The sequence below is a fragment of the Maribacter aurantiacus genome (assembly GCF_005780245.1).
Taxonomy (GTDB): domain Bacteria; phylum Bacteroidota; class Bacteroidia; order Flavobacteriales; family Flavobacteriaceae; genus Maribacter; species Maribacter flavus.
This window is the reverse complement of sequence record NZ_VBUK01000008.1, coordinates 114488-172158: the sequence shown is the minus strand read 5'-3', so window position 1 is coordinate 172158 and position 57671 is coordinate 114488. Positions and strand designations below refer to the sequence as shown.

Annotated in this window: 51 protein-coding genes and 1 riboswitch (2 of these 52 running past the window's edge); of the genes, 19 read left to right on the top strand and 32 right to left on the bottom strand. The window is 42.4% G+C overall.

The annotated features are described in order from the left end of the window. The 9 genes from FEK29_RS13610 to FEK29_RS13570 form a co-directional block, all read right to left on the bottom strand. Positions 1–718 carry the beginning of a pyridoxal phosphate-dependent decarboxylase family protein gene (locus FEK29_RS13610; RefSeq protein ID WP_138258989.1) on the bottom strand. 734 nt of this gene lie to the left of the window's left edge, so the window shows 718 of its 1452 coding nt (coding positions 1–718); it begins with the start codon at positions 716–718; its stop codon lies beyond the left edge, outside the window. A gap of 102 nt (positions 719–820) precedes the next feature. After that, positions 821–2629 carry an acyl-CoA dehydrogenase family protein gene (locus FEK29_RS13605; protein ID WP_138258988.1) on the bottom strand — a complete coding sequence of 603 codons (1809 nt, stop codon included), beginning with the start codon at positions 2627–2629 and terminating at the stop codon, positions 821–823. 49 nt (positions 2630–2678) lie between these two features. Then, the gene (locus tag FEK29_RS13600) at positions 2679–3035 is read right to left on the bottom strand and encodes a four helix bundle protein (protein ID WP_138258987.1); all 357 of its coding nucleotides are present in this window, start codon (positions 3033–3035) and stop codon (positions 2679–2681) included. Between the two features lie 36 nt (positions 3036–3071). Continuing rightward, on the bottom strand, positions 3072–4262 hold the full coding sequence (locus FEK29_RS13595) for an acetyl-CoA C-acyltransferase (RefSeq protein WP_138259010.1): 1191 nt from the start codon (positions 4260–4262) through the stop codon (positions 3072–3074). Between the two features lie 122 nt (positions 4263–4384). Further along, on the bottom strand, positions 4385–6790 hold the full coding sequence (locus tag FEK29_RS13590; protein WP_138258986.1) for a 3-hydroxyacyl-CoA dehydrogenase/enoyl-CoA hydratase family protein: 2406 nt from the start codon (positions 6788–6790) through the stop codon (positions 4385–4387). 15 nt (positions 6791–6805) lie between these two features. Continuing rightward, the gene (locus FEK29_RS13585; protein ID WP_138258985.1) at positions 6806–7258 is read right to left on the bottom strand and encodes a MarR family winged helix-turn-helix transcriptional regulator; all 453 of its coding nucleotides are present in this window, start codon (positions 7256–7258) and stop codon (positions 6806–6808) included. 144 nt (positions 7259–7402) lie between these two features. Further along, a complete protein-coding gene (locus FEK29_RS13580; protein ID WP_138258984.1) occupies positions 7403–9175 on the bottom strand; it encodes an AMP-dependent synthetase/ligase in 1773 nt (590 codons plus the stop codon). Positions 9176–9437: 262 nt separating this feature from the next. Beyond that, entirely contained in the window at positions 9438–13130 is a 3693-nt protein-coding gene (gene purL / locus FEK29_RS13575; RefSeq protein WP_138258983.1) for a phosphoribosylformylglycinamidine synthase, read from the bottom strand. Positions 13131–13243: 113 nt separating this feature from the next. Further along, complete coding sequence (locus FEK29_RS13570; RefSeq protein ID WP_138258982.1) at positions 13244–13612, bottom strand: hypothetical protein; 369 nt, start codon at positions 13610–13612, stop codon at positions 13244–13246. A 164-nt stretch (positions 13613–13776) separates the two neighbouring features. Between FEK29_RS13570 and FEK29_RS13565 the strand changes: the two genes are divergently transcribed. Both FEK29_RS13565 and FEK29_RS13560 read left to right on the top strand, forming a co-directional pair. Beyond that, positions 13777–15363 carry an amidohydrolase gene (locus tag FEK29_RS13565; RefSeq protein ID WP_138258981.1) on the top strand — a complete coding sequence of 529 codons (1587 nt, stop codon included), beginning with the start codon at positions 13777–13779 and terminating at the stop codon, positions 15361–15363. Positions 15364–15466: 103 nt separating this feature from the next. Beyond that, positions 15467–15835, top strand: a complete 369-nt coding sequence (locus FEK29_RS13560) for a winged helix-turn-helix transcriptional regulator (RefSeq protein WP_205123421.1) — start codon at positions 15467–15469, stop codon at positions 15833–15835. On the opposite strand, the gene FEK29_RS13555 is transcribed toward FEK29_RS13560, so the two are convergent. Next, on the bottom strand, positions 15832–17052 hold the full coding sequence (locus FEK29_RS13555) for an RsmB/NOP family class I SAM-dependent RNA methyltransferase (protein WP_138258980.1): 1221 nt from the start codon (positions 17050–17052) through the stop codon (positions 15832–15834). The two genes, FEK29_RS13560 and FEK29_RS13555, sit on opposite strands and share 4 nt — an antisense overlap. A gap of 71 nt (positions 17053–17123) precedes the next feature. Here FEK29_RS13555 and FEK29_RS13550 point away from each other — a divergent pair, with 71 nt between their 5' ends. Continuing rightward, the gene (locus tag FEK29_RS13550) at positions 17124–18158 is read left to right on the top strand and encodes a WD40/YVTN/BNR-like repeat-containing protein (protein ID WP_138258979.1); all 1035 of its coding nucleotides are present in this window, start codon (positions 17124–17126) and stop codon (positions 18156–18158) included. Between the two features lie 102 nt (positions 18159–18260). Here the strand turns inward: FEK29_RS13550 and FEK29_RS13545 are convergent, their stop codons facing one another. From FEK29_RS13545 to FEK29_RS13515, 7 genes are all read right to left on the bottom strand, one after another. Further along, a complete protein-coding gene (locus FEK29_RS13545; RefSeq protein ID WP_138258978.1) occupies positions 18261–18695 on the bottom strand; it encodes a hypothetical protein in 435 nt (144 codons plus the stop codon). After that, positions 18688–19209 (bottom strand): hypothetical protein, encoded by a 522-nt coding sequence (locus tag FEK29_RS13540; RefSeq protein WP_138258977.1) that lies wholly within the window; start codon positions 19207–19209, stop codon positions 18688–18690. The genes FEK29_RS13545 and FEK29_RS13540 overlap by 8 nt, the downstream gene beginning before the upstream one ends. Before the next feature lie 33 nt (positions 19210–19242). Next, positions 19243–19785 (bottom strand): RNA polymerase sigma factor, encoded by a 543-nt coding sequence (locus tag FEK29_RS13535; RefSeq protein ID WP_138258976.1) that lies wholly within the window; start codon positions 19783–19785, stop codon positions 19243–19245. 382 nt (positions 19786–20167) lie between these two features. Continuing rightward, on the bottom strand, positions 20168–21991 hold the full coding sequence (locus FEK29_RS13530) for an ABC transporter ATP-binding protein (RefSeq protein WP_138258975.1): 1824 nt from the start codon (positions 21989–21991) through the stop codon (positions 20168–20170). Then, positions 21991–23700, bottom strand: a complete 1710-nt coding sequence (locus FEK29_RS13525) for a phospho-sugar mutase (RefSeq protein ID WP_138258974.1) — start codon at positions 23698–23700, stop codon at positions 21991–21993. The genes FEK29_RS13530 and FEK29_RS13525 overlap by 1 nt, the downstream gene beginning before the upstream one ends. Positions 23701–23730: 30 nt before the next feature. Continuing rightward, positions 23731–24705, bottom strand: coding sequence for a glycosyltransferase family 2 protein (locus FEK29_RS13520; RefSeq protein ID WP_138258973.1), 975 nt, complete (start codon positions 24703–24705; stop codon positions 23731–23733). 40 nt (positions 24706–24745) lie between these two features. Then, on the bottom strand, positions 24746–25264 hold the full coding sequence (locus FEK29_RS13515; RefSeq protein WP_138258972.1) for a DUF4199 domain-containing protein: 519 nt from the start codon (positions 25262–25264) through the stop codon (positions 24746–24748). Positions 25265–25444: 180 nt separating this feature from the next. Between FEK29_RS13515 and FEK29_RS13510 the strand changes: the two genes are divergently transcribed. The 3 genes from FEK29_RS13510 (at position 25445) to mtaB (ending at position 28378) form a co-directional block, all read left to right on the top strand. Further along, the gene (locus FEK29_RS13510) at positions 25445–25717 is read left to right on the top strand and encodes a type B 50S ribosomal protein L31 (protein ID WP_138258971.1); all 273 of its coding nucleotides are present in this window, start codon (positions 25445–25447) and stop codon (positions 25715–25717) included. A 140-nt stretch (positions 25718–25857) separates the two neighbouring features. After that, a complete protein-coding gene (locus FEK29_RS13505) occupies positions 25858–27033 on the top strand; it encodes a GlmU family protein (protein ID WP_138258970.1) in 1176 nt (391 codons plus the stop codon). Positions 27034–27049: 16 nt separating this feature from the next. Continuing rightward, complete coding sequence (gene mtaB, locus FEK29_RS13500) at positions 27050–28378, top strand: tRNA (N(6)-L-threonylcarbamoyladenosine(37)-C(2))-methylthiotransferase MtaB (protein WP_138258969.1); 1329 nt, start codon at positions 27050–27052, stop codon at positions 28376–28378. A gap of 27 nt (positions 28379–28405) precedes the next feature. On the opposite strand, the gene FEK29_RS13495 is transcribed toward mtaB, so the two are convergent. Then, a complete protein-coding gene (locus FEK29_RS13495) occupies positions 28406–28699 on the bottom strand; it encodes a GNAT family N-acetyltransferase (protein ID WP_138258968.1) in 294 nt (97 codons plus the stop codon). A 165-nt stretch (positions 28700–28864) separates the two neighbouring features. Between FEK29_RS13495 and FEK29_RS13490 the strand changes: the two genes are divergently transcribed. Together FEK29_RS13490 and FEK29_RS13485 are read left to right on the top strand one after the other, a co-directional pair. Next, positions 28865–29527: an alpha/beta hydrolase gene (locus tag FEK29_RS13490; protein ID WP_138258967.1), complete on the top strand. Its 663-nt coding sequence runs from the start codon at positions 28865–28867 to the stop codon at positions 29525–29527. A gap of 46 nt (positions 29528–29573) precedes the next feature. Further along, positions 29574–30533 carry a lytic transglycosylase domain-containing protein gene (locus FEK29_RS13485; protein WP_138258966.1) on the top strand — a complete coding sequence of 320 codons (960 nt, stop codon included), beginning with the start codon at positions 29574–29576 and terminating at the stop codon, positions 30531–30533. A 13-nt stretch (positions 30534–30546) separates the two neighbouring features. Here FEK29_RS13485 and FEK29_RS13480 read toward each other — a convergent pair whose 3' ends face one another. Continuing rightward, on the bottom strand, positions 30547–31062 hold the full coding sequence (locus FEK29_RS13480; protein ID WP_138258965.1) for a DUF2892 domain-containing protein: 516 nt from the start codon (positions 31060–31062) through the stop codon (positions 30547–30549). 245 nt (positions 31063–31307) lie between these two features. On the opposite strand from FEK29_RS13480, the gene rpmH reads away from it, so the two are divergent. Together rpmH and carB are read left to right on the top strand one after the other, a co-directional pair. After that, a complete protein-coding gene (rpmH, locus tag FEK29_RS13475; protein ID WP_084696363.1) occupies positions 31308–31469 on the top strand; it encodes a 50S ribosomal protein L34 in 162 nt (53 codons plus the stop codon). A 103-nt stretch (positions 31470–31572) separates the two neighbouring features. Then, positions 31573–34425, top strand: a complete 2853-nt coding sequence (gene carB / locus FEK29_RS13470) for a carbamoyl-phosphate synthase large subunit (protein WP_138258964.1) — start codon at positions 31573–31575, stop codon at positions 34423–34425. Positions 34426–34494: 69 nt separating this feature from the next. Here the strand turns inward: carB and FEK29_RS13465 are convergent, their stop codons facing one another. From FEK29_RS13465 to gndA, 4 genes are all read right to left on the bottom strand, one after another. Then, a complete protein-coding gene (locus FEK29_RS13465; protein WP_138258963.1) occupies positions 34495–36009 on the bottom strand; it encodes an NADP-dependent isocitrate dehydrogenase in 1515 nt (504 codons plus the stop codon). Positions 36010–36200: 191 nt separating this feature from the next. Beyond that, positions 36201–37730: a M20/M25/M40 family metallo-hydrolase gene (locus FEK29_RS13460; protein WP_138258962.1), complete on the bottom strand. Its 1530-nt coding sequence runs from the start codon at positions 37728–37730 to the stop codon at positions 36201–36203. A 174-nt stretch (positions 37731–37904) separates the two neighbouring features. Then, on the bottom strand, positions 37905–38246 hold the full coding sequence (locus FEK29_RS13455) for a ribose-5-phosphate isomerase (RefSeq protein WP_138258961.1): 342 nt from the start codon (positions 38244–38246) through the stop codon (positions 37905–37907). A 15-nt stretch (positions 38247–38261) separates the two neighbouring features. Then, the gene (gene gndA / locus FEK29_RS13450; protein WP_138258960.1) at positions 38262–39674 is read right to left on the bottom strand and encodes an NADP-dependent phosphogluconate dehydrogenase; all 1413 of its coding nucleotides are present in this window, start codon (positions 39672–39674) and stop codon (positions 38262–38264) included. Positions 39675–39805: 131 nt separating this feature from the next. Here gndA and zwf point away from each other — a divergent pair, with 131 nt between their 5' ends. Together zwf and pgl are read left to right on the top strand one after the other, a co-directional pair. Further along, positions 39806–41341: a glucose-6-phosphate dehydrogenase gene (gene zwf / locus FEK29_RS13445; RefSeq protein ID WP_138258959.1), complete on the top strand. Its 1536-nt coding sequence runs from the start codon at positions 39806–39808 to the stop codon at positions 41339–41341. An 11-nt stretch (positions 41342–41352) separates the two neighbouring features. After that, positions 41353–42066, top strand: coding sequence for a 6-phosphogluconolactonase (gene pgl, locus FEK29_RS13440; protein WP_138258958.1), 714 nt, complete (start codon positions 41353–41355; stop codon positions 42064–42066). Here the strand turns inward: pgl and FEK29_RS13435 are convergent. The 6 genes from FEK29_RS13435 to FEK29_RS13410 form a co-directional block, all read right to left on the bottom strand. Beyond that, a complete protein-coding gene (locus FEK29_RS13435) occupies positions 42063–42611 on the bottom strand; it encodes an acyl-CoA thioesterase (RefSeq protein WP_138258957.1) in 549 nt (182 codons plus the stop codon). The two genes, pgl and FEK29_RS13435, sit on opposite strands and share 4 nt — an antisense overlap. Beyond that, the gene (locus FEK29_RS13430; protein WP_138258956.1) at positions 42611–42976 is read right to left on the bottom strand and encodes a 6-phosphogluconate dehydrogenase; all 366 of its coding nucleotides are present in this window, start codon (positions 42974–42976) and stop codon (positions 42611–42613) included. Before FEK29_RS13430 ends, FEK29_RS13435 begins: the two co-directional genes overlap by 1 nt. Positions 42977–42980: 4 nt before the next feature. Beyond that, entirely contained in the window at positions 42981–44333 is a 1353-nt protein-coding gene (gene rmuC, locus FEK29_RS13425; protein WP_138258955.1) for a DNA recombination protein RmuC, read from the bottom strand. Between the two features lie 30 nt (positions 44334–44363). Then, complete coding sequence (locus FEK29_RS13420; protein ID WP_240042754.1) at positions 44364–45080, bottom strand: ABC transporter ATP-binding protein; 717 nt, start codon at positions 45078–45080, stop codon at positions 44364–44366. Between the two features lie 81 nt (positions 45081–45161). Continuing rightward, positions 45162–46193 carry a FecCD family ABC transporter permease gene (locus tag FEK29_RS13415; protein ID WP_138258953.1) on the bottom strand — a complete coding sequence of 344 codons (1032 nt, stop codon included), beginning with the start codon at positions 46191–46193 and terminating at the stop codon, positions 45162–45164. 1 nt (position 46194) lies between these two features. Continuing rightward, complete coding sequence (locus FEK29_RS13410; RefSeq protein ID WP_138258952.1) at positions 46195–47343, bottom strand: ABC transporter substrate-binding protein; 1149 nt, start codon at positions 47341–47343, stop codon at positions 46195–46197. Positions 47344–47566: 223 nt separating this feature from the next. Continuing rightward, a riboswitch (cobalamin riboswitch) is annotated at positions 47567–47784 on the top strand. Between the two features lie 70 nt (positions 47785–47854). Between FEK29_RS13410 and FEK29_RS13405 the strand changes: the two genes are divergently transcribed. Then, the gene (locus FEK29_RS13405; protein ID WP_138258951.1) at positions 47855–49753 is read left to right on the top strand and encodes a TonB-dependent receptor plug domain-containing protein; all 1899 of its coding nucleotides are present in this window, start codon (positions 47855–47857) and stop codon (positions 49751–49753) included. Between the two features lie 220 nt (positions 49754–49973). On the opposite strand, the gene FEK29_RS13400 is transcribed toward FEK29_RS13405, so the two are convergent. Next, positions 49974–51446, bottom strand: coding sequence for a S41 family peptidase (locus FEK29_RS13400; RefSeq protein ID WP_138258950.1), 1473 nt, complete (start codon positions 51444–51446; stop codon positions 49974–49976). 22 nt (positions 51447–51468) lie between these two features. Next, on the bottom strand, positions 51469–52995 hold the full coding sequence (locus tag FEK29_RS13395; protein WP_138258949.1) for a S41 family peptidase: 1527 nt from the start codon (positions 52993–52995) through the stop codon (positions 51469–51471). A 208-nt stretch (positions 52996–53203) separates the two neighbouring features. Here FEK29_RS13395 and FEK29_RS13390 point away from each other — a divergent pair, with 208 nt between their 5' ends. The 6 genes from FEK29_RS13390 (at position 53204) to FEK29_RS13365 (ending at position 57074) form a co-directional block, all read left to right on the top strand. Then, positions 53204–53716 carry an RNA polymerase sigma factor gene (locus FEK29_RS13390; RefSeq protein WP_138258948.1) on the top strand — a complete coding sequence of 171 codons (513 nt, stop codon included), beginning with the start codon at positions 53204–53206 and terminating at the stop codon, positions 53714–53716. After that, on the top strand, positions 53703–54152 hold the full coding sequence (locus FEK29_RS13385) for a hypothetical protein (protein WP_138258947.1): 450 nt from the start codon (positions 53703–53705) through the stop codon (positions 54150–54152). Before FEK29_RS13390 ends, FEK29_RS13385 begins: the two co-directional genes overlap by 14 nt. Positions 54153–54311: 159 nt before the next feature. Continuing rightward, positions 54312–54866 carry a DUF4252 domain-containing protein gene (locus FEK29_RS13380; protein ID WP_138258946.1) on the top strand — a complete coding sequence of 185 codons (555 nt, stop codon included), beginning with the start codon at positions 54312–54314 and terminating at the stop codon, positions 54864–54866. A 69-nt stretch (positions 54867–54935) separates the two neighbouring features. Then, entirely contained in the window at positions 54936–55481 is a 546-nt protein-coding gene (locus tag FEK29_RS13375; protein ID WP_138258945.1) for a DUF4252 domain-containing protein, read from the top strand. 93 nt (positions 55482–55574) lie between these two features. Beyond that, on the top strand, positions 55575–56114 hold the full coding sequence (locus tag FEK29_RS13370) for a DUF4252 domain-containing protein (protein ID WP_240042753.1): 540 nt from the start codon (positions 55575–55577) through the stop codon (positions 56112–56114). 156 nt (positions 56115–56270) lie between these two features. Then, positions 56271–57074, top strand: a complete 804-nt coding sequence (locus FEK29_RS13365; protein ID WP_138258944.1) for a mechanosensitive ion channel family protein — start codon at positions 56271–56273, stop codon at positions 57072–57074. Positions 57075–57103: 29 nt separating this feature from the next. Here FEK29_RS13365 and purB read toward each other — a convergent pair whose 3' ends face one another. After that, positions 57104–57671, bottom strand: partial view of an adenylosuccinate lyase gene (gene purB, locus FEK29_RS13360; RefSeq protein WP_138258943.1) — the final stretch only. It continues 776 nt past the right edge of the window; 568 of the gene's 1344 nt are visible here — the last part of the coding sequence; its start codon lies beyond the right edge, outside the window; its stop codon occupies positions 57104–57106.

The window sequence follows — 57671 nt, the reverse complement described above, 5'->3', positions numbered from 1 at the left end:
AAGGAGCACTTCCCACAATGGCAAAGATGGTAATTCCCTTTGCTTTCGCTTCTTGATATTTTTCTTCCAAGACAGATGTGTCCATCTGGTAGGATTCCGTACAAGGTATTTTAATGATTCCTTTCTCTCCAAGTCCCATAATTCTGGCTGCCCGGTCTACACAGTAATGGGCTTCCTCGCTCACCATAATACCTAGGGCACTGCTCGTTCCTGCATTCCAAACATCTTCTTTTAATATAGCTTTTCGCGCCGTTAAAAGCGCCGTGAGATTCGCTAAGGTCCCGCCGGAGGTCAGAAATCCCCGGGCATCCGCATTCCATCCAATTTTCTCGCATAGGACATTGGTTACTACGCGCTCAATGGCGCTCGGCGACATACCCATTTCGTAGACCGCCATCCCATTGTTCAATAAGGAACTGATCATGCCGGTAAGTGCCGTTATAGGTGCCGCCGGACTCACCTGATGCCCAATGTAATGGGGATGGTGTACGTAGGTGGTACGTTCCGTAATCGATTTGAACAACTCCTCAGGTTTGCCATGTTCCAAAAAATCCTTCCAAAATTCCAATTCGGTTTCCGGGTCGTTCCAATGGATGGCCTTGCCCGTTTTCTCCTGAAGTTTATCGGCCAAATGTTGTGTCAACATTTCTATGGCCCTATGGCCGTTTTCCTCAAAGAGCTCGGTGGAATAGACCTTGTGTAATAGAGTGTTCTGCATGCATCAAAATTAGATGCTTCGCACAATTTGTACAAATAAAAAAACCGCTCCAAATAGGGGCGGTTTTTGCTTCTGTCTAACAAAACAAAAGGGCAATCTGAATTAGTCAAAGGTGTAACCCTGGTCTGCCGCGACTTTATCCGCAATTTGGGTACGTAATGCCACCACATTTGGGTTATTGGTATATTTTGTAAAGCGTTTGAGTCCCATAAGCATCATGCGTTGCTCATCGCCTTCGGCGAAGGAAACGATGGCTTCCTTCCCTTTCTGAATGATGATTTCAGTCGCTCGATATAAATAGAGCTTGGACATGGCAATTTGTATGGCCTGTGCATCTTCACCAAAACGCTTGGCATTTTTCTCGGTACGTAATAATGCCGATTCCGCAAGATATACCTGAATCAGTATATCCGATGCAGCCATTAACAATTGCTGATGTTCTTCCAATTGAGGTCCAAATTTCTGTACGGCACTACCTGCAACCATCAAGAACACTTTTTTCAACCGTTTCAATAGGTCCTTTTCCTCGGCGAACAATTCCGAGAAATCGGGGGTATCAAAAGATGGTATGCCCATCAGTTCCTCTCCAACAGCGGTTGCAGGTCCTAGTAGATCTACATGGCCTTTCATGGCCTTTTTTATGAGCATGCCTACGGATAGCATCCGGTTGATTTCGTTGGTTCCCTCGTAAATTCGGGCTATCCGTGCGTCCCGCCATGCCGATTCCATCGGGGTATCGGCACTAAAGCCCATACCACCAAAAATCTGTATTCCTTCATCCGTGGTTTGCTGTACATGTTCTGAAACCGCCACTTTCAATATGGAGCACTCAATGGCATACTCTTCCACGCCCTTCAACTCGGCCTCCTGATGGGAGTTACCGTCGGCCTCCCGTATCGCGATTCGGTCCTCGATATTCTTGGCGGCACGGTAGCAGGCCGCTTCATCCACGTATGCGTTGGTGGCCATATCCGCAATTTTCGCCTTGATGGCACCGAAACTCATGATCGGCACTTTGAACTGAATGCGTTCATTGGCGTATTTTGTGGCCTCGTTTATCACCCTTCTTTGCGCTTCCAAACAGGCTGCAGCCAATTTTATTCTACCTACGTTCAGGGCGTTCATGGCAATTTTAAAGCCGTTTCCGCGCTCCGATAGCATGTTTTCAACGGGCACCTTTGTCTCATTGAAAAATACCTGCCGGGTAGAGGAGGAGTGGATGCCCAATTTCTTCTCTTCGTCCCCTAAGGTAATCCCGTTGCTCGGGTCGTTCTCGACTATAAAACCTGTGATGTTTTTATCGTCCTCGATTCTTGCAAAGACAATGAACAGGTTGCAGAAACCGGCATTGGAAATCCACATCTTCTGACCCGTAATGCTGTAATACTTGCCATCTTCTGAAAGTACGGCCTTGGTTTTACCCGAGTTGGCATCCGATCCGGCACCCGGTTCGGTCAAGCAATATGCCCCAAACCACTCACCGGTAGCCAATTTGGGCACATATTTTTGTTTTTGTTCCTCCGTTCCATACAAGGTAATCGGCATGGTACCGATTCCTGTGTGGGCACCAAACGCCGTGCTGAAGGAACCCGTAGCCCCCGAAATATAATCACAGACCAGCATGGTGGATACGAAGCCCATTCCCATCCCATCATATTTTTCTGGAACTGCGATGCTTAAAAGACCCAATTCACCCGCCTCGCGCATACACTCTTCCGTATAGGCGTAATCTTTCTTTTCAAATCGTTCCCAATGGGCCCAAAGTTTTCGGTCCACGAATTCCTTGGTGCTCTCCCGCATCATTTTTTGCTCTTCGTTGAGGTCCTCTAAGGTAAAAATGTCTTCACAATTAGTCTCTTTTACTAAAAATTGACCTCCTCGAAGGATTTCCTGTTTTGTTTCTGTGCTCATGATTTTTAATGTTTAGAATAGAGAGGATAGAATAGAGAAAATGGACTTCTTAATCCAATCCGTTTTGAAAACCCATGGTCATTCGTTGCCACTCCGCTATTTTATCTTCCAATTTTTTCAATGTTCCATTGTCAATATACTTTCTGTGATGTGCTACCAAAAGCTGTGTACCAAGCTCAAATGAAGAGCCTAAAGAATAGTCTATAAAGTTTTTGAAACCTTTATCGGTTTTAGCTGATCCCTCGGCAATATTACTGGGCATTGATACCGAACACCTACTAATTTGAGAACTCAAGCCATACCTTTCGTGTTTGGGGAAATCCACCAAAATGTCCGATATGTCATTAACAATTTCAAGACCTAATTGCCAAATCTTCAAATTTTTATAATTATGTCTAGTTCCCAACTTCGGTCTTTTTTCTTAATTCTTTTATCTCTTTTCTTAAGAAAGAAACTCATAAATGCCTGCGGCACCTTGCCCGGTACCTACGCACATGGTGACCATTCCATATTTCCCTTGCATGTTCCTTTTGCGCATTTCATCAAAAAGCTGAACCGATAGTTTTGCCCCAGTGCATCCCAAGGGATGACCCAAGGCTATTGCACCGCCATTGACGTTAACAATATCCGGGTTCAATTTTAATTCACGGATGACAGCCAACGATTGGGAGGCAAAGGCCTCGTTCAATTCAATTAATTCTACATCCTCCTGTTTTAAACCGGCCTGTTTCAAGGCTTTGGGTACGGCGGCTACAGGTCCAATTCCCATAATCCTGGGAGGTACGCCAGCGGCCGCATAATTGACCAAACGGGCTATCGGTTCAAGGTTGAGCTCCTTGACCATTTCCTCACTCATGACCATTACGAATGCCGCACCGTCACTCATTTGTGAGGAGTTTCCTGCTGTAACACTGCCATCGGCTGCAAACACGGGACGCAATTTTGCCAAGGCCTCCAGGGATGTACCTTTACGGGGACCTTCATCCTTGGTTACCGTATATTTTTTAGTGGCTTTTTTTCCATTTTCATCCACATAGGTTTGCTCGACTTCAATGGGAACGATTTGGTCTTGGAATCGGTCTTCCGCTTGTGCCTTTAATGCCTTCATGTGGGAATTATAGGCAAACTCGTCCTGGTCTTCCCTGGAAACATTGAATTCCTTGGCAACAGCTTCGGCGGTATTTCCCATCCCCCAGTAGTAATCCTCATGTCCGGATTTTACCAAATCGTAGTTGAGTTCGGTTTTATAACCCGTCATGGGAACCGCGCTCATACTTTCGGCTCCCCCGGCAATGATACAATCTGCCATTCCCGATTGGATTTTGGCCGTGGCGATCCCGATGGTTTCAATACCCGAGGAACAAAAACGGTTTACCGTAACCCCTGGTACATCCACAATGTTCAGGCCCATCAAGGAAATCAACCTAGCCATATTAAGACCTTGGGAACCTTCGGGCATTGCATTGCCAACAATGACATCATCGATTCTTTTTTTATCAAGTCCCGGCAATTCCTTCATCATATGTTCGATGGTTTCCGCGGCCAGTTCGTCCGTTCTTTTGAATCGGAATACACCTTTGGGCGCCTTTCCCACGGCAGTTCTATATCCTTTTACTATATATGCTGTTTTCATAAGCCTCTCCCCAGCCCTCTCCAAAGGAGAGGGAGTAAAATGGGGCATTATTTAGTAGTTATTAATTTTCATAGTTAGTCCGCTTTCATAAGTCTCCCCTTTGGGAAGATTTAGAGGGGATTTTAATTTCTTAACGGTTTACCCGTTTTTAACATGTGTTGAATACGTTCCAAGGTTTTTCTTTCTGTACAAAGGGAAAGGAAGGCTTCACGTTCCAAATCCAATAAGTATTGTTCCGATACCATGGTTGGTTCTGATAAATCGCCACCCGCCATAACATAGGCCAGCTTGTTGGCGATTTTCTTATCGTGTTCGCTGATGTAGTGGCTAGCCTCCATAGAATCCGTTCCCACTAGGAACATGCCCAAAGCTTGTTTGCCCAATACTTTTACGTCTTTTCTCTTTGGCGGTTGGGTGTATCCGGATTCTGCCATTAACTTGGCATATTCCTTGGCCGTCGCAATTTGTCGGTCTTTGTTCACCACCACGATATCCTTTCCATGCTGTAGGATGCCCAAATCGTAGGCTTCATAGGCAGAGGTCGATACCTTGGCCATTCCAATGGTCAGGAAATATTCCTGCAGGACGTTCAATTCCACATCTCCCTTTTTAAAGGAATCCGATGCCCTCATGGCAAATTCCTTGGAACCGCCACCGCCTGGAATAACACCGACACCGAACTCCACAAGACCGATATAGGTCTCCGCAGCTGCTACCACCTTATCCGCGTGTAGCGATAATTCACAACCACCGCCTAAGGTCATCCCATGTGGTGCCGAAATGGTGGGTATGGCCGAATAGCGCATACGCATCATCGTGTCCTGGAACATTTTAATGGCCATGTTGAGCTCATCATATTCCTGCTCGACCGCCATCATAAAAATCATTCCTATATTCGCCCCCACGGAGAAGTTCGCGGCTTGGTTTCCTACGACCAATCCTTGGAAATCCTTTTCGGCCAGGTCTATGGCCTTGTTCAATCCTGCCAAAACATCGCCGCCAATCGTGTTCATTTTGGACTGGAACTCGCAATTAAGGATCCCGTCTCCCAAATCCTCAACGACAACCCCGCTATTTTTAAAGACCTCTTTGGTTTTACGAATATTGTCCAAAATGATAAAGGCATCCTGACCCGGAACCTTAACCATTTCCTTTTTAGGGATATCATAAAAATAGGTGTTGCCGTCTTTCACACTGTAAAAGGAAGAAATACCCGCCTCTTTCATGTCGGCAACCCAAGATGCGGCTGTTTGGTCTTCCGCTTTAATAAATTCCAACCCTTTTTCCAAACCTACGGCATCCCAAATCTGGAAAGGTCCGTGTTCCCAACCGAATCCGGCTTTCATGGCATCGTCTATTTTATATAATTCATCCGATATCTCTGGAATCCGATGCGAAACATAGGCGAACAACTGACCGAAACTCTTTCGGTAAAATTCTCCTGCCTTATCTTTTCCATCGACCAAAACGGGGAACCTATCCACCACCTTGTCAATGGTCTTTGTCAATTCTAAAGTTCCGAATTTGGCACTTTTCTTGGACCGATATTCCATCGTGTCCAAATCCAAGGTCAAAATTTCGCTCTTGCCTTTATCGTCCTGTATTTTTTTATAAAAACCTTGGCCCGTTTTGCTTCCCAACCACTTATTTTCCATCATGGTCTTGATGAAATCCGGCAGGGCAAAAAGTTCGTGTCGCTCGTCGTCCTTGCAATTTTCAGAAATTCCGTTTGCAACATGTACCAACGTGTCCAAGCCAACCACATCCACGGTTCTAAAAGTGGCGGATTTTGGTCGGCCAATAACAGGCCCCGTCAATTTATCTACTTCCTCCACGGTCATGTTCAATTCCTTGACCGTATGGAACAAACTTTGAATACTGAAAATGCCGACCCTATTTCCAATAAAAGCAGGTGTGTCCTTTGCAACTACGGATGTTTTACCCAAGAACTTTTCCCCATAACCATTTAGAAATTCCAATACTTCTGGAAGCGTCATTGGGCCCGGGATAATTTCGAATAGTTTTAAATATCGAGCTGGATTGAAAAAGTGGGTACCACAAAAGTGCTTTTGGAAATCCTCACTTCTTCCTTCGCTCATAAATTTTATGGGAATCCCAGAAGTATTGGAGGTAATAAGGGTTCCGGGTGTTCTGTGTTTTTCCAGATTTTCAAAAACCTGTTTTTTGATGTCCAACCGTTCTACGACCACCTCAATGATCCAATCGACTTTACTGACCTTGGAAATATCGTCCTCCAAATTTCCGGTGGTAATTCTATCGGCGAACTTTTGGTGGTAGATAGGAGAAGGTTTCGATTTTAATGCCGATGCCAGGGAATCGTTCACCAAGCGGTTTCTAACCGCTTTGTCCTCCAAGGTAAGACCTCTTGCCTTTTCTGCGTCATTAAGTTCCCTTGGTACGATATCAAGCAGGAGAACTTCTACTCCAATATTCGCAAAATGGCAAGCGATGCCACTACCCATGATACCAGAGCCAATTACTGCTACTTTTTTAATATGCTTGTTCATTTGAATAAAGCTGTATTATTTAGTTGTTGCGTTTTTTGTGTAAATCTTTTTATCAACAATAAGTTTGTTAATGACCTCCGTCACTTCAAAGAAGTTTTTTAATTTTTCTTCGGATACATGGTTTTTTACCACTTCATTAAACTGAAGTACCACATCCTTGGAATCCTTTCGTTTTTCCAGTCCAAAATCTGTAAGATAGATCAAAACTCCACGGCCATCCGCTGGATTCGGTTTTCTTTCGATCAGTCCCTTTTCTTCCATACTTTTTAAGATTCTGGACAAGCTGGTCGCTTCCATTCCCATTTTTGGCCCCAATGAAGTGGAAGGCGTGCCCGTCTTAGGGTCAATGCTCAATAAAGTAAAACCGATAGCCATTGTAGTCTCAAAGTTCTTTGCTTCCTCATTGTACATTCTTGCTACTGCCTGCCATGTAGCACGTAGGGCGTAGTCAATGGTAACTTCCTTCATAAGGTTTTTTAGTTGGTTACCAAATATATAAAAATTTATTATGCATGCATAATAAATTTATGAAATTTTGAAATTCCCTATTTGATTTGCGAAGCAGAATTACTTTCTGGCCACGATTTTAGACGGGGACGATTTCATTTAGATTTATCCATGCCCATAGATATCGTTGTACAGGTCTATGTACTTTTCCTTAACGATTTTCCTCCGTAGTTTCATGGTAGGGGTTAGGTGACCACCTTCAATGCTCCAAACATCTGGCGTGAGCCTAAACTGCTTCACTTTTTCCCATTTCGCGAATTGCTCGTTTGCCAAATCGACCTCGGTCTGGTATTGTTCCAACACCACGGGATTTAGTATAATATCAGAATTCTCTGGGATTGTTAGCCCTTTTTTGGTCGCCCAATCATGCAGGAAAGCGAAATCTGGTTGTATCAAGGCGGCGGGCATTTTCTCACCTTCGCCTACGACCATGATCTGTTCAATGAAGCGGGATTGTTTGAATCGGTTTTCCAATAATTGTGGTGCTACGTACTTGCCCCCAGAGGTTTTGAACATTTCCTTTTTTCGGTCCGTAATCCGTAGAAATCCGTCGGCATCTATTTCACCAATGTCACCAGTATGGAAGTAGCCATCTTTCAATACTTCAGCGGTTTTTTCAGGTTCCTTATAATAGCCCAACATTACATTGGGACCTTTGCAAAGGATTTCGCCGTCGTCCGCGATTTTCACTTCTACCTTATCGATGATTTTACCTACGGAACCAATTTTCCATCCACCTCCTTTTTCCTGGTTGACCGAAATTACCGGCGAGGTTTCCGTAAGTCCGTAGCCTTCCATTACAGGAATTCCTGCCGCTCCAAACACTCGGCTCAACCTTGGTTGAAGGGCGGCACTTCCTGAAACCATCGTTGTTAGGTTGCCCCCAAGACCTTCTTGCCATTTGCTAAAAATTAATTTACGGGCCAGTTTCAATTGCTGCTCGTACCACCATCCATTGGCACCATAAGGTTCAAATTTAAGTCCTACGGATACTGCCCAGAAAAAGAGCTTTTTCTTGATACCCGTCAGAGCACTTCCTTTGGCGATGATGGCGTCATAAACCTTCTCCAAAAGTCGGGGTACGACCGTCATTACATTGGGTTTTACCTCCTTGATGTTATCACTGATTTTGTCCAGGCCTTCCGCAAAGTGGATTTCAATACTGCAGTATTGATACAGATATAAAATCATTCGTTCAAAAATGTGGCACACCGGTAAAAAGCTCAGGGCACTCGCACCGGCGTTAAAAGGTACCCGTTGTTCGCTTGCAATGACATTGGATACAATGTTATTATGGGAAAGCATAACCCCCTTGGGCCTTCCGGTGGTACCAGAGGTATAAATCAACGTGGCCAGATCATTTGCCTTGACCTGTTCTTTTAGTTTATCCACTTCGGCCTGATTGGAATCGTCCTTGCCCAAGTCAAGTACGGCCTGCCAATTATCACAATCGTTCAAGGTTTCAAAACTGTAAACTCCCTTAACATGTTTTAATTGCGATTTGATGGCATTGACTTTCGCAAGCACTTCGGCACAGGAAACAAAGCAATACGTAGCCTCTGAGTGGTTTAAAACGTATTCATAATCCTCTTCCGAAATGGTAGGGTAAATGGGCACCGTTTGTGCACCCAACTGTAAAACCCCAATATCCATAATGTTCCATTCCGTACGGTTGGTCATGGAGATGATGGCGATTTTATCGTTGGGTTTTACGCCAAGTCGTAATAGTCCACGGCTAATCGCATTTGCTTTATCAATATATTCTTGGGTGGATGTGGAAATCCATTTTCCATCGTATTTGGTGACCAGTGCTTTCTGCAATGGGTGGTTTTCCAATTGATAATAAGGAAAATCGAAGAGGCGGGTAACTTTTTGCATAGTCGGTTTGTAAAACTTTTTTGCAAAATAATGAAAGAACTTGGGATTCTAAATAGGTACTATTAAAATTACCTGTTAATAATTATGAATATGGTAAATGAAAATGAAATGCAATTGGTTGTTTTTCTTAACGTATTCCCGTGGCCGTTCCCTTATATGGCAATACCAATGTTTAGTAGCTGTTTTTGGGGACAAGACCTGTCTTGTTTTTAAAACCTGACAGGTCTTAATAGCATCAAATTAACCGTTATAAATAATTCCTTTATTTGTTTGATATAACCCACTCCCTGGCATTCATAAAGGCCTCCAACCATGGAGAAGCTTCATCGTTTCTGTCCGATGGATAATAGGTCCAATTCCAGGGAAATGTGGATCGCTCAATATGCGGCATGGTTACCAAGTGCCTGCCCGATTTATCACAAAGCATGGCTGTATTGAAATCGCTGCCATTTGGGTTTGCTGGATAGCCTTCATACCCATATTTTGCTACAATGCCATACTCGCTTTCGTTTTTGGGTAATTTGAACTTGCCTTCACCATGTGAAATCCAAACGCCCAAAGTACTGCCCGCCAATGTGGAGAGCATGACCGAGTTGTTCTCCAGTATCTTCACCGAAGTGAAGTTGCTTTCATGTTTGTGGGAGTCGTTGTAGGTCATTTTTCCATGTATATCGTGCTCCGGATTTATCAAATCCAATTCCATGAACAATTGGCATCCATTGCAGATTCCAATGGATAAGGTATCGGGCCTGGCAAAAAAGTCCTTGATGACCTTATTGGCCTTTTCATTGTATTTGATCGCTCCCGCCCAGCCTTTGGCACTCCCCAGAACGTCGGAATTTGAAAAGCCTCCTACAGCACCTAAAAATTGGATGTCCTCCAAGGTTTCCCTGCCCAAAATTAAATCGGTCATGTGAACGTCTTTCACATCGAATCCGGCCAGATACATGGCATTGGCCATTTCCCGTTCGGAATTACTTCCTTTTTCACGAAGAATCGCCGCTTTGGGCCTGGTCTGTCCTTCGGCAAGGTTTCGGCTAGGAAGTTTGATGGGTCCTGAATTCGGAAATGTATAGTTTAAGGATTGGTTCTTGTAATTTTCATACCGGTCCTTGGCAAGTCCGTTGGCCGTTTGTTTGTTGTCCAATAAATAGGAAGTCTTGTACCATGTATCCCGCAGGCTAGCAACGTTCAGTCCCATTTCCATACCACCGTTTTTGATGGTAAGTTCGGGCGTATCGGTCACCGTTCCTATTTTCTTTACGTCGATATTGGCATCGACCAGTAATTTTTCGACCAGGTTATCCCGAAGTTGGAAGACGATACCCGCATTCTCGGAAAATAACAATTTAATAGTATCTGATTCTCCCAAATCGGTCAGGTCCAAATCAGCTCCCAAATGGGTATCGGCAAAACACATTTCCAACAAGGTAGTTATAAGTCCTCCAGACGCAACATCATGGCCTGCGAGGATTTGCTCGTTTTGAATCAAGGTTTGTATCAGGTCGAAAACCGATTTAAAATAATCGTCGTTCTGAATGGTAGGAGCTTCAGAACCAATGGAATTGCGTACTTGGGCAAACGAAGAACCACCTAGTTTATAAACGTCCCTGGAAAGGTTGATGTAGTAAATGGAACCTCCATTTTTTTGCAATACAGGCTCCACTACCTTTTTGATATCGTTGCAACTTGCCGCTGCCGATATCACTACGGTGCCCGGTGCGATTACATCCCCATCCGGGTACTTCTGCTTCATGGAAAGGGAATCTTTTCCCGTTGGAACGTTGATGCCAAGGGCGATGGAAAAATCCGAGACCGCTTGGACAGCCTGATACAACCGTGCATCCTCGCCTTCGTTTTTACAGGGCCACATCCAGTTGGCGGATAAAGAAACAGACTTTAATCCGTCTTTCAACGGGGCCCAGATGATGTTGGTCAAAGCTTCGGCAATACTATTTTTACTACCTGCGGCTGGGTCGATCAACCCGGAAATAGGGGAGTGGCCAATACTCGTAGCTATGCCCTCGGTTCCCTTAAAGTCCAAGGCCATGACCGCAACATTGTTCAACGGAAGTTGCAAGGGCCCGGCGCATTGTTGCTTTGCCACACGCCCCCCAACGCAACGGTCCACCTTATTTGTTAACCAATCCTTGCAGGCTACGGCCTCCAATTGCAGGACTTGGTCCAAATATTCGTGAAAGTGTTCCAATCCATATTCAGGTTCCTTGTAGGACCTTTTGACGGAAACATCGCTCATTGTCGTTTTTGGGGAACTTCCAAAAATATCCCCCAATTGCACGTCCATAGGTTTTGCACCCGTCGTTTTGGATTCAAAGGTAAATCGGTCGTCCCCGGTTACATCGCCCACCTCGTACATAGGCGAACGTTCACGATCGGCAATCCTTTTTAAAAGTGCCGCATTTTCTTGTCCGATGACGAGTCCCATGCGTTCCTGGGATTCGTTTCCAATGAGTTCCTTGGCAGAGAGTGTAGGGTCGCCCACGGGCAATTTGTCCAAATCTATCTTGCCCCCGGTTTCTTCAACCAATTCCGATAGGCAATTCAAATGGCCTCCGGCACCGTGATCGTGAATGGAAACAATACTATTGTTTTCACTTTCGACCATGCCTCTGATTGCGTTGGCGGCACGTTTTTGCATTTCTGGATTGGAACGTTGTACGGCGTTCAATTCGATGGCGGAACTAAATTCACCCGTATCCGCGCTGGAAACAGCGGCACCTCCCATGCCTATCCTGTAATTGTCGCCGCCAAGAATGACAATTCTATCCCCTTTTTTCGGAGTGTCCTTTAAGGCTTGTTCCGCTTTTCCATAACCTATTCCGCCCGCTTGCATGATTACCTTGTCGTAGCCCAATCTTCTGGCTTCCGCTCCAAGGACCGAGTCTTTTTCATCGTGCTCGAATGTAAGGACGGAACCTGCAATTAACGGCTGCCCGAACTTGTTCCCAAAGTCCGATGCCCCATTGGAGGCTTTAATCAATATATCCATAGGTGTCTGGTAGAGCCATTTTCGCTCTGGCATGGCCTGTTCCCATTCCCTTTCTTTTTCGAGCCTAGAAAATGCCGTCATGTATACCGCCGTACCTGCCAAGGGCAATGATCCCTTGCCACCTGCCAAGCGGTCCCTAATTTCCCCGCCGGAACCTGTTGCGGCCCCGTTGAAGGGCTCAACCGTGGTAGGGAAATTGTGGGTTTCGGCTTTTAATGACAACACGGAATCAAACTCCTTCTCTTCGTAAAAGTCGGGTTTGTCGGCCGATTTTGGGGCGAATTGTATGGCTTTGGGCCCTTTTAAAAAGGCCACGTTGTCCTTGTAGGCCGATACGATATCGTTGGGGTTTTCCTGACTCGTCTTTTTTATGAGCTTGAAAAGACTCGATGGCATTTCCTTGCCATCGATTATAAATGTGCCATTGAAAATTTTATGCCGACAATGTTCCGAGTTTACCTGACTGAAACCGAATACCTCTGAATCCGTCAATTTCCTTCCCATTTTCTTGGAAAGACCTTCCAAATAGGCGACTTCCTCATCGCTCAAGGCCAAACCTTCCTTTTGGTTATAACCGGCAATATCGGCTATTTCCAAAATGGGTTCCGGAAGTATGTTGATATCATAGATAGCCTGACCGATGCCCTTGTACTTTTGGGAAAGCATGGGGTCAAAATCGGAAAAATCCTCAGATACGGCGTTGAATTCCTCAATCCTTAGAATGCCCGTAATCCCCATATTTTGGGTGATTTCAACGGCATTCGTACTCCATGGGGTTATCATGGCGGCACGTGGCCCAACAAAAAAGGCGTCCAGCGACGCCACATGTATTTTGGGTTGGTTGCCGAACAACCATGTCAATTTCTTTTCATTTTCCAGCGTGATTTCCTGGGTGGTTTGGACGGCAAAAATTTTGGCTGCCGGGTTTCCAAAAAAGTGAATCATATCGGTACGTTTCTTTTGCAAATTGGAAAATGCAAAATTACGATTTTAACCCTTGTTTTTCCTAGTGTGCGGTAGACAGTTTTCAACCAATTTTGTTGATATAAAAATCATCCCTAAGGTTTTTCTGTAAAGTGAATCAAGGCTGTATCCTGTTGTATTTCAATACGCATCAATTCCAAAAAGGAAATTCCGTTACTATAATATCCTCCCACGGTTTCAATTGTTTGTCCACTCGCTTTATTGTATAATACTACATAGCTTCCATCGGTCTTGGCATGCGTCATTTTTAGAAATCCGGATATGGATTCCTTTGGACCCAATCGTTCGATAACCAGACTATTTGTATTCTCCGAAGTTTTTACAACGATATTGGTAATGCTTTGTTCGGTAGTATTGGTGATATTTACATCGATGCCATTCTCACGAAATAAAATACAAGAATATAGAAGAAGGGTTATTAAGGTAAAGGGTACATTTCTCATTTTGCTATTCGGCACCCATAAAATTATCTCATTTTTGAGAATCAAAATTTAAAAAAATTGAAATTTAGTACATCTAAATATTAATCCCTTAAATATTAGCGGCGGCTAAAACCTACAAATTAATAATTCACTACCTTTTACAAACTAATTCAAAATCGACCAAAATGACTAAAAGACTATGCACGTTTGTCATGTGCCTTTCCTGTGCCATGCTGACCTTTGCCCAGAAAAAGTATTCCAAAAAACAAATTGAGAAATTTAAGTCTGAGGCCAATGCCTTGATCGAAACCGATAAAAAGATGGCCCAGGTGATGGTGGACAAGATCTTTAGTTTTGCCGAACTTGGCTTTCAAGAAGAGGAATCTTCCAAATACCTAACGGGGGTATTGCAGGAAAATGGTTTTGAAATTGAACATTCATTGTCCGGCATACCCACCTCATGGTTCGCGAAATGGAGCAATGGGGAAGGTCCTGTTATCGCTTTGGGAAGTGATGTGGATTGTATTCCCAAGGCGTCGCAGTATCCTGGGGTTGCGTATCACAAACCTATTGTGGATGGCGCCCCCGGGCATGGTGAAGGACACAATGCCGGTATTCCCCTGAATATCATGTCGGCCCTCGCCGTAAAGGAAATTATGGAAAAGGAGAACATTGGGGGAACCTTGATACTTTGGCCGGGTATCGCCGAGGAACTGGTAGCCGCCAAAGCTTGGTATGTGCGCGATGGTCTTTTCGATGATATCGATATGTGTATTTTTACCCATGTGGGGAACAATTTAGGAGTCTCCTACGGACCCACCAGGGGTACCGGATTGATATCCGTGGAGTATTCCTTTGAAGGAGAGGCGGCACATTCCGCCGGTTCGCCCTGGCGCGGAAGAAGTGCTTTGGATGCTGCCGAACTGATGAACATAGCCTGGAACTACAAAAGGGAGCATTTACATCCCTTAAAAAGATCACACTCCATTTTTACCGATGCTGGAGATCAGCCCAATGTAGTGCCATCCAAGGCCGCTATCTGGTTTTATTTTAGGGACATAAAGTATGAAGGAATTATGGAAATGTATGCCCTTGCCAATGATATGGCCAAGGGAGCTGCCTTGATGACAGGTACCACCATGAGCTCCAAAGTACTTGGAACTGCGTGGCCAAGACATTATAACAAGGTCATTGCGGAAACCATGTATGACAATATCAAGCAAGTGGGACTCCCGCAATGGTCAGAGGCCGACCAAACCTTGGCCAAGGCCGTACAGACAGAGGTCGGTTCCGAAAAAATTGAAGGTTTGCCAATGGAATTGGATCCCCTTGGACTTCCGGTGGAAGAGCCGGTAAGTGGCGGTTCTGACGATATTGGCGATATTTCATGGAAAGTACCAACCGTGACCATGCGGTTTCCGTCCAATATTCCCGGCTTGCAGGGACACCATTGGAGTAATGCAATCGCCATGGCCACGCCCATTGCCCATAAAGGCGTAGTTGCCGGGGCCAAGGCGGAAGCCATGACCATTGTGGATTTTTTAACGAAGCCGGAACTTCTAGAAGGGGCCTGGGACTATTTTAAAAACGTACAACAAAAGGAAACTACCTATAAACCAATGATCGCCGAAACCGATATGCCACCGATTTATTTGAATACGGATAAGCAGGGCCAGTTTAGGGAGGAGCTTCAAAAATATTACTATGACGAAACCAAATACGACAGTTATTTGGAACAATTAGGCGTGGAATATCCCACTGTCAAAGAATAACTTTTTAAGTAAAAAATAGTAACGAACATCGGTCTATAATTTAGACCGATGTTTTATATTTGGGGTGTATCAAAGTATTACCTACATTTTAAATTCTACAGTTTTGAACAAACCATCCGAATATTGTCCCGTAACCGCCTGTATGGAGGAAATAGGTAGCAAATGGAAGCCGATTATTCTTTATAGGGTTTCCATGGGTATCAACCGGTTCTCAACGCTTCTAAAGAACATAGAAGGTATCAACAAGCAAATGTTGAGCAAGCAATTAAAGGAATTGGAAAAATCACAAATCCTGGAACGCAAGATGTATGCGGAAATTCCACCGCGTGTCGAGTATACCATCACGGCCAAAGGCAAAACCCTCATGCCGTTAGTTCAAGCCATGAAAAAGTGGGGACAAAAACCTGCGGAGAAACCATCCGGCAAAAAAACCGCTACCCAAGGGGACCAACAATTGCCATTGTTCGGTTAATTGGCTGTTTCTTTTTGTAATAAGGCCATGTAAAAGCCGTCAAAGCCGCTTTTGGAGGCGAATATTTTCTTTTCGGTCACCAGTGTAAATTTGCTCCCTTCCTCAGATGTCAAAAAGATCTTCACCTGCTCCGAGTTTTCTTGTGGCAATATGGAACACGTAGCATAGACCATCTTACCACCCGCTTTTACGATCTTGCTGTAACTTCTCAAGATTTCCTGTTGGGTCTTGGTAATCTCTTCCAGAAACTCGGGTTGTAGTTTCCATTTGGTATCGGGGTTTCTACGAAGTACCCCAAGACCAGTACAGGGAGCATCGATCAAGACCCTGTCCGCGCTATCGTACAACTTTTTGAAGACCTTGGTAGACGTAATCTCCCTAGGTTCTATATTATGCGCTCCATTTCTTCTGGCACGTCTTTTAAGTTCCTTGAGCTTGCTGCCGTAAATATCCATGGAAATTAGCTGTCCTTTGTTTTCCATCAGTGCGGCCAAATGCAGGGATTTTCCTCCCGCACCGGCACAGGTATCCACAACGCGTTGCCCTGGTTTTACGTCCAAAAGTTCCGCTACCAATTGACTAGAGGCATCCTGTACCTCAAAAAGTCCATCCTTAAAACTTTGGGTTACGAATACGTTGGCCCGTTCCGGAAGCTTAAGGGCGAGGGGATATCCTTTAATGGGTTCGGTAACGATGCCTTCGTCCAAAAGTTTTTTTCGAAGTTTTTCTTTAGTGGTTTTAAGGGTATTTGTTCTAAGAATGACTTCGGCAGGCTCGTTTAATTTTGCGATTTCGGCCGTCCAAAGTTCCTCCCCCAAGGCTTTGGCACACAATTCATCGATCCAATCAGGGATTGCCTCTCTGTATTTTCGAATTTTGGAAAGTTCGTCAAACCGACCCTTGATCCTTCTTTCTGGAGTGGGTTCAATTTGTTTCCAATCGGGTAATTTAATTCCGCTCAAAACGGCCCATACCGCCCACATTCTAAAAAGGTCGGGCCTGCTGAAAGGTGCTTTCACCTCGGCAATTTCGGCATACAACCTTTTGTATCGAACCATTTCATAGGTGGTTTCCGCAATGAACCCTCGGTCCCGTGCTCCCCAGCGCTTATCGAACTTCAACACTTTTTGGACAACCTTATCCGCATACTCTCCCTCATTAAAAATCAGGTTCAAAGCATCAATTACGGCGAATACCAAGTTTCTATGCAACTTCATGAGAAAAAATTAAGGGTGCAAAGGTATTGTTTTAGAGTGGATTCCATTTATTTTTGAGAAACTTTGTACACATGCGCCCCTTAGCCTTCTTCGGATTTTTCCTTCTTGTTTTTATCTCGTGTTCCAAAAAAGAAAATATCAAGATTTTTACAACCGTGGAAGTGGAGGATGTTTTTTTGGATTCCGTCAGCATACGGGCCATCGAATTTTTAGATCAAAATACCTTGGCCTTTGCAGGTAGTGACGGCGTGTACGGTACTGTAGATGTTGCTTCTGGAAAGATCCGGTCCAATACTATAAAATACGATAGCATTGTACCCTCCTTTAGGGCCGTTGCTCATACGAATTCCGATTTTTTCATGCTTTCCGTTGGGAGTCCGGCATTGCTTTATAAAACAGATGACAACGGGCAAATGGAATTGGTATATACCGAAGTTGGCGAAACCGTTTTTTATGATTCCATGGTGTTTTGGAACGATTTGGAAGGCCTGGCCGTTGGGGATACCGTGGACGGATGTTTGAGTGTTATAATAACCAGGGATGGCGGAGCGACTTGGAGAAAGATCCCTTGTGATGAACTTCCTGAGGGAACGGAAGGCGAAGGAGCCTTTGCAGCGAGCAACACCAATATTGAAGTTATGGGAAATCAGGCTTGGATAGCCACGACCACCGGTAGCATCTATCATACGATGGATACGGGAGCTACTTGGAATAGAATTGGGACCCCTATGGAAAATGAAGTTGCCACACAAGGTATCTATTCCATCGACTTTTACGATCAAAATTTAGGAATTGCCATAGGAGGGGATTACACCCAGCCGGAGGTAACTACCCAAAACAAGATGAAAACGGAAGACGGAGGTAAAACATGGAAGCTTATTGCCGATGGTCAGTATCCCGGTTATAGGAGCTGTATTCAATTTGTGCCGAATCGCGATGGAAAAGCGATCGTGGCAGTCGGTTTTCATGGCATTTCCTATTCCTCGGATGGGGGAGATGCATGGACACAGCTTAGCAAGGAAGGTTTTTATACCATCCGATTTTTATCGGATTCCGTGGCCTATGCCGCTGGAAAGCATCGGATTTCCAAGCTGATTTTTAGATGACCAAAGTTTGCCTTCAGGCAACTTTTCCTTAAAAATGATACTAAAAAAAGACCTGAAAGGTTTTGGAAACCTGTCAGGTCTAAAATCTCTTTTTTGAACATGCTAGCGTCCGCCTTTATTATGGCGGTACTGCTTTATCAACTGCCGTTTAAAATCTTCTTCAGAACGCATTAGGACCAAGGTTTTCTTCGCCGAAATTACCTTACTTACCTTGTTAAGGAAATCTTTTTCCAATTCTTCCTCCTCTTCCTCAATTTTAAGATAAGCGGACAAGAGGGATTGAGCCTCCTCCTCGTTCAAGCTCCCTACGTCTTTAAGTTTGCTTTTTATCTCCACCCATTGCTTGTGTCTCAACTCATGTCTTTTTTCTTCATATTCGTTGTAAACTGGCCAAAATTCCTGTGCCTCTTTGCTAGAAAGTTCCAGATGCTCGGTCAAGTAGGCCACCTTGAGAGCCTTAATCTTTTCCCTGGACTTATCTTGGGCAAAAGACAGGGTCGTAAACAACATCAATATGGCTATAAATAGTCTAATCATTGTTTTCTAAATTTAATTCTTCAAAATACTCCACATTTTCATTGAGATAATCCAACAGATTGTCCTCGTTTAATTGTGGTTGTACGAAATCGTTAATTTCATAGGTATCGACAGGAAGTACCTCCGCGATTTCATCGGAGGAAAGATCCAGCTCATTATCGTCAAAATAGGCTTCGATTTCGGAATTTGCCAAATCGGTAAAACTAAGCTCTTCGATATTACCCCAATTTATTCCAATGGCCAAGAAGGTTACTGCCGCAATGGACGCCGCAATGGTCATAAATTTCCTGAATGGTGTAAACTGTATGACTTTTGGAACGGTCTTCTCCTCTTCTAGTCTGGCGGTAAGCTTGGACTGAAAATCCTCAAAATAAGATGAAGGGACCCTAAAACCCTCTTGCTGGGGAATAGATGAGCTTTCCTTTGCCAACCTATCCCTAAGACTTTCCTCAAAGCTATCGAAATAGCCTTTTGGTGTGCTGAAAGGATTTTTATTTGTGTTCTTCTCGTTCATCTTATTACTATGACTCTCAATTCATTAAAAGGTTTAATCGCCTTTGATGAAACCCTCTATTTTTTTTACGGCTAAATGATAAGAGGCTTTTAGTCCCCCAACGGTGGTATCCAAAATCTCGGAGATCTCTTCATATTTTAAATCCTCATAATACTTCATGTTGAAAATCAATTTCTGTTTTTCAGGCAGGGTAGCGATTGCCTTTTGCAGTTTCAATTGAATCTCATCGCCTTCAAAATAAACATCGGCCTCTAAATTTTTTATCATTTTGTCTTGGTATTCATCATCGGTCACTCCAAGTTTAGTTCGTTGTTGTTTTAAAAAGCTCAACGATTCGTTGGTCGCGATTCTGTACATCCATGAGAACAGTTTACTTTCTCCTTTAAAGCTGTCAATATTCCGATACACCTTAATAAAGGTATTCTGAAGCACATCATCAGCATCATCATGATTCAGTACAATTCTGCGGATATGCCAGTATAAACGTTCCTTATAATTCGCAACCAGTTGCTCAAAGGCCTTGGACTGTGTCTCCTTTGATTTTAATTCCTGGACTAAGGTTTCCTCTGCAATCAACCGAAAGCTTTTTGTACTATGACTACTAAAGTACGAAAAGGTTTAGTTTTTAGTGGTTAAGTGAAATAGTGAGATAGTGATTTAATGAAAAGTGAAAAATGAAAAGTGAAGAATGAAAAGTTAAAAGTTATCTTGCTAACAGCTAACAGCTAACAGCTAACAGCTAACAACTAACAGCTAACAGCCAAACGCCGACAGCGAAAAGTTAAAAGTCATAAGTTAATGGCAGTAGTCCAGTAGTCCTTAGCAGAATTCGGTTTACAGTCAGTATTGAACAATTTCTATTACGAATTAATCAATTAACAATGAACAATAGTATGCAAAGTGCCTAGTGTAATGCGAATAGTGCCATGCATTTTAAACAGCCAACAACCAACGACCATTATCCCAAAGACTGCATTTCCACCAATTTCCTGTAGGTACCGTTTTGGCTTAAAAGCTCGTTATGGCTTCCTTGTTCCACTATTTCGCCTTTGTTCAGAACTACAATGGTATCTGCATTTTGGATGGTTGACAAGCGATGCGCAATGACTATAGAAGTCCTATTTCGCATCATTTTTTCGAGGGCGTCCTGTACCAAGCGTTCACTTTCCGTATCCAAGGCGGAAGTGGCCTCGTCCAAAATCATGATCGGGGGATTTTTCAGAACGGCCCGTGCTATGGAAAGACGCTGTTTTTGTCCGCCGCTCAATTTATTGCCGCCGTCCCCAATATTGGTATCATACCCGTTTGGAAGTTCCATTATAAAATCGTGGGCATTCGCTATTTTGGCCGCTTCTATAATATCCGCGTCGGTGGCATTTTCCTTGCCTAATCGGATGTTGTTTTTCACGGAATCATTGAACAAAATGGAGTCTTGTGTCACCAAGCCGAGCAGACTTCGCAAGGACTTTTTTGAAAAATGCTTAATGTTGGTGCCATCAATGGTAACTTCCCCTTCATTCACATCATAGAATCTGGTCACCAAATTGGCAATGGTACTTTTTCCGCTACCGGATTGACCTACCAAAGCAACTGTGGCCCCTTTTGGAACCGTTAAATTGAAGTTTTTCAGCACGTATTCATCTTCATACTTAAAGGAGATATTTTTAAGCACAATTTGTTGGAGGAAGTGGGATTTAACAACCGGGTTCTCAATTTCAGAGATTGGGTTTTCGGTTTCCAAAATTTCCAGAACACGTTCGGCCGCGGCATTCCCTTTTTTAACGCCATAGGAAGCTTTACTGATGGCTTTGGCAGGGGTTAGGATGTTGTAGGCCAAACCCATATAGGCTATGAAAGAGGATGCATCTAAAGTTTTGTCGATCAATACCATTTTTCCACCGAACCACAGTAATACACCAATGACCAGGATGCCCAAAAACTCACCTGTAGGAGAGGCCAAATTTTGACGATTCAATAGCGTATTGCTAAAATTGAAGAACCGTTCCGTAGAACTTGAAAAAGTTTTGTAAAATTTGGATTCTGAATTGAACGCCTTGATGACTCTCAGTCCACCCAGAGTTTCTTCTATAATCGATAAAAATTCGCCTTGTTCCCGTTGTACGTTATCCGATTGCTTTTTAAGGGATTTTCCAATCTTTGATATAATCATACCTGCAATGGGAATAAAAATGAATACAAAGAGGGTCAGTTTAAAGCTTATCCCGAACATTATCAATATTGTAAACAAAATTGTAAGAGGTTCACGTACAATAAGTTCCAGAATTGAAAGAAAGGAATGTTGAATCTCTAATACATCCGAGGTTATCCTTGCGATTACATCCCCTTTTCTTTTTTCGGAATAATAGGAAATTGGTAGCTCCACCACCTTTTCGTACATCCTATTTCGGATATCCTTTAAGACGCCATTTCGTAAAAAGGTAATAAAGAACATGGCCAAGTAGTTGAACAAGTTCTTAAGAAGGAATAATACTAGAACCAACCCAATTACTAGAATCAAGCCCTTCATCTCATCGTTTCCGGAATACGCAGTGACCCTGTAATTTATGTATTCTTGTAGGTAATCCTTCAAATGTCCCAAATCCTGATATTGGGGTGCCCGATATACCTGTTTTGTTTTATCGAACAGAACATCCAACATGGGTATAAGGGCCGCGAAGGATAACGCGCTGAAAAGCGCATATAAAATGTTGAAAAAGATGTTCAGATATCCATATTTGCGATAGGGTTTCGCAAAAAGCAGAATCTTCTTAAAATAATCCATTAACCTAAATTGAGCTCGCTAACGATGCTTTTGATTTTTGCATCCAACTGTGCGGATACTTTAGTAAAGTCCGCTGCCTTGTCCAATTTTGTGTTGGTGCTGATATAAAATTTCACCTTGGGCTCCGTGCCACTGGGTCTTGCAGCGATTCGTGTGCCATCTTCGGTTTCGTATATCAACACGTTGGATTTTGGGATATCGATTGATTTTTCTTCCCCTGTCAGCACGTTTTTGGCCGTGGACGTATTGTAGTCCTCGATCCATTTTACTTTGGAACCTGCTACGGATTCAACAGGGTTTTCCTTAAAATCTTTTAGCATTTGTTTGATTTCCTCTGCACCGCTCATCCCTTTCTTGGTAAGGGAAATCAAATGTTCCTTATAGAATCCATAATCAACATAACAATCAATAAGATCTTTGTAAAAGGAACTGCCATTCGCCTTTGCCTGGGCGGCGATTTCACAGGCCAATAGGGTAGAAGTGACAGCGTCCTTATCACGCACAAAGTCGCCCACCATATAACCAAAACTTTCCTCACCGCCTCCAATAAAATCCGATTGGGGGAAATCCTTGATCATCTTTCCTATCCACTTAAAGCCGGTCAAGGCCGTTTTGAATTCTACGCCATACGCTTTGGCCATCACCTCCATCATGGGTGTGGAAACGATGGTCGTGGCTATAAATTCATTGCCTTTGAATCCTTTTTCCTTTCTTTTTTCCAATAAAAATTTGGTCATAAGTACCATAGCCTGGTTTCCGTTGACAATCTGCATCTTGCCTTCCAAATTACGGACCGCGATTCCCAGTCTATCACTATCGGGGTCGGTACCCACAACCATATCCGCTCCAATTTCCTCTGCCTTTTTAACGGCCATGGACAAGGCTTCGGATTCCTCTGGGTTAGGAGATTTTACCGTGGGGAATGAACCATCCGGCTTTGCTTGTTCCTCAATTATGGTTACATTTTCATACCCTGCTCTTTTCAATACTTCGGGGATGGCGGTAATCGAAGTTCCGTGCAAGGAAGTGAACACGATCTTAAAATCGTCCTTTCCGGCAGCATTGAAGTTACCGTTCTTGACCGATGCCTCAATAAATGCTTCGTCCACATCGGTATCGATTACTGTAATCAAGCTTTCATCGGCATTAAAATTGATATCCTCAAAACCGAGACTGTTTATTTCGGATATAATTTCACCGTCCTGGGGAGGTACAATTTGTCCTCCATCCGTCCAATAGACCTTGTAACCATTATATTCCGGTGGGTTATGCGATGCCGTAAGCACGATTCCTGCATGGCAGTTCAAGTGTCTTACTGCAAAGGACAATTCTGGCGTAGTGCGTAATTCTGAAAATAAATATACATGGATGCCATTGGCCGAAAATACCTCCGCCACCGTTCTTGCCAAGGTGTCGCTGTTATGGCGGCAGTCAAATGCTATGACCACTTTTATATCTTCGCCGGCATAAACTTTTTTGAGGTAGTTGCTGAGTCCTTGGGTACTTTTACCCAATGTGTATTTGTTGATTCTGTTAGTTCCAACCCCCATAACACCACGCATACCACCTGTACCAAATTCCATATTTTTATAGAAGCGGTCCTTAAGTTCTTCTGTGTCGTTATCAATAAGGTGCTGTATTTCTTCCTTTACTTTTGGGTCAAAAAAATCGGTAAGCCAACTTTTTGCGGTTTCCAGAATGGTATCCATGTAATTTTTGGTTTTAAGTGTTATTTAAATTTACAAAGAATATTGTGTTTGTTCCGAGTTCAAATTTAATTCTTCGGAAATATGATAACGGGGTTCGTTTCGCTTCGATCTGGTTATTATTTCACCGATGAATCCGGCTAGAAATAACTGCGTACCGATTACCATGGAAATCAAGGAGATATAAAATTCAGGTCTATCCGTAATCAAACGACCAAATGGGTTTAAGAAAAGTTTATCTATTCCTAAATATAGTGCGAAACCGAAACCTATAATGAACATCAAAACGCCCAAAGCGCCAAATAAATGCATAGGTCTTTTTCCAAATCTGGAAACGAACCAAATGGTTATCAAATCCAAAAAACCGTTGATAAAGCGTTCCATTCCAAATTTGGTATGCCCATATTTCCTGGCCTGATGTTTTACGACCTTTTCACCTATTTTGTTGAAACCGGCATTCTTCGCTAATACCGGAATGTATCGGTGCATTTCCCCGGATACTTCTATGCTTTTTACGACCGACTTGTTATAGGCCTTTAGACCACAATTGAAATCGTGCAATTTTACACCTGATGTTTTTTTGGCCGCCCAATTAAAAAGTTTGGAGGGTAGGTTTTTGAATATTAGGGAGTCGTATCGCTTCTTTTTCCAACCGGAAATTAAATCATATTCCTTGGATTGGATAAGATTATATAATTCTGGAATTTCTTCGGGATTGTCCTGTAGGTCCGCATCCATCGTGATAATAACGTCGCCTTTGGCCAAATTGAATCCAGCGTGCAATGCCTGGGATTTCCCAAAATTCTTTAGAAACCTAATTCCTTTTACATAGGGATTTAGCTCGGATAATTGAGAAATGATACTCCAGGAACCGTCAGTACTACCATCGTCCACGAACAGTATTTCATAAGAAAAATGATTGGATTGCATCACGGATACAATCCAATCATGAAGTTCTTTGAGCGATTCTTCCTCGTTCAGTAAGGGAATGACTATGGATAACTGCATTGTTTACTTTAGGAATTCCCTTCAAAAATACAAATTAGTTCTATTCTTCCTGTTTTTTTAGAATCAGTCCAGAGATTAGTGAAATAACGAATCCAATGAATAGGCTAAATACAAGTCCAAAAACTACCTGCATCGTTGGAGTGGAGAATTTTTTACCCATTTCCATTTGCGCATCGATTTGTTCTGGAGTCATTGAGGTAGTCTCCATAAGTTGATTTCTCTGCATTTCCATGGCTTTGGCCATCATATCGGGATCAATGACATTGGCCATAATTTGATTAAAAATAATTCCAATGATTCCAGCAATCAAGCTCACCCCAACGCCCACCTTAAGGGCTTGGGAAAATGACATGAAGCCACCGTTGGCCTTTCTAAATTGTATCATCGCCAAAACGATACCCGCTATAGTAAGCGCAAGACTTATCAACATCACCGCGATTCCTCCTTGGTAATGCATATCGGCCGTATACAACATGAACGCGAAAATTATTCCTACGCCTCCCAGTAAAAGGCCATAGTTCAAAGCATACTTACCTGTTTTTGGTTTATTTTCTTCCATTGTTTTTAAGTTTTAAAAGTTGATTATCTAATTTGTATAGGGCTAAGTAAAATAGTTACAAAATAGCATCATTTTATTTTATGTTTTTTCCTTTTAATAAATTGGCAATTCTAATAATTTGACTAAATTTGCAGCCTTAAAATAAGTGCCCGTTGGAATGGGTGCGATAATGATTTTAACATGAAAAAAGGAATACACCCAGAAAATTATAGATTGGTAGCCTTCAAGGACATGTCTAATGAAGACATTTTTATCACCAAATCTACAGCGGATACAAAAGAGACTTTAGAAGTTGACGGTGTTGAATATCCGTTGGTTAAATTAGAAATTTCAAGAACTTCACATCCGTTCTATACTGGTAAGGCCAAGTTTTTGGATACCGCTGGTAGGATTGACAAGTTTAAAAATAAATACAAGAAATTCTCTAAACCCGAAACGAAAGAAGAGGAATAGGACTTATTTTATTCTTAAGATAATCAACGCCTCCACATTTTGGAGGCGTTTTTTATTGGATGGCATCTAATTTTTAGGCATTTAGACTGGAATGGGATAGGTAGTCCTGGTCTAATGATTAATTTTGAAAAAAAATATCCATGAACTATATTCTTTTTGATGGTCCGGTGCGGGAACATCTTTTACCCTTTACTTTTACAAGGCCGGTGGCCGATGTTCGTATTGGAATCATGACCATCAAGGAAAAATGGGAGGCGTATTTAAGTACCTCATGTAGCTACCAAACGGAAGCGTATCTACAGGCTAAATTCCCGATGGTTTTACAATCGGATAATATTTTTCTTAACGGAAGTATACTGCCCAGTGCCGACTTACTTCAGAATGTCAAAGGTTTGAAGGAACGGGAAGTGTTAAAAAAAGACGACATCATAATCGCATATAGGTCTGCTAATGTCCATAGCGAGGGTGATTGGAGCGGGTACAAAGAAATTGTTTATGATTTTGATTTGTTCCAGGTCAAAAATACCTGGGACATTTTTTCGCTCAATGAAAGAGCCCTACAGGAGGATTTTGATTTTTTAACCAAGGGCAGGGAAAGTCGGCCCATATCAAAAACCAATAGTCTCATCTGTCCGGAACGAATTTTTTTGGAAGAAGGGGCTAAGGTAGAATATAGTATTTTGAATGCTACCGATGGACCTATATACGTTGGCAAGAACGCTGAAATTTGGGAGGGAAGCCTTATCCGCGGTGGACTGGCGCTCTGCGACCATGCCATTGTAAAAATGGGAGGGAAATTATATGGCGCTACTACCATTGGGCCGTATTCCAAGGTTTGTGGCGAGGTCAGCAATTCGGTTATTTTTGGATACTCGAGTAAAGGCCATGAAGGTTACTTGGGGAATGCCGTATTGGGCGAATGGTGTAATATTGGGGCGGATTCCAACAACTCCAACCTTAAGAACAACTATGCCAAGGTGCGGTTATGGAATTATGCAACCGAAAAATTCGAACAGACCGGACTACAATTTTGTGGATTGATGATGGGCGACCACAGTAAAACTGCCATCAACACCATGTTCAATACGGGAACGGTAATCGGCGTAAATTCAAATATTTACGTCCCCGGGTTTCCTAGGAATTTTGTGCCGAGTTTTAGCTGGGGCGGGGCTTCTGGGTTTAGTACCTACATGCCCAACAAGGCCTTTGAGGCCGCAAAGGTTATGATGGCCAGAAGAGGTGTGGAATTTACAGATGCCGATGCCGATATTTTGAACCATGTTTTTGAAATCACCAAAAAATGGCGTAATTACTAAATCGAACACGAATGTTATGAACAAAAAAGTCGCATTTTACACCTTAGGCTGCAAGCTAAATTTTTCCGAAACTTCTACCATTGCCCGAAGTTTGGTAAAAGAGGGCTTTGACAGGGTGGGTTTTGACGAAAAGGCGGACATGTATGTCATAAATACCTGTTCCGTGACTGAAAATGCGGACAAAAAGTTCAAGACCATTGTAAAACAGGCCCAAAAATCAAATCCACAGGCCTTTATTGCGGCCATTGGTTGCTATGCCCAGTTAAAGCCTGAGGAACTTATCGCAGTCGACGGTGTGGATTTGGTTCTCGGAGCCACCGAGAAATTCAACATTGCGGATTATGTCAACGATCTGTCCAAAAACGTTATGGGCGAAGTGCATTCCTGCGAAATCCAGGAAGCCGATTTTTATGTGGGAAGCTACGCCATTGGTGATCGAACCCGGGCTTTCTTAAAGGTCCAAGATGGGTGCGACTATAAATGTACGTACTGTACCATTCCGCTGGCGCGGGGAATTTCCAGGAGCGATTCCTTGGAAAATGTACTCAAGAACGCTCAGGAAATTGCCGAACAAGGTATTAAGGAAATTGTGTTGACGGGCGTGAATATCGGGGATTACGGCAAGGGTGAATTCGGAAATAAAAGACACGAACATACTTTTCTGGATTTGGTTAGGGCCTTGGAATATGTAGATGGTATCCATAGGTTACGGATATCGTCCATAGAACCCAACCTTTTAAAAAATGAAACAATCGATTTTGTAGCCCAAAGCGATCGGTTTGTGCCCCATTTCCATATACCCTTACAAAGTGGCAGTGATGCGCTCTTGAAGCTTATGAAGCGTCGGTATTTAACAGATTTATACGTTGATCGTGTGAAGAAAATCAAGGAGGTGATACCAAATTGTTGCATTGGCGTGGATGTTATCGTTGGTTTTCCGGGCGAGACCGATGCACATTTTCTGGAGACCTATAATTTTTTAAAGGATCTGGATATTTCCTATCTGCACGTTTTTACGTATTCGGAAAGGGACAATACGGAGGCAGCGACCATGGAGGGCGTGGTGCCAAAAAAAATCAGGAATAAACGCAGCAAAATGCTGAGGGCCTTATCGGTTAAAAAAAGAAGGGCCTTTTACGAAAGTCAGTTGGGTGCGGAGTTGGAGGTGCTTTTCGAAGGGGAGAACAAGGAAGGCTATATTCATGGATTCACGGAAAACTATGTAAAGGTAAAAACCCCTTGGAATCCTGAACTGGTAAATACTCTCCACAACGTACGATTGAAGGAAATCGCGGAGGACGGAATCGTAACTATTGGTTTTGTAAATGCAGAAGTTATCGCATAAAAAAAGCTCCATTTTGGAGCTTTTAAATTAGATTCTGATGCCCACCGGCAACATCTCCTTATATTGTCTATTCTTTCTAAGGAATCCCGCTATTTGAGGACTCGTGGGAACCACTCTTAAATTTTGTTCTTGGATGTGATTGAGAACGGATTTAATAAAATCTTCTTTGAAGCCTTCTTGATCTACCTCCTCAGGAACTACCAGCTTTGTTAAAAAGACTTTTCTTTCTTGGGAGGAATACTCAATTTTAGCGAGATGGCCGTTAATTGTCGTTTCAAATTGGCGCAAGAAAGCGTTGTCCTTAATAATTACATTATTCATATAGTTGATTTAAGTGTTTGGTTTAGACAAAAAATACGATGTTCCCAAATCGCAATTCAATTCTTTTAAAAGAAACCTGCTGATTTATAAAAGTTATCAACATAATTATGTTCAAAACTAGCAAAAATTTCCCTACATTCCTAGTTTTATATGACATTTGCCTCTATGATGGATAAAAAAGAACATGTCTATTTTATGCCAGGAATGGCAGCAAGCCATACCATTTTCGAATATATAAAGCTTCCTGAAGAAAATTTTCAAATGCATTTTTTGGACTGGTTTGTCCCTGAAAAAGGTCAGTCCCTAGGAGCATACGCCAAAGAGATGACCAAGCGTATTGTACACCCAAACCCTATACTATTAGGCGTTTCTTTGGGGGGTATCTTGGTTCAGGAAATGGCAAAACATATATCGGTTAAAAAAATCATCATCGTTTCAAGTGTAAAGCTGAAAAGCGAATTGCCCAAACGGATGGTATTTGCGCGTTACACACAGGTCCATAAATTACTGCCCACGGGATTGGTGAACAATGTGGAACTTTTGGCAAAATACGCCTTTGGTGAAACCGTGGTAAAGCGATTGGAACTGTATGAAAAATATCTTTCCATACGGGATAAGCGCTATATAGACTGGTGCATTCATCAAACCGTAAACTGGAACCAGATGGAGTACCCAAAGAACCTTGTCCATATACACGGTGATAAGGATGCCGTTTTTCCAATCTCGAACATTGACAATTGTACGGTAGTCAAAAACGCCACCCATACCATGATCATTCACAGAGCAAAATGGTTTAATGAGCACCTGCCCACAATTATTTTGGATTAAGATAGTTCTATTAATACCTTTGAGTATCTCTAAACCCTCTATGACTATGAAAGTTTTAAAAAATATTCTCATGTTTTGCGGTGTGTTTTTTATTGTTGGCACCTTGGTCTTTGCAACGAAATCCACCGAGTTTTCAAATAACGACCCTAAAAAAGTGGTTGCCAATGATTCTATTGAAAAGAACGTTGCGTCTGAGTACCGCATTTCATCTATTGATATCCCCCAAGATTTAAATTTCGCGGGCGAAATTGTTCCCCAGGAAGATCCGGAGATTATGGAGCGTATAGATCGTGAATTTTTGGTGAATACTTATTGGCAATCGAACGCGCTATTATTGATGAAGCGTGCCCATAAATATTTTCCTGTTATCGAACCCATTCTGGCCAAAAATGGCATCCCTGACGATTTTAAGTATTTGGCCGTTGCCGAAAGCGGACTCACCAATGTTGTTTCGCCTGCCGGAGCTACCGGTTTTTGGCAGATCATGCGGGAGACAGGAAGGGAATATGGGCTGGAAATCAATTCCAACGTGGACGAAAGGTACCATTTAGAAAAATCCACCGAAGTAGCCTGCAAATATTTAAACAGATGGAAGGATAAATATGGCAGTTGGTCCTTGACAGCGGCGGCCTACAATGCAGGTCCAGGTTCTATCAATAAGTATATGGGAATCCAGCAAGTTGATAACTACTGGGATTTATTATTGGGCGATGAAACAGGAAGGTACGTATTTAGAATCCTTGCCATTAAGGAAATACTTTCCAATCCCGAAAAATATGGATTTCATTTGGAAAAAGACGACTATTATACCGCAGTACCCACTTTTACCGTGGAAATCGACGAACCCGTTGCCAGCTTTGCCGATTTTGCCCAGCAATATGAAATCAACTACAAAATTTTAAAAAGACATAATCCTTGGCTACGGGAACCGCATCTTAATAATAGTTCACGTAAAAAGTACGCTATTGAAATCCCAAATAAGGGATATTATAAGGAAACAAAGTAATTAAGGAACGCTTTTAGATTTTCTTCATTTGTTGCTGCATCATTCGGATCTGTTCGGTGAGCATATTGTTCTTGTCCAATTTTTTGGCCTCGTTCAACAAGGTGGTAGCCTCCCTTTTTCTGCGTTTTTGCATTGATATTCCGGCAAGGCTCAGTTTTGCCATGGCAACATCATAATCCATTGTGAGGCCTAGTTTCAGAGCTCTTCTAAAATATTTCTCGGCCTGGGTCAGGTTGGTTTGGGAGTGGATAATCCCATGAAGATAGTTATAGTAGCCTTGCTGTTTTGTTATTAAGGCACTTTCTGGATTTTTGATTTTGGAAAGCCATTTTTCGGTGCCGGCAAGATCTTGTTTCCGCATCCTTAAAAAGGCCAATAGGATGATTTCGTTCCTAAAATACAGGAAGATGAAAATGAGCGAGAGAAGAATCAAGAAAATTCCGTTACCTATATTTCCCTCTATAAATTGGTATATGGCATACGCAATGATAAGCCCGGCAATGACAAGTTTTATGTTTTTATTGAACATCTTTAAATATGATTAGAATAAATTGGGTTTGCCTATAATTTAGAATTGATCAAGAACAATAAACCCATGGAATTTGATTCGGGCAAAATTAGGGAAAACCTAGCTTTTTGAAAGAATGGATTTATTAAAATATTTTTTTCGATACCTCTTGCCAAAGACAAAACTCTTTGTATATTTGCACCCGGTTTTACCTATCCATTGGTAGGAATTCAAACGATAACATTCAGCGATTAAAAATATAGGCGATGAGTAAGAGAACATTTCAACCATCTAAGAGAAAGAGAAAAAATAAGCACGGATTCCGTGAGCGTATGGCGTCGGTCAATGGAAGAAAGGTTCTTGCCAGAAGAAGGGCAAAAGGTAGAAAAAAACTAACCGTATCCTCTGAGCCACGACACAAAAAGTAATGATTTGTAGATAACTTTTAAAAAAAGGTGCTGCTTCTTTAAGTTCAGCACCTTTTTTTTGACCTAATTTTGAAAATTTAGATAACGAGAAACTAGTATTGGAATGCCTAAAAGAAAAGATTTAAATTCAATTTTGATTATTGGTTCCGGGCCAATTATTATTGGTCAGGCTTGTGAGTTCGATTATGCGGGAAGTCAGTCCCTTCGTTCCCTAAGGGAGGACGGTATAGAGACAATTTTGATCAATAGTAACCCGGCCACTATTATGACCGACCCTTCCATGGCGGATCATGTCTACTTGAAACCCTTGACCACAAAATCGATTGTTGAAATCTTAAAGGCACATCCACAAATCGATGCCGTACTGCCCACCATGGGAGGTCAGACTGCACTAAACCTTTGTATAGAGGCCGATAAAAAAGGTATCTGGGAAGATTTTGGCGTAGAGCTCATTGGGGTGGATATCGATGCCATTAACATTACGGAGGATCGCGAAAAGTTCCGCGAACTTATGTTGAAAATCGGTGTTGGGATGGCGCCTCAGGCTACCGCCACTTCTTTCTTAAAGGGAAAGGAAATCGCTCAGGAATTCGGTTTTCCCTTGGTTATAAGGGCTTCCTATACCTTGGGCGGGGCTGGAGCTTCCATCGTTTACAGGCCGGAGGATTTTGACGCTTTGTTGAGCCACGGATTGGAAATTTCCCCTATACATGAGGTAATGATAGACAAGGCCCTAATGGGCTGGAAGGAATATGAATTGGAGCTGTTGCGGGACAAGAACGATAATGTGGTCATCATCTGTACCATTGAAAATATGGATCCCATGGGAATCCATACCGGTGATTCCATCACCGTAGCACCCGCTATGACCTTATCCGATAGGACCTTCCAAAGAATGCGGGATATGGCGATTAAAATGATGCGCAGTATCGGCGATTTTGAGGGTGGTTGTAATGTTCAGTTTGCCGTGAGTCCGGATGAAAAGGAGGATATCATTGCCATTGAAATTAACCCTAGGGTTTCGAGATCATCGGCCTTGGCTTCAAAAGCAACCGGGTATCCCATTGCAAAGGTCGCCACAAAACTGGCCATTGGCTATAGCTTGGACGAATTGGAGAATCAGATTACCAAATCCACATCGGCCTTGTTCGAACCTACCTTGGATTATGTGATCGTAAAGATACCCCGTTGGAATTTTGATAAATTCGAGGGGTCTGACCGTACCTTGGGACTTCAAATGAAATCCGTAGGAGAGGTAATGGGAATTGGGCGTTCTTTCCAAGAGGCTTTACATAAAGCCACGCAATCCCTTGAAATTAAGCGAAATGGCCTAGGTGCCGATGGAAAAGGATATAAGGATTATGACCAGATAATTAGCAAGCTCACCATCCCTAGTTGGGACCGGGTATTCGTCATCTATGATGCGATTCAGATGGGGATTCCGCTGAGTAGGATCCATGATATAACCAAAATAGATATGTGGTTCCTGAAGCAGTACGAGGAGTTATATCAACTGGAAAAGGAAATATCAAAATACACCATTGCGACCCTATCCAAAGAACTTTTATTGGAAGCCAAGCAAAAAGGTTTTGCCGACAGGCAGATTGCCCATATGCTGGATTGCTACGAAAGTGAGGTCTACAACAAACGTACCGAACTGAACGTAAAGAGGGTTTACAAATTGGTGGATACCTGTGCGGCCGAGTTCAAGGCGATGACGCCGTATTACTATTCCACCTTTGAGGAGGAGATCGAAAAGCCGGATGGTACACGGTACGTGGAGAACGATAGCGTAGTGACCGATAGAAAGAAAATTGTGGTTCTCGGCTCGGGTCCCAACCGGATAGGGCAGGGGATAGAGTTCGATTATTGCTGTGTGCACGGGGTTTTAGCGGCGGCGGAATGTGGTTACGAGACCATTATGATCAATTGTAATCCGGAAACCGTTTCCACCGATTTCGATACGGCCGATAAACTCTATTTTGAACCTGTTTTCTGGGAACATATCTATGATATCATCCGCCATGAAAATCCGGAAGGGGTAATTGTGCAGTTGGGTGGCCAGACAGCATTGAAACTGGCCGAAAAGCTTTCCAAGTACGGTATAAAAATTATAGGCACGAGTTTTGAATCCCTGGATTTGGCCGAGGACAGGGGAAGCTTTTCAGATCTTTTAAAAAAGAACGATATTCCATATCCTAGGTTTGGGGTAGCGGAAACGGCCGAGGAAGCGTTGACACTTGCAGATGAACTGGATTTTCCCTTGTTGGTACGCCCTTCCTACGTGTTGGGTGGACAAGGCATGAAAATCGTCATTAATAAGGAAGAATTGGAAGCCCATGTGGTGGACCTGCTTCGGAAAATCCCGAACAACAAACTGTTACTGGACCATTATCTGGATGGAGCCATTGAAGCGGAGGCAGATGCCATTTGTGATGGCAAGGATGTTTACATCATCGGTATTATGGAACATATTGAACCTTGTGGGATTCACTCGGGCGATTCCAATGCGACCTTGCCACCGTTTAACCTTGGGGAGTTTGTAATGCAACAGATTAAGGACCATACCAAAAAGATTGCTTTGGCCTTAAATACGGTCGGTCTTATTAATATACAATTTGCGATCAAGGACGATATCGTGTATATCATTGAGGCGAATCCACGGGCTTCCAGAACGGTGCCGTTTATCGCAAAAGCTTACAAGGAACCGTATGTGAACTATGCGACCAAGGTGATGTTGGGCGAAAAGAAAATAAAGGATTTTGATTTTAAACCGCATCTGGAAGGGTATGCCATCAAGCAACCTGTGTTCTCATTCAACAAGTTCCCGAATGTGAATAAAAACTTAGGGCCCGAAATGAAGAGTACCGGCGAAAGCATCCTGTTCATTGATAGCTTAAAAGATGACGAGTTCTATAACTTGTATGCGAGAAGGAAGATGTATTTGAGCAAATAAAATACGTTAAAAGCCAAAATACAAAAACCCATATCCGAAAAGGTATGGGTTTTTCTTTAGTACAACCATTTACTCACCTTGTCCCAAGGAGAAACCGCGTTGTCCATCAAATTCATACAGGTTTTCCGTTTTTATTACGTCATATCCATTTTGATACAATTTGGACAAGAGGGCAATAACCTGTTCATATTCCACGGCAATATATTGAGGTTCCTTGGTTTCAATAGTAGAGGAATTTGAGACGAAGCGACACCTCCAGTGATCCGTGCAATACGTTTCTTTCAATCCCTCGGGGAACACTTTGACGCCTCTATTGGTAATCATTTTTAGCTTTAGATTGTGTGATTTGACCCTCATAAGTCCCCCTCCAATCATTTCTGGGTCTTCTCCTTTCCAATCGATAAAAACATCAACACCCACAAGTTGTTTTGTTGTTTCTTTTCTTTTGAAATTGGGGATCTCTATTTTGCCCGTACCTTTGGCCAACGTGCTAACGGGCAGGTTTTTGGGAGTTTTTCCAAGGCGTTCTATGACGGCATCCGCGAAGGCTTCGGTACCCACCTTCTTTTTGCTGATGTTGCCCTGGAATATGTCGGCCGTATGAATCCCGTCCTCTAAGGTGGTCAACCAAGCATTTTTGATTGTATCGGCCACTTCGGTCTGCCCGATATGGGCCAACATCAGAATCGCGGCATTCAATAATCCGGATGGATTGGCAATCTTTAGACCGGCAATATCGGGGGCAGATCCATGAATCGCTTCGAACATCGCTACTTTTCCTCCAATATTTGCAGAACCCGCCATCCCAACGGAGCCAGCAGTTTCGGCCACAATATCCGAAATGATATCCCCGTAAAGGTTGGAGGTAACAATGACATCGTATTCCTCTGGTACGGTAGCTAATTTTGCAGATCCTATATCGATAATTTGGGAATTGCTTTCAATTTCAGGATATTCCGCGGCAATTTCCTTAAAAACGGTATGAAACAGTCCGTCGGTGAGTTTCATGATATTGTCCTTGACCATACAGGTCACCTTTTTTCTGTTGTATGCTTTCGCATATTCAAAGGCATACCGTACGATTTTCTCACAGCCTGGCCTAGTAATCAGTTTTAGGCACTGCACAACATCATCCGTTTGTTTGTGTTCTATGCCTGCATAAAGGTCCTCTTCGTTTTCTCGAATAACCACAATGTCCATATTTGGAAAATGAGTCTTTACATAGGGATGTAGTGCACTCACGGGCCTAACATTGGCAAAAAGTCCTAATGACTTTCGCAACGTAACGTTCAAACTTTTATAGCCTTTGCCCTGAGGCGTGGTAATGGGCGCTTTGAGTATGACACTATTTTTGGAAATGGCTTCCCATGCCTTTTCGTCTATTCCAGCACTGTTGCCGGACAGATAGACTTGTTCGCCAATTTCGATGGATTCCGTTTCTATGTTTGCTTTCGCAGCCTTTAAAATTCTCAAAACGGCCTTCATGATTTCCGGGCCAATTCCATCACCTTCTGCGATGACTATTTTGGTCGTTTGGCTTTGTTGTATTTTTTTCTCGGGCGCTACTGCTGGACTGTTTCTCATCTTTGTCGATTTTGTTTCCAACAAAGATCTTAAAACTAAATCATAAATTTTTATTTATATTTAATATAATAAACATTAAAATATTTTATAAATAAAAAATGATACTTTATAGCCTCCTTGGTATTTAGAATTCTGACTACCCAAAGGTTTGTTTTTAATAGGAAGTATGCCTGATACTATCTGAAGTCCATTTATAACCTTTCATTTAGGATGGCTATCATCGTTTGTATTCCCTCCCGGTAATTTCCCAATCTTAGGTTTTCATTAGGGCTGTGCTGATTGTTGTCCCTGTTTACGGTAGGGACTGTAACTGCAGGAATGCCCAAAGTGTTGACGAAGGGCGAGATAGGAATGGATCCCCCGCTCATACGTATTCGTATGGGTGTTTCTCCAAAGGCATTTTCAAGTGCACGCGTAAGCCATAGGCCTACTTCGGAATCAAAATCGGTTCGAAAGGATTGGTATGAAATTTCATGGGTTAGGGTAGCGATTTTTGGATGTTCCAACCGTTCTTCCTTGGTCGGTTCCCGATCAATGACCACATATCCTTGGGATTTAATATGATCTTTGATCAATGTAATCAATCGTTCTGGGTCCGACTCCAATACCAGTCTTACATCCAATTCCGCTACCGCGCGATCCGGAACAATTGTTCTAACTTTCTCATAGACCCATCCAGATTGCATCCCTCTAATATTCAATGATGGATACTGAATAGCCTTCTGATAATAGGTTCCCACTTTATCCGTCTCCGCTATTTGAAGCCTTTCCATAATTTGTTCTTCGTTTTCGGGTACGGCCCTTAATATCTTTTCCGTTGCATCATCGATATGGATACCCTCATAAAACCCATCGATTGTTACTCGTCCTTCCTCATCTTTCATGGATGCCAGCAATCTGGAAAGTCGTATTGCCGGATTCGGCGCATAATTTCCAAAATGCCCACTATGCTGGGGGACAACCGGACCGTATGTGGTTAGTTGCAGGGTGGCAATTCCCCTGGCCCCAAATGTCAAAGTAGGTCTATTGGTGATATGTCTTGGGCCATCGAAAACAATTAGCATATCCGCAGAAAGTAGGTCTTTGTTCCGGATTACAGCATCTGGAAGCTGCGGGGAACCGAGCTCTTCCTCAAAATCCATAATGACCTTAATATTGTAGTTGGGGGTAATTTCATTTTCACTGGTAGCATCCAGTGCCGTTAAGAACATGGATACAGGGCCTTTTGCATCACTTGCAGAACGCGCAAACACACGCCAATCATCCTGATAATCCTTAATAGATTCCCAAGAAATGGGCTCCCAATCTCCTGAATTGTTCAATTTTTTTAGTGTTGGAATATATGGACTCTGTTGGAACCATTTTGTGGAATCCACAGGTTGTCCGTCAACCTGTAAGTAGATAAGAACGGTTTTTTTGGCATTTTTATGTTTCCTTTCGGCAAGTAATAAGGGAACAGTTGTGGTCTCCAATCTTTGTGTTGAAAACCCTCTATTACCGAAAGCTTTCTCACACCATTGTACGTTTTTTTCTATGTCTTCCTTGAAAAAGGCATCATTGGGAATACTCAAAAGCTCTTTTAACATTGGAAAGGAAGCTATAGTATATTGATGGGCCAGTTCCTTAATTTGGTCCTTTTGCAGTTTTTGACCGAATTGCTTCTTTGGAATTAGGAAAAAAACTAGAATAAAAAGTGCGGTGATACGAGCTGACTTGAACATTTGGTGATTTTTTACGAAAAATACGTAAAATGTAGTTCTTATGTACGGATTGGCTTGGAGTCTATATATCAACAAATAGAAGCCAAATTAAAAAAGCTTTTTCGAATAGGACGGGAAAACGGCTTACCAATGAATGTGAAAATCAGCCAAACATGTCATTGAAAGTTGGCCAATTCAATTGAACCAAACCGCATACCTTTTCCGTCGCAATTGCAAGGCCAGCATACGTTCCATTTTTAGTGCCTCTTCCTTTGTCGCTATAGGTTTTATGTGGTTATAAAGGCTCCCACGTAGATATAGGCCATATTTTTTTACGATATTGGAAGAAATATTTACGCCCTTTTTACTTAAAACACCATTTTTATGTTGTTCAAAGCGCTCCTTGGGTGTTTTACTGGTCATTCCTACATACAGACATTCCAGGACCCCATTGAACTGAGGGTTTGCTTCCCGAAACTTTCTATGTTCCGTAAAAACCTTTTTATGAAGTTCTACTACATAGATACTATAGGGCATATACAACAATGCGCATTACTCCTTTTCCCATTCCGTATGATAAATACCCTCCCTGTCCAATCGCTCATAGGTATGTGAACCAAAATAATCCCGCTGTGCCTGTATCAGGTTCAAGGGCAGTCTACTAGATGTGTAGGCATCAAAATAAGTTAGGGAATTGGAAAGTCCGGGTAATGGAATCCCATTTTTGGCCCCGTAGGCGACCAGTTCCCTAGTAGAATCTACCGTGCCCTGTACCTTTTCGACGAAAGTTGGAGACATCAACAGATTTGGCAACGAGGGGTTGGCTTCAAAAGCTTCCGAAATATCCGCCAAAAGTCCGGCCCTAATGATACATCCAGCACGCCATATTTTGGCAATTTCTGCAATATTCAAATCGTAACCGTACTCTTTGGATGCATCCGCCAATTGATGTAATCCCTGGGCATAGGTGATAATAAAGGAAAAGTACAGGGATTCTTCCGCCATTTTTTCCATGGTGGACTTGTCCATTTTTTCCACCTTGGGTCGGTCGTAAAGCTTATCGGCCTCGATACGCTCGTCCTTTAGTGCCGAAATTTCGCGCATACTTACAGCAATATCTATGGATGGAACGGGTATACCCAAATCCATTGCGTTCTGGCTGGTCCATTTGCCCGTTCCTTTTTGCTTCGCCTTGTCCAGGATTTGATCGACCAAACGTCCTTCGGCCAAATCGTCCTCCTGCTCAAAGATTTCTGAGGTAATCTCCACTAAAAAGGACTGCAATCGACCTTTGTTCCAAGCATCAAAGGTTTTGTGAAGTTCATCATTGTTGTAATCAGCTCCCTTTTTTAGTATATCATAGATTTCCGAAGTTAACTGCATCAGGCCATATTCTATACCATTATGCACCATTTTCACATAGTTCCCGGCCGATTTGGGTCCCAAATACGCTACGCAAGGTTCCCCTTGATATTTTGCCGCAACTGCCTCAAAAATCGGTTTTACATGCTGATAGGCTTCCCTGTTTCCACCTGGCATGATGCTTGGACCTTTACGGGCTCCCTTGGCGCCACCAGAAACGCCGGCACCAAAAAAATTGATGCCTTTTTTGGCTAGGTATGCTTCCCGTCGATCTGTATCGGTGTAAAAGGAGTTTCCTCCATCAATGATCAAATCGCCCTCATCCAAATTGGGCAGAAGGGATTCAATGACCATATCTACGATTTTGCCAGCAGGCACCAGCAGCATAATTTTTCTTGGGGTAGAAAGTGCTTCCAAGAAGGTTTTGCTATCCGTTGATGCATTTACTTTGCTTGTATCCCCACCTTCCTCAATGAGTGCATTTACCTTCTCCGGGTCCAAATCATTGCCATAAGCCGTAAATCCATTGTCCGATACGTTCAAAATAAAATTACGGCCCATTACACCAAGCCCCACCATGCCAAAATCATACTTCATATCCATAAAATGTTATTTCCAGATAACTCCTTTATTTCAAAAGTAAGCCAAATATTCTATAATTCTTCCTTTACAACCTTCATCCCATTGGTATTGGCAATGGTTTTCGATACTTTTAGGCTTCAAATATATACTTGATGAATAGGAATACGGAAAATCAAATGTTGGTCATTTTTGGGGCTTCGGGGGACCTGACCGCAAGAAAGTTGGTGCCTGCATTGTACAGCCTGTACGTTGAAGGCCAATTGCCCGAGCATTTTGTTGTGTTGGGAACGAGCAGAAGTGATATGACTGATACGGATTTTCGAAACCAAGTCGTACTGGAAAGTAACTATTTAAAGGGAACCCTGAAAAATTCTGACGAAGCCAAAATCAAGAGGTTCGCGGAAATGTTTTTTTATCATGACCTTGGTGCGTCCTATGATGTGGATTATGAGCCTTTGAAGAAACGAGTGGTAGCACTAAAGGATGAAAAGGGCACCAAGGGAAACATTATGTATTACCTTTCCACACCTCCCAGACTCTATGAGACCATTGCGAAAAATCTTGCAAGTGCCGGCCTCAGCACTCAAAACAATGGATGGAAACGTTTGATCGTTGAGAAGCCTTTTGGCTATAGTCTGGAGACCGCCAAAGCTTTGAACGAAGGGCTTCAGGAACATTTTAAGGAATCCCAGATCTATCGTATTGACCATTATTTGGGAAAGGAAACGGTGCAAAACCTATTAGTGACCCGTTTCGCCAATAGTATTTTTGAACCTTTATGGAACAGGAACTATATAAAACATGTAGAGATAACGAACGCTGAAAGTGTTGGCGTTGAAAAGCGCGGCGGATATTACGATAAATCGGGGGCACTTAGGGATATGTTCCAAAACCATTTACTTCAAATCGTATCCCTAATTGTCATGGAGCCGCCCATAGGGGATAAGCCCGAGGAAATTAGGGACGAAAAGGTAAAGGCATTGAAATCCCTAAGGACTATGCGCGATGAAAAGACTTTGCATGATAATACCATCCGTGCCCAATATATGGCATCAGATATTCAAGGAAAAATGGTAAAGGGCTACAGGGAGGAAGAGGACGTTGACCCGGATTCCACGACGGAGACTTTTGCCGCCATTAAATTTTATGTGGACAATTGGCGCTGGAAGGACGTTCCATTTTACGTGCGGACGGCCAAACGTATGCCCACAAAAGTAACCGAAGTGGTCATACATTTTAAGACGCCGCACCATCAGATATTCAAAGAATCAGGTATCCATAACAAGGACAATAAGCTGATAATCAGAATACAACCTGATGAAGGTATCCTAATAAAATTTGGTGTCAAGGTACCGGGACAGGGCTTTAAGGTAGAGCGTGCCAACTTGGATTTTTATTATTCCAGTTTAAGGGAGACACATGTTATGGAAGCGTATGAGCGTCTGCTTTTGGATGCCATGCAAGGTGATGCTACCCTGTATGCCAGAGCGGACGAGGTGGAGGCCGCATGGGAATTCGTTGATCCCATTTTGGACTATTGGCAAAATGGAAAGGACGTGCGGATGTATGGCTATCCATCCGGTACTTGGGGTCCAAGAAATTCGGATGATTTGATAGAGGGGAATGGTTATTGGAGAAACCCAGGGGCACATCTTACGGATGATGAGAACTATTGCGTTCTTTGCTAATATTGTAGACTATGGATATAAAAATATATACCGATAAAACGAAAGTAGCCCTTGAATTCTCGAAATTCTTGGCCAATTTTATGGAAGGACGGGATGTAGTCCATATCGCCTTATCCGGAGGAAGTACGCCCAAAATAGTGTTCGATGTCTTGGTTTCTTCCTTTAAGGATAAAATCGATTGGGCAAAGGTTCACTTCTATTGGGGCGATGAGCGTTGTGTACCTCCAACGGATGCTGAAAGTAATTATAAGATGACGTTTGAGTATTTATTGTCCAAAATAGAACTACCGGAAGCAAATATCCACCGCATCAAGGGCGAGGATGATCCTAAGGAAGAAGCACTACGCTATTCGAAATTACTCGATGCGAAACTTCCTCATGTTGACGGCATACCTCAATTTGATTTGGTCATTTTGGGTATGGGTGATGACGGACATACGGCCTCCATTTTTCCCCATGAAATCCAATTATGGGATTCCGATATGAATTGTGAAGTCGCGATTCATCCTGATTCCGGGCAGCGTAGGGTAACCATTACCGGAAAAATCATCAACCACGCAAAAACAGTGGCTTTTTTGGTAACCGGGGCTGGAAAATCTGAAAAAGTGAGGATAATTACCCAACGGGAATCGGGATACGAAGCATATCCAGCATCCTTGGTAAACCCAAGTTCCAATGAATTGGTATGGTTTTTAGACCAGGCTGCAGCTTCGGAAATTACTTAGGAACCTAGTTCCAATTTGCAGTTTTCGTTTTGTAGTTCCGCCAAATATTGGTCGGCCTTGAAATTATAGGATTCAAACTTGGTATCCCGTTCCTTGGCCTCCAGTTTGCGGTATTTGCTTCGGGCGAATCGTCGGACACCTTGCTTGTCCGTCACGATCAAACCAGGTACGGGAACACTATTCCCATTTTCATCCTTGGCCACCATGGTAAAATAGGAGGAATTGCAATGCCGTTTCTTTCCCGTGGTGATATTTTCGGAATCTACCCGAACGCCCACCACCATTGAGGTTCTCCCCGTATAATTGATAGATGCCCTAAGAGTAACCAATTCCCCAACCTCTATAGGATTCAAAAAATCCACCCGATTTACCGAAGCCGTCACGCAATAGCGTTGTGAATGTTTGGACGCGCAGGCAAAGGCAATTTGATCCATTAAGTTCAGTATGTGGCCACCATGTACTTTTCCGCCAAAATTGGAGTGGGATGGCAGCATGAGCTCCGTAATCGAAACTTGGGAATTCTTTACAGTTTTAAATTCTTGCATTAGTTTCTAAAATGTGGGGATTGCTCCTGTTCGACCTGGGTTATAAAGTATTTGGTATCGCCCAACCAAAAGAAGGTAGCATAGCGCTCCGTGTAGTTGACTTTTACGTACTGACCTTGGTATTCCTTCAGTTTTTCAATGACCTCCTTGTCCTTATCCAATACGGAAAAAGCAAAAATCTGCGCCCCGGAAATCCCTTGGCTTATTTCACCCTCCCAAGTTTTTACCAAAACACCCTTATTACTGATTTTTATAAGTTCCCCAGAGCGCACGCCCTCACTGTAGGGAACGAAGTAGATAAAGGCATAGATCAAGGCAAGCAGCACCGCACAACCGCCAAGAAAGAGGAATAATATTCGCTTCATATAATTATAGATTTAACCTAGGTTCCTGTTCTTCCTCAAAATCATCTTCTTTGGCCCTTTTGAGAATGGGTTCAGGAAGTGATTTTTTGGCCTTGGCGCCCATTTTTTTCAATTTCTCAATACTCGTAATGATATTACCGCGACCCTCGAACAATTTGTTCATGGCGCCCTTGTATTCCGTTTTTGCCTCGTCCATCTTTTTGCCCACTTTCGTAAGATCGGACACAAATCCCTCGAATTTATCATATAAGGCGCCTGCCTGTTTGGCAATCTCTATCGCATTTCTTTGTTGCTTTTCGTTGTTCCACATGCTGTCTATGGTGCGTAGGGTTGCCAACAGGGTCGATGGTGTCACAATGACGATATTTTGTTCAAAAGCCTTGTTGTACAAAGTGTTGTCGTTGTTTATGGCAATGGCGAAGGCCGGTTCAATGGGCACGAACATAAGGACGAAATCCGGACTCTCCATTTCATAGAGATCCTCATATTTCTTGGCGGACAACTGGTCCACATGCCTACGGAGCGAATTGATATGATCCTTCAGAAATTTTTCCTGAAATTCCTCCTCGGCATTGATATAACGCTCATAATCGGTCAGGGATACCTTGGAATCCACGATCATTTTTTTACCATCCGGGAGGTTGATGATAACATCGGGCATTACCCTGGATCCGTCTTCGCGTGTAAAACTCTGCTGTACACTGTATTCCCGGTCCTTTTCCAAACCGGATTTCTCCAGTACGCGCTCCAATACCAATTCGCCCCAGTTCCCCTGCATTTTACTGTCCCCTTTAAGGGCTTTGGTAAGGTTTTCCGCTTCTTGGGTGATTTTCAGGTTTTGGGTCTGCAGGTTCAGTAATTGCTCTTTTAAAGCCGAATGGATACTGATATTTTCCTTCTGACTTTCCTCCACCTTTTTTTCGAACAGTTGTATTTTTTCGTTTAGCGGAAGAAGAATGTTCCGGATATTCTTTTCGTTGCGCTCCGTGAACTTTAGGCTTTTCTCCTCCAAGATTTTATTGGCCAAATTCTCGAACTCCTTGGTGAATTTCTCCTGAAGTTTTTCGACTTCCTCTTTCTGCTCCTGATTCTTCAATTGGAGGTTTTCCAAATCTGCCTGGTAGCGCACAATCTGATTGCCCAACCGCTCTTTTTCTGACCGGAGTTCCTCACGCTCGTTCTCTAGGGTCAGGTTCTTATTTTCGATTTGGGTCCTTGCAAGCTCCAATTGCCTGTTTTCTTCTTCCAGTTTACTATGGCTGGACTTGGTCTTTAAATTTTGGATATAGTGCCCCAAAAAAAAGCCAATTCCCAAGGAAAGGATTGCTATGATGATATAAAGTAATGTCTCGTTCATCGTTATTGAATACTCGAGTAAAGATACAGGTTACTTCTGAATTCGAAAAGTGCCCGTAGCTGCATCAAATTGAACGGTTTCTGTAGGAAACAATCGTTCAAACGCCTTATTTTCAATTAGTTTGCTAGGTTGGTCAAACCGATTTTCGTTTCCGTCCAAAATCAACATCGTATCACAAAGCTGTATGGCCATCTCAATTTCATGTGTCGTAAACACAAGCGTTTTATTGGTATGATGTGCAATAGATTTCAGCAGTTTTAGAATTTTGACCTTATGAAATAGGTCCAAATGCGTGGTGGGTTCGTCCAGCAAGATAATATCGGTGTCCTGGGCCAAGGCCCTGGCTATAAGGACACGCTGTAATTGTCCGTCGCTCAATTCAAAACATTTTTTATCCCCCAGATCGTTCAGTTCCAAAACATCCAAGGCCTCACCCACTTTTTTCCTATCGTAAGGGGTCAAATTACCGAGCCAATTTGTGTAGGGTTGCCTACCCAAGGCGACCAATTCCTGTACGGTCAGGTTTTTGGAGGCCACCGGTTCCGTTAGGACGACACTGGTTCTTTTTGCGAATTGATGGGGCTTCATCTCCCCAATGGAAGTGCCATCGATACAAATGCTCCCTCCCAAGAGTGGTTGCAATTTTCCTAGGGTTCTCAATAAGGTCGACTTCCCAATACCATTTACCCCAACAATGGCCGTGCATTTACCAATACCGACCGAAAAGCTAATATTTTTGCATACCAATTTATTGGGATACCCCACCGATACATCCCTGACTTCTAAAACGCTGTTTGTTTCCTTTGTCTTTTTGATATCCTTCCTTACTTAAAAAATCATCTTTCTTTTTCGTACTAAAAGCCAAATGACTACCGGCGCACCTATGATGCTGGTTATGGCATTTATGGGCAACACGGCTGCCTGACCGGGCAACTGCGCGATTATGTCACAAAGTAATAAAATGCAACTACCGTAGATCAGTACCGCTGGAACCAATATTTTATGGTCCGTAGTGTCAAAAATTTGCCGGGTCAAATGGGGCACGGCCAGACCGATGAAGGCAATGGGACCTGCGAATGCCGTAATACTTCCTGCCAATATTCCGGTTGCTATGATAATCAAATAGCGGGATGTTCTAAGGTTCACACCTAGACTTTGGGCATAATTTTCCCCCAATAAATATCCGTTCAAGGATTTAATGCTTCCTATGCTCAATAGGATTCCCACAAGGATCATCGCACTTAAAATACCCAATTGCGGCCATGAAAGGCCACCCACACTCCCAAAAGTCCAAAAAACATACTGTTGTAGTTTTTCCGAATCCGTAAAGTAAGAAAGCACGCTTACAACCGCTGTGGTAATACTGCCAAACATCAATCCAATAATCAATAAAGCCATGGTATCCTTTACACGGGTCGCTACTCCAATGACCAAGAAAAGCACCAAAAAACTGCCCAAACTGGAGGCTATGGCCAAGGAAGCATCATTTATAAACGTGGCGGAGAGCACCCCAGAAAATATAGTAATTCCCATTATGAGGATGGCGGCACCCAAACTGGCCCCTGAGCTTATACCCAAGACAAAAGGGCCTGCTAACGGATTTCTAAACAAGGTTTGCATGAGCAATCCACTCAAGGCGAGTCCGGCTCCGGCTAAAACAGCCGTAAAAGCCTTAGGTACCCTATAGTTCCAAATGATATATTCCCAGGATTGATTATCAATTTTTAAACCAAAAAGGGTTTTTAGAGTGTCTGAAAAGGAAATAGCTACGGAGCCTAAACTGATGTTGACCACAAAGCACACGAAAAGTATGCAAACCAATAATAAGAAGTGAAACCTATATGTTTTTGACGGACTCAACTTATTCCAGGGGGGTAAAGAAAAACGGTTCGTATTCTGGTAAAACCTCAGGATGTAAAATATGGATAAGGTCTTTTAGTACAAGGTCCGGTCTTTGGGGTGCCAGCTCATAATAAAGGACTCCGCCCGTGGCACCCTTGGTTTTGGAAAAAGTATATATTTTCTTTTTTTGAAAAGCGTCGAACTGGGTGTAATGTGTACTGGCATTCTTCATTTGCATATAACTGGTGAATTGGGCAGGCGCGATCCAGAAATCGGAATTTTGTCCTTTTTCCAAAACATGTTCCCAACTCAGGGAAAGACTGCCAGTTTCTGGAGTATCGGCCCAAAGATAGTTTGCATTGGCGTCCCTTAAAAATTGGGCGGCCCAACTTTCCCCACCCGGTAAATACCAGACATCCTTGTACATGGCACCGCTTAAAACGGTGGGCGCGGTATTGGCCTTTTTAGCAATTGCTACGGCATCGGTATATTCTTTCGCAATTTCTTTAAAAATCCGGTCGGCCTCCATTTCCTTCTCAAAAAAAGGCGCAAAGAACTTGATCCATTCCGCTTTTCCCATCGGACTTTCCTCGGTCCAATCGCCGTTGTAAACGACGGGAATATGGGACTGTTCAAGGATACTGTATGTACTATTTTCTGCATTTATACTAAAACCTACGACCAACTCGGGTCTGAGTGCCAACACCATTTCGGAATTCAAGGATTCGTTGCTACCCAATTCCTTGATTTTCCCGGTCTCGATTAGCATTCTGGCACGTTTTGAGGATATGTAATCCGTATCCGGAAAGCCGATGAGTTTATCCAAAACGCCCAAAGATTCCAGTGCGGGAATATGCGTCGTGGAGGTGACGACGATGCTTTCAACCGGAGTGCCGATGATAGCATCATACGCATCCGTATCCAAAGTAATGGTGGGCAATTTTTCCTTGGAGACAAGGGCATAGGTAAAAGCCTTTTCAGCATTGGGCCAAGGTGAGGTAATTTTAAGTATGGTAATCCCAGTATCTGATTTTTCAATGGAAAAACCCCTAGCATATTCAATGGGAACTACTGTGTAATCCGTTGTTTTATCAGCTGTTTTGGGCGTTTCCTTACAACTCCAAAACCCTAGCAGAACCAAAATGTAAATTACCCTAACGTACTTCAATGTGTCATTGATTTTTCAGTTGCAATATCGCTGCAAGGTAACAAAAGTCACTTTCTATTGCTACCGTAGTTTGTAGCTTTGGTGAAATTTCCAGTCATGCGAGGATCTTCAAACACCCTTATCTACATCATTGCCGGTATTATCATCCTTCATTTTATTGTCGGGTTTATATGGTTGGCGATTAAAATGGGAAAGAAAAGGCGCGAATAAAGAAATTAGGGCTACCTTCGTCCTGAATTTTGGTTCAATGGTTTGCTTTATGCCGACTATTGATTAAAAGGGAATCCGGTGTAAATCCGGAACTGTTCCCGCAACTGTAAGCTACGCCGATGCATTCGGTACGTATCGAAATCTACAAAACCACTGTTCCCAAGAATTCTGGAACGGGAAGGTACTCGATACGATGCAAGTCAGGAGACCTGCCAGATTCAAACAACTATTGTTAAACTTTCGGGATAAAGGTTTACGTATGGGGACAGACATACTATTCGCTCGAACAAGAGATTAAAGAATGTACAAAAATTTGGTAGGTTTTGGTGCCATGGCGTTGCTGTGCACCAAGGCGATTGCCCAAGATGGGCAGGCCCTTGGTATTGATCAAGGGAACAAGGACTCCGTTCAATTACACGTCTTGGACGAAGTAGTCGTAAGCGATTCCCGTTTTTCCCTAAAACGGGAAAACTCGGGAAAAACGGTCATTAAAATTTCGGCGGCCGAATTGGAAAGAAATCAAGGCCGTACCGTTGCCGAAGTCATCAACACCAAAAGCGGACTGGAGATTAATGGAACCCGAAGTTTTGCCGGACAAAACCTTTCGGTATTCGCCAGGGGCGGCAACAATCGACAGGTGTTGGTGATTATTGATGGTATTCAAGTCTCGGATCCTTCCAACGTAAATGCGGAGTATGATCTGCGCTTGTTGAATCTTTCACAGATAGAAAATATTGAAATCGTGAAGGGTGCTGCCAGTACCCTGTATGGGAATTCAGCGGCCACGGCCGTCATCAATATTACCACAAAAAAATCAGAAGAAAATGGAATGAACTTGGAGGTCGTTTCTAATTGGGGAACGAACCAATCCCAAACGCATCGAAACAATTCGCTTTCAGATATCTCCAACAATGTGACCATTTCCGGGAAAAATAGGGAACTAACGTTCTTGGCTTCTGGCGGACATCAATTCACGGACGGACTTTCCGCCGCCCTTGGAGAGAAAGCCGATGTTTTTTCGAGGATCGATGGGAATATTAAAGTCGGATATCGTTTTTCCGAAAAACTTACCTCGGAGGCATCGGCCTTCTACAATAAATTGCGATCCGACTATGATAATGGATTCCCTATTGAAGATGCCGATTTTCATTTTAATAGCGAACAATCCCGATTCGGTTTGGCAAATACATACACCTATGCCAAAGGGAGTTTGCATTTGAATACCGCCTTCAATCAAATCACAAGGGAATTTGTATCGGATTTTCCCAATTTCTTTGATTCCGAATCCTTCGTACTGGATGTATTCAACAAATACACCTTTAACAAGTGCTTCTATACCATTGTGGGTCTTAACTTGGTCGAGGGGAAGACGGTATTTACCAAGAAGGTTTCTTCAAGGAACCTAGATCCGTATTTCAATTTGGTATATGTGAGCGATTTTGGTTTGAACGTAAACGCCGGTGCCCGATGGAACAACCACAACGAGTATGGCGCACATTGGATCTACAATATAAATCCGTCGTATCGTATTAAATGGGATCAGGGCTATTTGAAGTTTTTGGGTTCTTTTGCCACTTCATACATCGCCCCCAATTTGTCCCAATTATACGGTCCTTTTGGTGCCAATACCGATTTGCGCCCGGAAGAAAACTCGACGTTGGAGGGTGGTATGGAAATAAGACTTTCAGAGAAGTTTAGATTCAATACCGTTTATTTTAACCGGTTGGAAAAAGAAAGAATCGAGTATGTAGTGATTGACCCGGATACCTTTGAAAGTCGGTACCAAAATAGGGAAGGAACCAATAGGGTAGATGGGGTAGAAGTGGAAGTTTCCGCGGTACTGTTAAAGGATTTGCAATTAAATGCCAATTATACGTTTACCAATTTGAATGCCGATATTTCCTTGCGGATACCCAAACATAAATGGAATGCCCAACTTGGATATACTTTTAACCAGGGAACCTATGTTTCGGTAAACTACCAACACCTATCCGAACGGCTGGACACCGATTTCAACACGTTTATGGATGTGGATTTAGCTGCTTATGGACTTTTGAATGTAACCGCCCAGCATCGGATCAGTGAACATGCTCAATTGTCTGCCTCCTTGGATAATGTACTTAATGAGGATTATGTGGAACTATTAAACTATACGACTAGAGGGCGAAATTTTAGGATAGGGATGCGATTGACACTTTAACCCGGATTATGCACTAGAAAAGCTGTTACAGCTAAAAATCGCTTCAAAATAAAACGCTATGCTATGTTTTCAATTTCAATATAGCGGTGCTATGTTAAAATTTCCAAACCACTTTATTTTATTGCGCTTTTTACCTTCACGACGCTCCCCTAATACATATTCCGGGTTTAATTACAAAAAAGGCGACCGTTAAGGTCGCCCACTATTTTTTGGAATGGTATTAATTTAAGGACAAATCCAATTCATATAGGGTATCATCGATCATTTTGTCCTTGAACAGACCGTACATTTTGGAACTTGAAAATATCTCGATCGGGTTTTCTACCGTAAAGTCCCTTTTACCCGTAGCTCCTGTAATTTCTTGGATGGCCCGTGCCAGCAAGGGTTCGTTGAGGTCCCCCAAAATGCCTAGATTACCGTAATCTTCTTTTAGTTGGATATCTGGGACCAATCCATCCGTATAGTCAAAGAAGCCATCCGCATTCTCGTTCCTCCCTAAAAGTGGCTGTATGGCCCATTGATTATCGGGGTTGATTTTATTGACCCTGGAAGGTGTATAGAGGTAGGAATTTTCACGGTCGTCCACAAGCGTTGTGGAGAATTCATTTTTCCCACGGGTTACATCTCCAATGATTACGACATCGATGTAAGGTTCCAGACTATTGATGAGCAATTCACTGGCAGAAGCCGAACTCGCCGAAGTTAGCACATACAATTTGTTAAGTCCCAATGGTTCTATGGTTTTACTACCCACCCTATCCGTAAAATAGACCTCTAACTGACTTTCCGATAATTGGTCCTGGATTTTATCGTTGTAGCGCTTTCGTATGAATAGATTGTCCGTATTGGTATCATAGATCATACTGGCCAGTATTCTAGTGGTATTTACGGACCCGCCGGGATTGTAGCGTAGGTCAACGACCAATTCCGTAATACCTAGATTTTTGAGTCCCAAAACTGCATCATAGAGGTCATCATCGTACTCGTTTGTAAATTGGTTGTACATGAGATACCCTATAGTAATGCCGTTTACTTCAAAGGATTTTGAAATGAAAACCGGATTTTCCGCCAAAGCTTCCTCCTTGGTAAGGGAAACTTCCCTTTCATTCTGTATGACATCCCCGTTCGAAAAATCGGCCATGTTCAGTACATACGTGTTATTGGCACCAAAAAGTAAATTTTGGAAATTATTGATGGTCAAGGTGGTACCATTGACACCGGTAAACAGATCGCCACGTTCAATATCCTTGGTAGCCGCATCGGAATTTGGTATTATATATCGAACATAACCAAAAACCTCTTCACTATTGGCTTTTCTTACCAGTCCAAATTCAAGCCCATTGCTTCTGGAAATCCCGGCCAAGGAATTGGTCAGTTCCCTATAATCGGAATTATAAAAGCTGAACCTGTCCTCTATATAAAGCAATTTACTATCGAAAAAGGCCCCGGGCTCCTCCACGGATTGTAAAAACTCCGTATAACTTTCAGAATCCTGAAAACGGTTATCCGCCAAATCTGGGACATCGGCTTGCCAGAAGTACCAGAAATTCATGGCCTTCCACATAAAGTTCTGGACGGGAACATTGGAAGATGGCAGCGGATCTACTGTTTTTGGAACGGATAATTCATCGTCCTTGGAACAGGAAAAAACAGCTAGGACAAAAACTAGGGGCAAAAGACTTTTGATACTCATACTAGGTAGAACTCGGTATAGCTTATTTTATTTCCTTCAAGATGTTTTTAGAACCAACGTTCAAACCATTGAGGATTAAGGCCATATTGCGTTCATCATACAGTTTGGAACTGGAAACCAGATTTACTGGCATGTTTACTTCAAAACTTCTTTTGGCACTAATGCCCGTAATTTCTTGAATGGCCCGTGCCAACAAAGGTTCGTTGACGTCCCCTAAAGTACCTAAGTTGGTGACATCCTCTTCCAATTCAATATCCGGGACCAATCCATCCGCATAATCCGAAAAACCGGCACTATTTTCTACTCTGCTAACTATAGGCTGTAATCCCCATTGATTTTCCGGGTTGATTTGGTCCTCACGTTCAGAATCATAAAAGTTTCCATTTTCTGGATCATCCACAAAAGTTATGGAGCCTTGGTTTTTACCAACAGTGGTAGTACCTATGTGTATTACGTTCATGTAAGGTTCCAAACCTACCATGACCAATTCACTCGCCGAAGCTGAGGCATCCGTAGCCAATATGTATACAGTATTCAAGTTCAACGTGTTCAAGGCAGCATTCGAATTTCCATTGGCAGTTCCCGTAGTAGCGACAAAATTATTATCAAGTTCGCCGGGCTCAAATAAGGCTTGGACTTTATCATTGTACCTTGTCCTAAAAATCAAGTCGCTTGTATTGGTACCATAGATAAGACTTGCCAGAATTTGTGCCGTTGTTCCCCTACCGCCGGAATTATACCTCAAATCCAAAACAAGATCCGTTACATTTTGACCTTTAAAATCGGCAAAAACATTGTTCAAAGCTTCTCCGGAGCCTGGCGTGAAGGAATTATACATTAAATAGCCAATTCTCTTATCCCTAATATTGAGAACTGAGTTTACTAAAATTGGGTCTTCCACCAAACCCTCTTGTTTGGTTAATGTTACCTCCTTACCGTTTGGACTGATGGTATTGTTTTCGATAGTTGCCATATTAAGTATATAGGTATCGTTTTCTCCAAACAATAAATCGATATAGTTGTTTACAGTAAGTTCGGTTCCATTAACGCCAATAAAGAAATCGCCCCTTTTGATGTCCTTTGTAGAAGCATCGGAATCTTTGATGACATATTCCACAAATCCAAAGACATCATCTGAACTACCAATTCTGGAAAGTCCGAATTCAAGACCGTTACTTTTGGAAATTCCAGAAAGAAAATTTGTCAGTTCCTTATAATCATCACTGTAAAAGGTAAAGCGATCCTCGGAAAAAAGAAGCTCATTCAATAAGAAGTTTTCGGGATTGGGATATGACCTTAAATAAGATTCGTATTCAACTTGGGTGGAAAATCGGTTATCCGCTAATACGGGAACATCGGCTTGCCAGAAATAATAGGCATTCAATGTCTGCCACATGAAATTCTGTACCTGTATATCGATTTCCTCTTCAACTACTTCCTCTTCAACTATTTCTTCCTGTTCTTCTTCAATGACCGGAGCGTCGTCATTTTTTTTACAGGATTCTGTAAGTATCCCAACAAACAATAAAAACAAAATGTATTTTTTCATAGCAATTTTATTATAACGCAGCAATTTCCATACCAATTGCGGGGTTAAAGTTCCTTTAGCATTTTTTATAGTTACGTAAAATCTATAGATATAGATGTTAAATTTACTTACACAAGCCCGAATAAAAAATTAATTGTAACAAAAATCGTTGATTGTCGTCTTCCCTATAGAATGCCTTAACAAGGTATTTTGAACAACTAAACCTAAAATGAAACAAGCTGAGTTTTTAAATGTGGTTATGCCCTTTAAGGATAAGTTATACCGATTGGCAAAGCGACTATTGGTATCCAGTGAGGAAGCTGAAGATGCCACACAGGAGATTTTGCTGAAATTATGGACCAAGAAGAAGTCGATTGAATCCTATAATAACGTAGAGGCATTCGCCATGACCATGACCAAGAATTTTTGTTTGGACCGATTGAAATCAAAACAGGCTAGCAATTTGAAACTGGTACATAGCAATTACGGGGATGAGGGAAGCACTTCCCTTCAAAAACAGGTAGAGGCGAGGGATAGTCTAAGTTGGGTTGAAAAGATAATGGATGAATTGCCGGAACAACAAAAGATGGTACTTCAATTGAGGGATGTGGAACAATACGAATATGAGGAAATAGAGGAGCTTTTGGGAATGAAACCGACCGCAGTTCGTGTCGCACTTTCAAGGGCCAGAAAAACAGTTAGGGAAAGATTAATACAAAAACATAGTTATGGAATTGGATAAAGTGGAAAAATTGGTGGAAAAGTATTTTGATGCTACCACTACCGTTGCCGAGGAGGAAAGCCTTAGGGACTATTTTTCAAGGGAAGACATACCTGCACATTTAGAGCAATATGCACCAATGTTCCAATATTTTGCGGTTGCCAAGGAAGAGCGTTACACAAAAAAATTGGCATTGACCAAAACGCCCAAAGGAAGTTTCCGAACTTTGTATAAATGGGTATCCGTGGCTGCGGTGGCTGTTTTTACCATAGGGGTATATTTTTATAATTCAACGCCCAAGCCTGTAACCTTGGCAGAAGAGTTTACACCAGAGGAAATAGCCTCTGCACAGGAAGCCCTGGCCTTATTGGCGATAAATTTTAACAAGGGAACGGAGCAACTGTACCACTTGGAGGAATTTCAAAAGAATACGAATAAATTCTTAACGAAAGAGTAGTAACGATACGGATAAATTTATAAACCAATTAGCTTAAGTTTTAACAAATAAAATGATTAAACAAAAAAATATGAAATGAGCCATAACAATTCTTTATACCCACTGAGATAGTTATTGGCGAATTGCATATGACCTATTACAAACAATAAAAATAAACAGATGAAAAAGCTATTATTTATAGGAATCTTGGTCTTGGCGCCTTTTTTTACCACTGCCCAGGATATTTTTGACAAGTACGAGGACAATGACAAGGTCACCTTTGTGGCCATGCAGCCAAAAATGTTCCAGATGCTTGGGAAAATGAGTGTAAACTCAGATGATCCAGAAGCCAAGGAATTTTTTGAACTTGTTAACTCCATTACCAGTTTTAAGGTAATCACCACGGACGATGCTGCTATTTCCAAGGATGTGGATAGCTGGGTAGCAAATAGATTGAAGAGTTCCACTTTTGAAGAGCTTATGCGTGTACGGGACGGTGACAGCAATGTAAAGTTCTATGTAAAGGAAGGAAAGGACGATGACCATGTAAAGGAATTGTTGATGTTCGTGACCGGTATAAAGGATATGGATATAGACATCAACGGGAAAAAATTGGAAACGGTTTTGCTTTCCTTGACAGGGGATATCAATCTCAGGTCGGTTTCAAAACTTACCGATAAAATGGATCTGCCAGGTGGAGACCAATTGGGCAAGGCCAGCAAAAAAAGTAATTAATATCAAATAAATATCATCAATCATTAATCATTAATCTCCCGATTGCCATCGGGACAAAAAACAACAGTCATGAGAAAATTAGCAGTAGTAGTATTAGTAGCCATTTTACCGTCATTGGGTTTTTCACAGTCCATTTTTGACAAATACGAGGATATGGACCATGTAGGTTCGGTCATCGTAAACAAAGGCATGATCGATTTGGTTTCCAAAATTGGGGCATTGGATGACGACGAAGAAGCAAAGGAGTTTGTTGAGGTCGCTAAAGGGCTTCAGGGAGTAAAGGTCTTTATGACCGAGGACGAAGGCGTTTCATTGGATATGTCCAAAACGGTGAAGCAATATCTAAAAAGCTCCAAACTAGAGGAATTGATGCGCGTGAAGGATAAGGACGTTAACGTTAAGTTCTATGTAAAAAATGGTAAGAACGAAAACCACGTAACGGAATTGCTTATGTTCGTTTCTGGAATGGAAAATGTGGAGATTGGACATAATGGACGAAAGCTGGAAACGGTTTTGGTAAGTCTTACGGGAGATATCGACCTGAATAAAATTGGTTCACTTACCAATAAAATGGACCTTCCCAAGGATTTGAACAAGGCGGGTGGCAGAAGATAAATCCGGTATTTTAAAAACTAGTAGAAGGTGGACTTTTTAGTTCACCTTTTCCCAGTTTCACAAAATTGAATTTAATTATTAAAATCGATAGGTTTGAAACGAACAAGAAACATTATGGTGATAGTTCTGGCAATCATCATGGGCGCATGCTCTTCGACCCAAAGCTTGCAGGAATATTACATCGACAATACAGAAAATCCAAATTTTCTTCATTTGGATGTGCCCACCAGCATACTTAAGCTGGATGAGGCCAATCTAACGGAATCCCAAAAGACGGCATTGAACTCACTTAAAAAATTAAATATTCTGGCCTTCAAGAAAACAGATACGAATACGCCAGAATATGAAGCTGAAAAAAAGCAGGTAAAAGCCATACTCTCAAACAACATTTATACGGAGTTGATGAAGATGAATACGGACTTTGGAAGGGCTACCGTAAGGTATCTGGGCGAGGACGATGCCATTGATGAGGTAATCATTTATGGTGACAATGATGAAAAAGGTTTTGCCCTAATCAGGGTTTTGGGAAATGATATGAATCCGGCGCATTTTGTACAGCTTTTACAAGCAGTACAGAAGTCGGATTACAAAGGTGAAGGCCTTGGTGCTCTGGGCGATTTCCTTAAAGGATAAATCAAACATTTTTAAAGGATAAAGACCCGTCTAGCCAAGGCTTTAACGGGTCTTTCTGTTTTTAACTAGTTGCTCTTCAAAACATTAATTGTGACCTTCTGCTTATATTGGGGTCATAATGAAAAAGGAATATTAACCACTAAACCAAAAACTAGTATGGAAAATTTATCTATGGAAGCTATCATGGGTTATGTAGAGACCTATGGAGTTCCCCTTCTTAAAGCTATTTTAATCTACATTGTCGGTGCTTGGGTAATCAAAAAAATAATAAAGGCCGTGCGAAAAATGTTCGCAAAGGGTACGTATGATGAGTCCCTGCAAAAATTCCTAGTGAACCTAATTTCCTGGGCACTCAGGATTTTCTTGATAATTACCGTGATATCTACCTTGGGGGTGGAAACCACCAGCTTGGCCGCGGTAATTGCTGCTGCAGGTTTGGCGGTGGGTCTTGCTTTACAGGGGTCGTTGTCCAATTTTGCTGGCGGTGTACTTATCATGATCTTTAAACCCTATAAGATTGGGGATTTGATAGAAGCACAGGGAGTTTTGGGTTCCGTAAAGGAAATTGAAATTTTTACCACCAAACTCATAACGCCACAAAATAAACTGGCAATCGTGCCTAATGGGGCCTTGGCAAATGGAAATATCATCAACTATACCGCCGAGGGTAAGATGCGTGTAGATACCGTTGTAGGGGTCGATTATGGATCAAACATTAAAAAGACAAAAGAAGTCTTGTTGGAGATGCTCAAAGCAAACCCAAAGGTTTTGGACGATCCCGCCCCTAGTGTAAACGTTGAGGAATTGGCGGATAGTTCCGTAAACCTGGCCGTTAGGCCCTATTGCAAACCAGAAGATTACTGGGACGTTTATTTTGCGACCATTGAAGGGACCAAAGAAGCCCTGGATAAAGCCGGAATCGAAATACCATATCCGCACGAAGTACAGATCAACAAATAAAAAAATGGGCCGATACAATCGGCCCATTTTTATATCCCCGTATAATTACTTGGGGTAATCTGTTTTAGCTCGTTCTTTATTTCTTCCGTAACATCCAAGGTATCTATAAAGGTTGCAATGGACGCCTGATTGATTTTTTCATTGGTCCTTGTAAGTCCCTTAAGCGCCTCGTACGGATTGGGGTAGCCTTCCCTTCTTAAGATGGTCTGTATTGCTTCCGCTACCACCGGCCAATTATTTTCAAGGTCCTGCTCGAATTTTTCCTTGTTCAGCAATAATTTGTTCAGGCCTTTTAAGGTGGAAAGAAATGCAATGATGGTATGGGCAAAGGGCACACCTACATTCCTTAAAACTGTACTATCGGTTAAATCGCGTTGCAAACGGGATACAGGTAACTTTGCCGATAAATGTTCAAAAAGTGCATTGGCAATGCCCAGATTTCCTTCAGAATTCTCAAAATCGATCGGGTTTACTTTATGGGGCATTGCGGAAGAACCTACTTCCCCGGCCTTTATTTTTTGTTTGAAATAATCCATGGAAACATAGGTCCAAAAATCGCGGTCCAAATCCAAGATTATGGTATTGATCCTCTTTAAG

Excerpts from the sequence above, each read along its gene's own strand:
- FEK29_RS13605 (WP_138258988.1), bottom strand. The coding sequence starts at position 2,629 with ATGAGCACAGAAACAAAACAGGAAATCCTTCGAGGAGGTCAATTTTTA.
- FEK29_RS13595 (WP_138259010.1), bottom strand. The coding sequence starts at position 4,262 with ATGAAAACAGCATATATAGTAAAAGGATATAGAACTGCCGTGGGAAAG.
- FEK29_RS13590 (WP_138258986.1), bottom strand. The coding sequence starts at position 6,790 with ATGAACAAGCATATTAAAAAAGTAGCAGTAATTGGCTCTGGTATCATG.
- FEK29_RS13585 (WP_138258985.1), bottom strand. The coding sequence starts at position 7,258 with ATGAAGGAAGTTACCATTGACTACGCCCTACGTGCTACATGGCAGGCA.
- FEK29_RS13580 (WP_138258984.1), bottom strand. The coding sequence starts at position 9,175 with ATGCAAAAAGTTACCCGCCTCTTCGATTTTCCTTATTATCAATTGGAA.
- purL (WP_138258983.1), bottom strand. The coding sequence starts at position 13,130 with ATGATTCACTTTTTTGGAAACCCGGCAGCCAAAATTTTTGCCGTCCAA.
- FEK29_RS13570 (WP_138258982.1), bottom strand. The coding sequence starts at position 13,612 with ATGAGAAATGTACCCTTTACCTTAATAACCCTTCTTCTATATTCTTGT.
- FEK29_RS13565 (WP_138258981.1), top strand. The coding sequence starts at position 13,777 with ATGACTAAAAGACTATGCACGTTTGTCATGTGCCTTTCCTGTGCCATG.
- FEK29_RS13555 (WP_138258980.1), bottom strand. The coding sequence starts at position 17,052 with ATGAAGTTGCATAGAAACTTGGTATTCGCCGTAATTGATGCTTTGAAC.
- FEK29_RS13550 (WP_138258979.1), top strand. The coding sequence starts at position 17,124 with ATGCGCCCCTTAGCCTTCTTCGGATTTTTCCTTCTTGTTTTTATCTCG.
- FEK29_RS13545 (WP_138258978.1), bottom strand. The coding sequence starts at position 18,695 with ATGATTAGACTATTTATAGCCATATTGATGTTGTTTACGACCCTGTCT.
- FEK29_RS13540 (WP_138258977.1), bottom strand. The coding sequence starts at position 19,209 with ATGAACGAGAAGAACACAAATAAAAATCCTTTCAGCACACCAAAAGGC.
- FEK29_RS13530 (WP_138258975.1), bottom strand. The coding sequence starts at position 21,991 with ATGGATTATTTTAAGAAGATTCTGCTTTTTGCGAAACCCTATCGCAAA.
- FEK29_RS13525 (WP_138258974.1), bottom strand. The coding sequence starts at position 23,700 with ATGGATACCATTCTGGAAACCGCAAAAAGTTGGCTTACCGATTTTTTT.
- FEK29_RS13520 (WP_138258973.1), bottom strand. The coding sequence starts at position 24,705 with ATGCAGTTATCCATAGTCATTCCCTTACTGAACGAGGAAGAATCGCTC.
- FEK29_RS13515 (WP_138258972.1), bottom strand. The coding sequence starts at position 25,264 with ATGGAAGAAAATAAACCAAAAACAGGTAAGTATGCTTTGAACTATGGC.
- FEK29_RS13510 (WP_138258971.1), top strand. The coding sequence starts at position 25,445 with ATGAAAAAAGGAATACACCCAGAAAATTATAGATTGGTAGCCTTCAAG.
- FEK29_RS13505 (WP_138258970.1), top strand. The coding sequence starts at position 25,858 with ATGAACTATATTCTTTTTGATGGTCCGGTGCGGGAACATCTTTTACCC.
- mtaB (WP_138258969.1), top strand. The coding sequence starts at position 27,050 with ATGAACAAAAAAGTCGCATTTTACACCTTAGGCTGCAAGCTAAATTTT.
- FEK29_RS13495 (WP_138258968.1), bottom strand. The coding sequence starts at position 28,699 with ATGAATAATGTAATTATTAAGGACAACGCTTTCTTGCGCCAATTTGAA.
- FEK29_RS13490 (WP_138258967.1), top strand. The coding sequence starts at position 28,865 with ATGATGGATAAAAAAGAACATGTCTATTTTATGCCAGGAATGGCAGCA.
- FEK29_RS13485 (WP_138258966.1), top strand. The coding sequence starts at position 29,574 with ATGAAAGTTTTAAAAAATATTCTCATGTTTTGCGGTGTGTTTTTTATT.
- FEK29_RS13480 (WP_138258965.1), bottom strand. The coding sequence starts at position 31,062 with ATGTTCAATAAAAACATAAAACTTGTCATTGCCGGGCTTATCATTGCG.
- rpmH (WP_084696363.1), top strand. The coding sequence starts at position 31,308 with ATGAGTAAGAGAACATTTCAACCATCTAAGAGAAAGAGAAAAAATAAG.
- carB (WP_138258964.1), top strand. The coding sequence starts at position 31,573 with ATGCCTAAAAGAAAAGATTTAAATTCAATTTTGATTATTGGTTCCGGG.
- FEK29_RS13465 (WP_138258963.1), bottom strand. The coding sequence starts at position 36,009 with ATGAGAAACAGTCCAGCAGTAGCGCCCGAGAAAAAAATACAACAAAGC.
- FEK29_RS13460 (WP_138258962.1), bottom strand. The coding sequence starts at position 37,730 with ATGTTCAAGTCAGCTCGTATCACCGCACTTTTTATTCTAGTTTTTTTC.
- FEK29_RS13455 (WP_138258961.1), bottom strand. The coding sequence starts at position 38,246 with ATGCCCTATAGTATCTATGTAGTAGAACTTCATAAAAAGGTTTTTACG.
- gndA (WP_138258960.1), bottom strand. The coding sequence starts at position 39,674 with ATGGATATGAAGTATGATTTTGGCATGGTGGGGCTTGGTGTAATGGGC.
- zwf (WP_138258959.1), top strand. The coding sequence starts at position 39,806 with ATGAATAGGAATACGGAAAATCAAATGTTGGTCATTTTTGGGGCTTCG.
- pgl (WP_138258958.1), top strand. The coding sequence starts at position 41,353 with ATGGATATAAAAATATATACCGATAAAACGAAAGTAGCCCTTGAATTC.
- FEK29_RS13435 (WP_138258957.1), bottom strand. The coding sequence starts at position 42,611 with ATGCAAGAATTTAAAACTGTAAAGAATTCCCAAGTTTCGATTACGGAG.
- FEK29_RS13430 (WP_138258956.1), bottom strand. The coding sequence starts at position 42,976 with ATGAAGCGAATATTATTCCTCTTTCTTGGCGGTTGTGCGGTGCTGCTT.
- rmuC (WP_138258955.1), bottom strand. The coding sequence starts at position 44,333 with ATGAACGAGACATTACTTTATATCATCATAGCAATCCTTTCCTTGGGA.
- FEK29_RS13405 (WP_138258951.1), top strand. The coding sequence starts at position 47,855 with ATGTACAAAAATTTGGTAGGTTTTGGTGCCATGGCGTTGCTGTGCACC.
- FEK29_RS13400 (WP_138258950.1), bottom strand. The coding sequence starts at position 51,446 with ATGAGTATCAAAAGTCTTTTGCCCCTAGTTTTTGTCCTAGCTGTTTTT.
- FEK29_RS13395 (WP_138258949.1), bottom strand. The coding sequence starts at position 52,995 with ATGAAAAAATACATTTTGTTTTTATTGTTTGTTGGGATACTTACAGAA.
- FEK29_RS13390 (WP_138258948.1), top strand. The coding sequence starts at position 53,204 with ATGAAACAAGCTGAGTTTTTAAATGTGGTTATGCCCTTTAAGGATAAG.
- FEK29_RS13385 (WP_138258947.1), top strand. The coding sequence starts at position 53,703 with ATGGAATTGGATAAAGTGGAAAAATTGGTGGAAAAGTATTTTGATGCT.
- FEK29_RS13380 (WP_138258946.1), top strand. The coding sequence starts at position 54,312 with ATGAAAAAGCTATTATTTATAGGAATCTTGGTCTTGGCGCCTTTTTTT.
- FEK29_RS13375 (WP_138258945.1), top strand. The coding sequence starts at position 54,936 with ATGAGAAAATTAGCAGTAGTAGTATTAGTAGCCATTTTACCGTCATTG.
- FEK29_RS13365 (WP_138258944.1), top strand. The coding sequence starts at position 56,271 with ATGGAAAATTTATCTATGGAAGCTATCATGGGTTATGTAGAGACCTAT.